Below are 57,671 nucleotides of genomic sequence, written 5' to 3'. Positions count from 1 at the left end.
GGTTGCTGGATATCTGACTGATGTTACCGGTCACTTCCAGCAGTTCGGCGTACGAGTCGCGTGCCATGCTCAGGTTCTGCGCAGTGGTGCTGGAGATACCCTGAGTCTGTTGCGAAACATCTTCGATGCTGCCCACGGCCATGTTGCTCTGGTCCATGACTTCCCTGGCAAAACGCGCCTGATCGGTGGCGCTGTCACTGGAATCACTGATGTTTTTCAGCGAGCGTGCCGATTCGACTGCGATCTGCACAGTCAGCCCCTGAATACTGCTGATGACCTCGCGCTGCTTGGCCAGAAAGCGATTGCAGGTGCTGGCCAGCACGCGAATTTCGTCGTGGGTCAGCAAGGGCAGGTCTCGGGACAGATCGCCCTCGCCACTGGCGACCTCTTCGAGAGCACGCGTCATGAACATGACAGGGCGCACGATCAGATGGCGGAAATACCAGACCATGAAGCTGACCATGGCCAGCGTAAACAGCGTGCTTAGCAGGATGGCGTTGCTGAGGACATCAAGCCGGCCCTGAATCTGACCCAGCGCGGCGGCGTCCAGTGATGAGCCGTGTAATTGCAGCATGATGTCGGCGCGAATGTTCAAGGCCACCCAGTACAGCAGAGCGCTGACCAGCACCAGCAGAAAAAGGCTTGAGAGCTTTTTGGTCAGTGTGTCGAAGAACTGCTTTTCGACTGACTCGTATAAGGCCTTTAACGTTTGCATGCAGCGCTCCTGGGGTGGAAGGTTGTTCCCTTGCGATGGTTAACGCCCGTCGAGGCCAAAGCTTTAGCGCATGTGTCTGGCCTGACGTCGACCTGTAACGCGTCTATGGTCAACTGTAACAAAACTCACGCCCACTGCAGGAGCAATCACCGTGCCTGACAAGAAACTCAAAATCGACCTTGCCTACCGCCCCCGCCTCGCCGACCTCAAGCCTTTAAACGTGCCGGCCGCATTGCTTGCGCAGCAACCACAGACACTGGCTGCACCACGTACCACCCCTGCGAGCGAACTGAAAAAGCGTCAGGGTTACGCCGAAAACTTCCTCGGAGATTTCGTGGTGCCCTGGCCTGCGGTCGACGCCGAGCTGGCAGCCGATGTCTATCCGCTGGACAACACCGGCAATCGCCTTGATTACACGCACTTTTCCATCACCATGTCGCGCAGTCGACGCCTGGCGCTGTACGTCGGCGTCAATATCGATGGTGCCAGCAGTGTTGAGGTCAAGCGGGGCAAGGATGCGTGGTCTTTCGACGGTAGATTGCCCGCCGAGGCGCAAATCGGTGAAAGCGTCTACGCCGACAACTTGCTGGATCGCGGCCATCTGGTCAGGCGCCAAGACCCCAACTGGGGCAAGGAAGCCGAAGTGGCCAACAGCGACACGTTTCATTTCACCAACTGTTCGCCGCAGATGGCGGCGTTCAATCAAAAAACCTGGCTGGAGCTTGAGGATTACATTCTCGACAACACCCGTCGCTGGAAATCCCGGGTAACGGTGTTCAGCGGGCCGGTGCTGCGCGACGACGACCGCAGTTACCGGAACATAAGGGTGCCCTTGGCATTCTGGAAGGTCGTGGCGTTTGTCGGCGACGACGGTAAGCCTTCGGCCAGCGCCTACATGATCGACCAGAGCCGCGAGCTGGGTCAGTTGGACATCATGTTCGGCCAGCTCAAAACCTGGCAACGCAGCGTCTTGCAGATCGAGCAGCTCACCGGCATACATTTCGGAGCGCTGGCTGGCTACGACGGTTTCTCCAACGAAGAACGCCTGACCGGCACGCGAATCGAAGCACGGATACGCGGGCCGCAGGATATTCGCGTCTAGGGCACTGCCTACGCCGACGAGCCCGAAGAGCGGGGCTTTTGTCGAAGCGCCAAATAACGTGCTTCTGCCCGGAGGGCGCGGGAGCGTACCGGGCAACGCTTCGCTTGTTCGCGAAGGCTATGTTTCGGGCGGTAGAGCATTTGTGAATGTACAGACCTATTCGCTTGCCCGCGATGGGTTGCGAAGCGGCACTGAAACATGCCACCTCGGCTGTGTCTGGTAAACCGAGACGGCCGTTTTTGCTGCCGGTTCCCGGCAGTTCGCGGACGAGCGAAGCGTCGCCCGTCCGCTTCAATAAACACTGATCTAAAAAGCGCTTTTACATGCGGTGAATACAAGCAAGGCATGACATTGTGCAACACTCACAAGCCAGAAACGTCTTCCACTCAACCTTACTCGAATTCCTGCCGGTTCTCCGGGGTAATGAGTTTGAACGGCACCCAAATCACCGGGGATGCCAGTGTTTCGCCACGCGCCATACTCAGTGCCGCATCAACCGCACCGTTGGCCTGGCCGACGGCGTCCTGAAACACGCTCACGGCCATCTTGCCTTCGGCCATCAGCTTCAATCCGTCCGGGGTGCCGTCGATGCCGCCCACCAGATAGTCCTTGGCATTCTTGCCAGCCTTCTCCAGGCCCATGATCGCGCCAATGGCCATTTCGTCGTTGTTGGCGGCGACGATCGAGAAGTCCACTCCCTGCTTGACCCAATCAACCAGGATGGTCGCGGCCTGGCTGCGCTCCCAATTGCCGATTTTCTTCTGCACCACCTTCATGTTCGGGTACTTGGCGACGACCTTCTCCACGTCCTCGGTGCGCATGACCGACGACTTGTTGCTCGGGTCGCCGACCAGAATCACTACATTGCCCTTGTAATTCGCACGGCGAGCGAGCTCTTCCATTTGCAGGGTGCCGGACTCCAGCTCATCGGAGCCAACAAATGCAGTCTGCGCGGGCCATTTGGCAGGGTCAGGATTGCGGTTGACGAACACCAGCGGGACCTTGGCCTCGCTGGCCAGGCGCATCATCTCCGGCGCACTCTTGCCATTGACCATCGCGACAACAATCGCGTCGACTTTCGAGCTGACCAGGTTGCGGAACTGACGCATCTGCAACTCGACATCGTCCTGGCCGTTTTCCATGAAAATGTCGGCGTCCATCACGGCGACTTGCTTCTCCACGCCGTGGCGCAGGATGGTCTGGAAGTTGTCGTTATATTTGGCCATGCCCACACCAATCAAGGGTGTGCTGGCGTGCGCAAGGCCTGTAAACAGCAGGCTGGCGCCCAGAGAAATCGATAACCATTGCTTCATGTTCTGCTCCCGAGCGTCAAACGCTGAAATGATGGAGCAGCTCGCGCTGATCCCTGGCCATTTTCGACAGGTCCTGACTGCTGCTGGCAGACTGTTCGGCACCGTCGGCCGCCTGCTGTGCAGAATCACTGATGTGCGTGACCATGCGGCTGGTTTCCTGCACAGTGGCACTCTGCTCCTCGGTGGCGGCAGCAATCTGGATGTTCATGTCACGAGTCGTATCGACCGCCTCGCTCATTTCCACCAGCAACTCATCGGCACCGGAGGCCAGCGTCACGCAATGATTGGACTGGATCTGGCTTTCGTTCATGACCTGCACGGCCGAGTGAATCTTGCTCTGCATCTGGCCGATCATTTCCTGGATCTCGCTGGTCGATGTCTGGGTACGACTGGCCAGTGAGCGCACTTCGTCGGCGACCACCGCAAAGCCTCTGCCCTGCTCCCCGGCACGCGCAGCCTCGATAGCTGCGTTGAGGGCCAGCAGGTTGGTCTGTTCGGCAATCGTGCGAATGGCATCGACAATACCGTCGATGTTCTGCCCGTACTTCTGCAATTCATCAGTCACCGCCGACGCCTTGTTGACCTGCTCGGCCTGTTGGCGAATGTTGACGATGGTTTCTGCCACACGCTTCTGTACCTTGTTGGTCAGCTCGCTGGTGCTGTCCACCGCACTGCGCGTGTCCTGCGCACGGCGGGCCACTTCTTCGACGGTGCTTTCCATTTCATTCATCGCCGAAGCCGCCGAGTTCAAACGGTCTTTCTGCTCGTCGACAACACGGGTGGTCTGTTCACTGACCTGCGCATTCTGGCTGGCCGTCAGTGCGAGCGTGTCGGCAGAGCCAATCAGCTCACGAAAGGTCTGCTGCAAGGACTGGGTGAACTCGTTGAGATAGCCGCCCAGCTCACCGAATTCATCCCGACGGCTGACGTCGAAACGCACCCGCATATCGCCACCCGAAAGGGTTTTGAGCACCCCACGGAAAGCCGCCAGTGGACGCCGCAGGCTGAAGGCCACCCATGTACCGATAATGGCTGCCGCCAACACCGCCAACAGGCAGGCGATCAGCAACAGACTGAGGCTGGTGGCGATAGTCGAATCGGCTCCGGCCTTGGCCTCGTTGGCAACTGCCAGCGACTGATTGCCGAATTCGCCGATCTTGTCTAGCGTTGCCTGCAAACGCGCTTCTGCCGCCTGCCGCTGCTTGCCGACCTGCTCGGCGAGCGCCGCTTCCTGCCGGTAGGCCTGATAGACACCGTCAGCGCCGGTCAGGTCTTTGAGCAAGCGATTGACCATTACCCCGGCAATACGGCCGCCCCGCGGATCAACCGCTGTCAGCTCCCGCGCCCGCGTGCTGATCACCTCATCCTGCAGGTTGAGCACGCGCTGCAATGTCTGAATATCCGGCGTGGCGGCGTGCGCGGCCAGCCCCTCATAGGATTTGCCGACTTCCAACAGCAGCTTTTCCGCCGCTGCCACGTTCTCGGACGAACCTGTAGTGCGCTCACGGGCAATGTAATCGCGCAGATAACCGGTGAGCTGCGCACCCTCGCTGTTGCTGTAACCCTGCAAGACGCGGCTCTGCAGCACCTGCAAAACGTGCTGGCGATGGCTGGCGATCAGGGTTTGCGCCTGCTCTACGTAGGCGGTACTGAGTTGGCGTTGCTGATTAAGGTTGTCGCGCAGCTCGGCACGGTCGCCGGTATAGGCCGGAATGCTGTCCAGCAGCTGATTGAAGCGCGCCATGCTGTCGTTGAACGGCTGTTTGCCCTCGTCGATCTGTTTGGGGTCAGTGCTGACCAAAATCCCGAGCAGAGCCTGGTTGGCGCGCAGCACATGCACGTAAAGCTCACTCGCCGCCCTGCTTAGCGGTGCCGACTGCCCCGTAATGATGCTGATGCGCTCGCTTATCGAATGGGTGCTTTGATAGCTGATACCCGCCATGGCGAGCAGCAACACCACCAGCACGGCAAACCCACCGATCACTCGCTGAAGAACGGTCATGGCTATCCTCTTTTATTTTTATTGCACTGAAGCGGTTCGGGCTGGCGCGGAGAACGCCAACCCGGGAAAAGATCAGAACTCAATAAAAGCTGTCGGCCAGACAGAGAGCGACTTGAGCGTTGCGTCACAGTATTTTCCTGCAAACAGACGCCCACAAAAAAGGGCTGCACGAGCGAGCACTCACGCAGCCCTCTGGCTGGGGCTTATTAGCGAAAGTGGCGCGTTACCGCCTCCGGTGCATCGGGTACGTCCATGTTGATTCTGCGCCAGGCGGCCTGGGCAAAGCTGTACACCGAAAACGCGATCAGCCCCAACGCCACGATCAACAGCACCAGCCCACCGGCAGGCAGGTCCTGCAGGCCATTGAGCGCATCCTTCATGCCGGGCGGATGCATCGCCTGGTAACTCGAGCCGCTGACGACCAGCAACACCGCAATCTCGATGAAGGCGACGCCTCGGGCAATCAGCCCGAAACGGGACACTGGACGCACGTACTTCATGACGTCCTCATCCGCTTCGAAATACTTTTCGAACGACGCCTTGTAGCCCTTGATGATATGCAAGATACCCAGCGCCAAGGGCACCAGCGCAACCACATAGACCAACAGATTGGAGTGATCCCAGGACAGGATCGACGCCAGCAGGTCCTTGGTCTGGCCACCGCCCGAGCCACCCGAGCTTTTCAAGCCGCTGACCAGCAGGCCCAGCGCGAAAAATGCCAGCGCGCCGTAGGTGAATCCCCCTACCAGCAGACCGCCACGAATCACCAGCCCCTTGAGCTCCCGGCCATGATGGTCGACATCCCGGGTCGCCTGCAGCACCCGCCACGCAGCGAACGCCAGCAGACCGATCACCACCAGGCCGACCAATACGTTGCCGAATGGCTGACTCAGCAGCGCTTCAAGGCTGCTGTGGCTGTCAGCCGGTTGTGAAGAACCCTGAGCTGCCAGAACAGCAAACAGCCCGATAATCAGATAAACAACACCACGAGCGGCATAACCGCCTCGTGCCAGTAGAACAAGGCCGCGTTGCGCCGACATAAATAACTATCCCTGAAAGTAATTACAGGAACAGACCCGGCATGTGCGCAGGGGTTCGACCCGATTGACGGCGTGCAAAGCAATTCGCCGTCAGTGAGTTCGTTAGCCTTCAGGCAAGCGTGGCACCTCGTGCGTTCACGAACACCGAATAAAGCGAGTGACTGCTGGCCATGAACAGCCGATTGCCCTCTCGCCCGCCGAAGCAGAGGTTGGCGCAGCGCTCCGGCAAACTGATATGGCCGATGGCTTTGCCTTGCGGGTTGAACACCCGCACCCCGTCAAGCTTTTCGAGGTCGGCCTTCGGGTTGCCGTTGCCACCCCATCCACACCAGAGGTTGCCGCTCTCATCGCACTTGATGCCGTCGATGGCTGCATATTCCAGCCCTTCAACGTGCTTGCGCCGTTCCCCGAGCGTGCCGTCTTCATTGACCGCAATCGCCCAGATGAGCCCATTGGGTTTAGCGCGCCCTTCGACCACATACAGGGTTTTCTCGTCCGGCGAAAAACACAGGCCGTTCGGGCCTGCCAGATCATCAATGACCCGACTGACCTTGCCGCTCGAAGGGTCGATTCGATAGACCCCGAAAGGCTGTTCCTGCTTGACCTTGTGGCCTTCGTAGTCGCTGTTGGCCTGAAAGGTCGGATCAGTGAACCAGATCGAACCGTCATGCTTGCAGACGATATCGTTGGGCGAATTGAAAGGCTTGCCGTCGAAACTGTCGGCCAGCACAGTAATGCGTCCGTTGTACTCGGTACGTGTCACCCGCCGCCCTTCGCTGGTCGTGCTCGAACCCTCACAAACCAGCAACCGGCCCTGACGGTCGCGGCACATACCATTGGAAAAATTGGAGTGCTCGCGGTACACAGACAGCGCCCCTGTCACCTCATCCCAGCGCATGATGCGGTTATTGGCGATATCACTGACCAGCAGATAACGACCATCCCCCACCCATACCGGCCCCTCGGCCCAGCGCATGCCGGTGGCGAGCTTTTCAACGCTGGCATTGAAGATGCGTATGTCCAGAAAACTGTCATCCAGCACACCTACCAGCGGGTCGGGATAACGCTGGGTCAACGGCTCGGCAGCAGACAGACGCGGCAGAGAGCCAATGGCCGCGACCGTTGCCGAAACAGCCAGCGACTTTTTCAGAAAGCCCCGACGGCTCTGGTCTGCGGTGGTGGTTGGGGGTGAGAAATCCATGATGCGTCTCCTTGTTGTTATGTTGAACAGACTCATGAATGAGCCCTGCCAAGATGTTGAGACCGCACCAACATCAGATGAGTGCAGCTGACGCGCAGCAATGATTAACCAGATTTGCGCCTTGGAGCTTAATCTGACAATCAGGTATCGTGCGCAGCCATCCCCTCCCCTGCCCGAGCACACCAGATGCCCTCAAGCAAACGCGAGCAGGCCCGTACTGAGCGTCAGCTTGTTACATCGCTGACGCAAGCCTGTGAAACCGCGAAGTCTGAAATGCCCGGTTTTTGCTGGCTGACTCACGATGTCGATTACGCAGCCTTCCCGGCCAGCCTGCAGGTGGTCTGGGTGTTCGATACGCTGGCCGACAAGCATGCGGCACTGGCGGGCGGGCTGGATGGGCGGATGATCGAGTTGACCGCAGCGGCGCTTGAAGAGGCGCAGATGAGTGTGTCGAGCGTCTCGGCCCATGTGCATGTCGACTGTGAAGAGCGATGCCGCCTGGAGAACGGCGGCGACTGGCAGCAACGTATCAAGCGCAAATACGCCCGACGAGGTTGATATGGCCAAGGACATCGAAAACCCGTGCATTTCGGTCTGCCAGCTCAGTGGCGACCTGTGCGTCAGTTGTGGGCGCACCAAGGATGACATTCGTAAATGGAAGCGCATGAAGCGGCCGGAGAAGATGGCCGCCGTGCAACGAGCTGCACAGCGCATGAAGAGCCTGCAAAAAAAGAGCGGGTGAACCTGCAATTTTCATGTCCGGTGCGGAAACTTCTGCAAAACGGCTTGGGTCAGTATTAGCCGTGACTCAGCTACCTGGAGTCTGACGAATTACGGGAATCCCGCTCTTGGCCAGTCATGCAGATCGCCGCAACGCCCTTTCACTGGACAGCCTTAATTTTTTCCTCGCCGATGTGCGCGATGGTTTGGGTCCTTACCTGGCGATCTACCTGCTGGCGGTCCATCAATGGGACCCGGCCAGTATCGGCGTGGTCATGACCATCGCGGGTATCGCCGGGCTGCTGACCCAGACGCCCGCAGGTGCTCTGATCGACCGCACACCCTACAAGCGCGGGATCATCGGTGTGGCGGCGCTGCTGGTGACGTTGAGCTGTCTGATTCTGCCTTTCACCTCTTCATTTACCCTGGTTGCCATCACCCAGGCGCTGAGCAGCGTCGCCGCTTCGGTGTTCGCACCAGCCATTGCTGCGATTTCGCTGGGCATTACCGGACCGAAAGCGTTCACCCGACGCACCGGGCGCAATGAAACCTTCAATCATGCGGGCAACGCCTGTGCGGCCCTGCTGGCAGGCGGCTTCGCTTACCTGTTCGGCCCGATTGCGGTGTTCTATCTGATGGCCGCAATGGCCTTGGCGAGCGTTGTCGCGATCAGTTTTGTGTCTGCCGATGCCATTGATCATGACGTGGCCAGAGGCTTTGATGCATCGCATACCTCACATGGCAGTCAGCCTTCCGGTCTGTCCGCATTACTGAACAACAGAACCCTGCTGCTGTTCGGGATTTGCTGCGCACTCTTTCATCTGGCCAACGCAGCGATGCTGCCACTGGTGAGTCAGAAGCTTTCGCAAATCAACATGCAGATGGCGACTCCGCTGACCTCGGCCTGCATCGTCGCGGCGCAACTGGTGATGGTGCCGGCGGCGCTGCTGGTGGGTATGAAGGCCGATGTCTGGGGACGCAAACCGCTGCTGCTGGCCGGTTTCCTGATTCTTCCGATCCGCGGCGTGCTGTATACGCTGTCCGATGATCCGTACTGGCTGGTGGCCGTGCAGATGCTCGACGGCATCGGCGCGGGCCTGTTTGGCGCACTGTTCCCGTTGATGGTCAAAGACCTGACTCAGGGCAGCGGCCGTTTCAATGTGAGCCTTGGGGCGCTGTCGACCCTGTTTGGCCTGGGCGCGGCGCTGAGCAACAGCCTGGCCGGTTTCGTGGTGCATGCGGCCGGGTACAGCGCAGCATTTCTGACCCTTGCGGCGGTGGCGGCAGTGGCGTTCTGTTTGCTGCTGGTGGCGGTGCCGGAGACGCTTTCGCGGTCGGATCATGCGCCTGAGCTCAAGCCGGATCATGCCGTGAATACGTGAAGCTGTTCACTCCAGCGTGAGCGCACGCACCTGCCAGTCGCCGTGCTGGCAGGTTGCGATAACCAGCCCGTTTCCTGCGTCGTCCAGCCCGCCGATCCAACACCCTGCCTCGTCCCACAGACCGCTGCGCCCCGCTGACTGCCAACCGCCGGTAGGCCCGCCGTGATTGGCTATCAGCACTGGCAACCTGTGGCGTCGGGCATGCCCTGCGAGCAACTCTGAATCGTGAGCGTAGCCACCCGGTGATATGAGCACGCTTGCGGCGTACACGCCGGAGCCGCCCTCCGAAAGGCGTTGTACATGCTCGGGATGGCTGAAATCGGCACAGACACACAGGCCGATTCGGTGCTGATTGAGCTGCAGGTAGCAATCTTCACTCCCAGGACTGAAGACTGCATCTTCTCCGGGGTGCAGGTATTGTTTGGCATAGGCAATGACGTCGCCATGCGCGGTGAAGGTCAGCGCGCCAACTTCAATGCTGCCACCGGGTCCTTTGAGCGGTACGCCAACCGTGGTCATCAGTTGCAAGTGCATCGCCAGCGCGCGGATCGGTTCCAGGCATGCATCGTTCGGCGATAGCGCCAGTTCGTGAGCGAGATCAGGCTCGTAGCCGGTCAGCGACAGCTCGGGAAACAGCAGGTAATCCGCACCCAAGTCAGCGGCACGTTGCATGAACGCCAGATGCCCGGCAAGGTTGTGCTTGAGCTGGCCTCTGATCGAACAGAATTGCGCAGCGGCCAGCGTCGGTGAGGTCATCTGATTGTCTATAAGGCCATTGAGTTCGGTGGGGCGTGCATCATAGGGGGTTTGATGATTCGTGCGGGTTGGAATGTGTTGAGAATGGGCACGACAGTAACAAGTTTTCGCTCCTGTGCTCTGGCTCAGCCGTCACTTACGCCTCATTCTGCGTCGTCAGTGCCATGGCGGTAAAAAAACGCTTTCGTTTATAGGCAGTGACTAGAGGCAAGGCATGACGTTGTGGTGTGGCACAGACTTGAAGCAGAGCGTCACCCGAGGCATTCCAACGCTGAAACGCAGGGAGCGATAATCTCAACTATCGTGCGACGCAGATATGTGACGTGGAACGTTACACTGCGGTTCAGCTATGTCAGTTGGATGTGTTTAAGGCTCAAGGCACCTTTTCGCCCCTCGGCGCCCTACTTTGAGGGACCAAAGTAGGCAAATGTATGGTCAGCCCACCTCCTGCAATCGCAGTTCGATGAGCGGTAAAGCATGCTTGCGCTAATGTATCCGGGCTCATTCTGGGCAATTTCGCTGCCCGGCCCTTGATGAGTATTCGCCGCCTTACTGTCCTCAAAAATCCCTAAAGCCTCGAAGGCTGCTTTGCCTATCAGGTTTTCAGTCTGGCCATGAGCTGTTTATCGTCATCATCACTGCGTCGCAAAAGCCGGTACGCCTATGTCCTACTCAGATCATTGATGCGTTGTAAGTGCTACCTCGTCTGAGCACCGCCCATACGATTCTTGCCAGCTTGTTCGCTAAAGCACATGCCACCTTGTTCGGATGCTTGCGTGCCAACAAGTCTCTTACCCACTGCCCAAGGGCATCATCGCGGCGTTCTATTCGAATCATGAGCGCTCGAGAACCTTGCACCAGCAGGGTTCGCAGGTGCCTGTCACCTCGCTTGCTGATACCCAGCAATACGGGTCTCCCGCCTGTAGAGAACTGTCTGGGAACCAGCCCCAGAAAAGCAGAAAGGTCTCGTGAGGCTCGAAAATTGGAAGCGTCACCCAGATCCGCTACAAATGCGCTGGCGGTAATAGGACCAATGCCAGGAATCGTCATCAAGCGTGTACCAGCATCGTCTTGCGCCAGTTGCTGCTTGATTTGCGCATCACATGCCTTTATTTCGGTATCAAGGCGATGAATATCCTCCAGCAAATGCTCCATGACCCTTTTGAACTGCAGCGGCAGGTCGCTACGTGAATCGTCAATCAGCTCAGGCACTTTGGTGATCGCTGCCTTGGTGGCTGGCAAGGCAATTCCGAACTCAAGCAAAAAACCATGCACCCTGTTGATGGCTTCAGTACGGTGGCAAACCAGTGACTCGCGAAGACGATGTTGTACAGAAAGTACCTGCTGCTCCACAGTCTTGACGGCAACGTAATGAGTACGTGGTCTGGAGGCCGCCTCGCATATAGCTTCGGCATCGATGAAGTCATTCTTGTTGCCCGTCACGTAGGGCTTCACATGTTGCGGAGCAATCAACTTCACCCGGTGCCCCAGCGAGGCGAGTTTCCTGGCAAGCCAGTGAGAGCCACCGCACGACTCCATTGCAATGGTGCAGGGTTCAATCTGAGCCGCAAACTGCAGAAGGCGATTGCGATTGAAGCACTTGCGTAATACTTGGTGGCCGCCTGCATCATGGCCTATGAGGTGAAAACTGTTTTTACCAATGTCGATGCCTAAGAGCTTGAGGCCGTTTTTCATGAGTGATCTCCTCGACGTTAGAGAGAAACCCGGAAAGTGTAGACACTCCGGGTTTCTCGGATCGGGCTGACCATCTCATTATCCCAGCTCCGTTTCCGGCCCGACTTCGTCGGGTTCCTTCGCCCTGACACTGATCCGGCGGTCGCTGCAACGGGCCATCCTTGGCCCGGTGCAGCTTGCTCGGCGTCCTGCCTCGCATCCCCCGGATCAGTGTCAGGGCTCAGCCGTCACTTACGTCGCAATCGGCGTCGTCAGTGCCATCGTGATCAAAAAGCGCTTTTTCAACTATCGTGCGACGCTCCGCGTCGCATGCCGTTCTGGACGCTCTGCGTCCGATCTTGAGTGTGCGGCGCACGTGTGTGACGCAGAGCGCCACCCAACGCGTGCCTACGCGTGCATTGGGACGAAAATCAGTCGGGTAATCATTGTGCAATAACAACGGACGCCAACACCTCACCCGATCCGTAAAACGCTTTTACACACAGTTACATTTGAATCTCCACGACCGTTGTACGACGTCTTATCTTATCCACAAGCGACCGACGTCTCAATACAATAACAATGGAGATCAAACGCATGTCTGGCACCCCTACGCTTGAAGAAAAGGCTGCACAAGCAGCCGAACCGCGTCTCAAAAAGCTCGCCAAGCTGCTGGGCCCCGGCATTATTGCCGTGCTGTCCTGGCTGGGCGCAGGCGACCTTATTACTTCGTCGGTGGCAGGTGCCAGTTACGGCTACGCAATGATGTGGGTGCTGGCGATATCTCTGCTGCTCAGGTTTTTGATCGTCAATATCATTGCCCGTTTCCAGCTCTGTAATAACCAGGGCATGACCATTCTGCAGGGCTATGCGCAGTTGCATCCGTTCTTCGCCTGGTTCTTGCTCGGCTACGCACTGTTGATGGGGCATCTGATCAACGCGTACATGATCAAAGGCGCCGGCGAAGCACTGGCGATGCTGCTGCACATCAATCAGCCGCTGCTCTGCTCGGTCGCGGTGGTGCTCGCCGTGTGGCTGCTGGTCGGTCGCAATATCTACACGATGATCGAAGGCGTCATGAAAGTGCTGCTGGCGATCATGACGCTGGCGTTTCTGACCCTGGCGATCATGTCCGGTCCGGATGTCACCGGCATCATCAAAGGCACGATTGGTTTCAGCATTCCGCCCGATGAGGGCGTGCATGGCGCGCTGTTGGTGGCCGTGTCGGTGATCGGTGCGGTGGCCGGCTCAATTGCCAACTTCGTCCACCCCTACGTCATGCGCGAAAAAGGCTGGACGGGGCCGCAACACAAACGCATACAGCGCAACGACCTGCTGTTCGCCGTGATCATCGGCATTATCATCAATAATCTGGCCATCTGGGTGGTTGGCGTTGAAATCCTGCGGCCCAACGGCATTCAGGTGAACACCCTGGCCGATCTGGGCAAGGCGCTAGAGATATTCTTCGGTCCATTGGGCTGGTACATCTTTTTTGTCGGCGTATTCGCCACGTTGTTTGCCAGTATTTCCGGCAAGACCACCGCCTTCCCGATGCTGATCACCGATGCCTTCCAGCACATCCGCCCCAAGCGCCGCGAACGTTACGGCAAGGTCTTCCACAACGACCCGATGCACAAGTGGTTCATGCTGTTCATTCTGGTCACACCTCTGATCTGGTCGTTGCCCGGCATGCCCGACTTCGTGACCCTGACCCTCGGTGTCAACGCGCTGAACATCATCGGCTTGCCGATCATCTCGCTCGGACTGCTGATCATGTCCAATCAGAAGTCGCTGCTGAGCAAGCAATACCGCAACAACTGGTTCGAGAACATCGCCCTGACCTTTGCGACCGGGCTGGCGTTGTGGGTGGCGTTTCAATTGGGTACAGAGTTACTGGCCTGATTTGCGCTGGATAAACCGTCCATGAGTCCATTCCCGCCCAAGGGGATGGACTCGGCTGCAACGATAGAATTTTCTTCAGAACCCCGAACCCTGCCCTCACGCATCAGACAGCCTGTCTGATCGATACAAACTGTCACATCCCGCCGAGCAACAAACAGAAATAATTCTCAACGGAGATGTTATATTGTATCGATAACTATCAGGAAGTCTCACATGTCGTCTCGTAGAATCGCGTCTCTGGCAGGCTTGGCAATCGGGGTATTGGGCAGCAACAGCTATGCGCAGGAACAGCCGCAGACTATTGAACTGGGAAGCGTCAACGTCACCTCCGACTATCAGTACGAGACCGCCACCAGCCCGGTTCAGGGCTATCGGGCCACCCGCTCGGCCACCGCCACCAAAACCAACAGCGCTATCAGGGACATCCCGCAGTCGATCAGCGTGGTGCCTGCTTCGGTGCTCAAGGACCTGGGCAGCAACAGCGTCGAGCGTGCGCTCGACTTTGCCGGCGGCGTGTCCAAGCAGAACAATTTCGGCGGCCTGACGCTCTACGAGTACAGCATCCGCGGCTTCACCACTTCCGAGTTCTACAAAGACGGTTTCAGTGCCAACCGCGGCTACCCGACCACGCCCGACGCTGCAAACATCGAGCGTATCGAAGTGCTCAAAGGCCCGGCCGCCAGCCTGTACGGCCGTGGCGACCCTGGTGGCACGGTCAATATCGTGACCAAGAAGCCGCAGCGCGAAGCATTCACCACCCTGCAAACCAGCGCGGGCAGTTGGGATCGCTACCGCACCGCGCTGGACGTCAACACGCCACTGGATGAACAGGGCAATCTGCTCTCGCGGGTCAATCTGGCCGTCGAAGACAACAACAGTTTTCGCGATCACGTAGAGAGCAAACGGGTTTTCGTCGCGCCATCCTTCAGTTGGCAACTTAACCCTGATACCAGCCTGCTGGTGGAAACAGAATTCGTCCGACACACCTCCACCTTCGACCGTGGCGTGGTCGCGCCCAATAACAAATGGAGCGGCGTGTCGCGCTCGACCTTTCTGGGCGAGCCGGACGACGACATCGATAACGACAACAACATGGTCCAGTTCGCACTCGACCATCAGCTCAATGACGTGTGGTCGCTGCGCCTGGCCAGCCATTACAAGCAAGGCGAGATGTCAGGTTTTGCCAGCGAGTCGCGCCCGCTGAATGCGGATGGGCGCACCGTCAATCGTCGTTACCGGGAGCGCGACAACAACTGGCACGACAGCATCACCCAGCTGGAATTGCGTGGGCGTTTCGATGGCTTGGGCGTCGAGCACGAAGTACTGATCGGCACCGAATACGAAAACTACCGCAAGAACGAACGGGTCACGACCATCGCCGGCAGCCCTTACGCCATCGACATCTACAACCCGGTGTACGGCCAGCCGAAACCCAATGGCGCACGCTCCGGCACTGACTTCTATGAGCACATCGAAAGCCGTGCGCTGAACCTGCAGGACCAGATTGTGTTTACCGACAAACTGCGCGGCATGGTCGGCACGCGTATCGAGCACTTCGATCAACAGGTGGACGATTTCACCACCAACGCCACCTCCGGCCAGCGTCACGATGCGTTCACCCAACGCGCCGGGCTGCTTTACCAACTCACGCCACAGGTGGGCCTGTTCGCCAACGCATCCACCTCGTTCAAACCCAACAACGGTCTGGACGCAGCCGGCAAGACCTTCGACCCGGAAGAAGGCGTCGGTTACGAAGTCGGGATCAAGAGCGAGCTGTTCGACGACCGCCTGAGCACCACCCTCGCCGCGTTCCATATCGAAAAGGAAAACGTGCTGGCCCTGGACCCGGGCACCGACACCAACCGCGCCGTGGGCAAGGCCCGCAGCCAGGGTTTCGACCTGCAATTCACCGGGCAAGTCACCGATGCGGTGCGCATCATCGGGGCGTTCGCCTACATCGATGCCGAAGTGACCAAGGGCGACCGCACCATCCCGTCAGGCAGCCGCATCCTCGGTGTTGCCAAACACAGCGGCAGCCTGCTGAGCGTCTATGAGTTTCAGGAAGGCGTACTGCGTGGTTCGGACGTAGGCGCTGCGTACACCTACGTTGGCGACCGTTCCGGCCAGTCCGGCACAGACTTCGAACTGCCGGCTTACCAGACCGTGGACCTGTTGGCCCACTACAAAGCCAGCGACAACGTCACCGTTGGCCTGAACCTGAACAATATCTTCGACGAAAAATACTACGAGCGCTCCTACAGCAACTACTGGGTCGCACCCGGCGAACCACGCAACTTCACGGTCAGCCTGACACTCAGCCTTTGACGCCGATAACCAACGATTCACAACAATAAGGATGCACCATGCTTTCGACAAAACCTTTTCTGGCTCTGAGTCTGCTCGGCGCACTGTTTGCCACGCAGGTCAGCGCCCACGGTCTTTGGACAGAACAGCGTCGCGGCAACGTCGAAGTGGTCTACGGTCATGGCGCGGAAGACAACGCCTTCAAGGCGCAGAAAGTCAGCGGCGCGTGGGCGTATGACCTTCAGGGCAAGATGATTCCCGTGACGGTGCAGCGCCTCGACGATCACGCGCGTCTGGTGCCACTCAAGCCGCCTGCCGTAGTGTCCGTGGCACTGGACAACGGCATGTGGACACGCAACACCGAGAAAAAGTGGATCAATGAAGGCCGCAGCAAAGTGCCAGACGGCACCGACTCGATTCACACGTTCAAGTACAGCGTGGCGATCTACGAAGAAGGCGCGCACCTGCCATCGTTACAGAAGCTGAACTTTGTGATCGTGCCGTATCCGATCCACGAACCCCACATTTCAAGCCACTGGCTGACGCCTGATGCTGTGCTCCCGTTTTCTTTCAGGAGCCAGCACCATGATGCGACCCGACGCCAAAGTCGAGAAAGTCTACCTCTATCCCAAACCCGTGGATTTCAGAAAATCCATCGATGGCTTAGCTGCTTTGGTCGAGTTGGATATTAAAGTGGCGGTCTTTGATCCGGTGCTCTTTGTCTTTCTCAACAAATCCCGGAATCGAGTGAAGATTTTGTATTGGGAGCGTAACGGCTTCTGCCTTTGGCTCAAGCGTCTCGAGTCCGAGCGTTTCAAAATCTCGCCAGATGATGTCGACGAAGCCATTGTGCTGACGGTTCAGGAATTGAATTGGCTGCTGGATGGATTTGATCTGTGGCGCAACCGTCCTCATAAGATTTTGACTCCAAGGTTTGTTGCCTGACGGGTATAATCCAGGGCATGCGACCATTGCCCGACAACCTTCCTGACGATCCCGTATTGCTCAAACAGATGCTGCTTGAGAGCTACGAAGCACGCTCGCGCGAACAGGAAGTTAAAGACGCCTACGCCACTCACATCGTTGATCTCAAAGAGCAGATCAAGCTGCTGCGTGACCGTATTTTTGGTCGAAAGTCCGAACAAACCGTCGAGCCTAATACCCCTCAACTTGCCTTGTTCAATGAACCTGAAAGCGAGCCTATGCTCCCGGTCGGCGATGCTGATGAGGAAGTAGTTGCTCCTGCGCCACGCCGTGGCAAGCGCAAGCCACTGTCGGCTGATCTGCCGCGCATTGAAGTCATCCACGAGCTGCCCGAACACGAACTGACCTGTGCCTGCGGTTGCCGCAAGCATGTCGTCAGCGAGGAAACCAGCGAGCAACTGGATATCGTGCCGATGCAGATTCGGGTGATCAAACACATCCGCAAAGTCTACGGCTGTCGTGGCTGTGAGTCGGCACCGGTCACAGCCGGCAAGCCTGCGCAGTTGATTGAAAAGAGCATGGCCAGCCCCAGCGTGTTGGCCATGCTGCTGACCACCAAGTATGTCGACGGCTTGCCGCTGCATCGTTTTGAAACGGTGCTAAGCCGACATGGCATAGAAATCCCGCGTCAAACGTTGGCCCGCTGGATTATCCAGTGCGGCGAACATTTGCAGCCGCTGTTAAATCTGATGCGTGATCGATTGCTGGAAAGCCCGGTCATCCACTGTGACGAAACCCGCGTTCAGGTACTGAAAGAACCAGATCGAGACCCGACCAGCCAATCCTGGATGTGGGTACAGGCCAGCGGGCCTCCAGATCATAAAGTCGTATTGTTCGACTACACTTCCAGCCGCGCGCAGGACGTACCGTTACGGCTGCTGGAAAGTTATCGCGGCTATGTGATGACTGATGATTACGCGGGCTATAACGCGCTGGCGTTACAACCGGGCGTGGAGCGCTTGGCGTGTATGGCCCATGCGCGGCGCAAATTTGTCGAAGCACAAAAAGTGCAACCTAAGGGCAAGACCGGGCGTGCCGATATCGCGCTGACGATGATCAATAAGCTGTACGGTATCGAGCGCGAATTGAAAGACGGCAGCGACGAACAGCGCTTTACCGGTCGGCAGGAGAAAAGCCTGCCAATCTTGGCTCAGTTGAAAAGCTGGCTGGATAAAACTCAGTCCCACGTGACGCCGCAAAGCGTGCTGGGCAAGGCAGTTGGTTATCTGGCGAATAACTGGAGTCGGCTGAAGCGTTACGTGGAAGCCGGCTTTTTACCGATCGACAACAACCCGGCAGAGCGCGCAATAAAGCCGTTTGTTATTGGGCGCAAAGCCTGGCTGTTCAGCGACACGCCTAAAGGCGCCACCGCCAGTGCACAGATCTATAGCTTGGTCGAGACCGCCAAGGTCAACGGCCAGGAGCCCTATACGTGGCTGCGCCACGTACTGGAGAGGTTGCCACTTGCGCAGTCGGTGGCCGACTATGAGGCGTTGCTGCCGTGGAACTGCTCACCGGAAATGCCAAGATAAACGGAAGCCGCATCTGATGGTAGGTGTGGTTGGTGGATCGCTTACATCGTGCCACAGGCTGACCCATTGAAAGTCGGCGTGGGCAAACCTTTGCCAGTGCGCGTGTTGATCGACGGCAAACCCGCCGCCGGCATCAAGCTGATCGGCGACTACCGCAGCGCGCCAGATGTCGTCAGCGCCGAAACCGACGCCCAGGGCGTGGCCAGCGTCATCGTGCGCAACGCAGGGCTGAACATCATCGCTGCCGAAGTCACGCAAACGGTCAAAGACAACGTCGATATCGCCGAGCGCGGCCTGTTTACGTCACTGACGTTTATCGGTGAGGCGCATCACGACTGATCTCGTTAAACGCTGCATCCCAATATGATGAGTATTGAGATGCAGTGCGAAGATAGCCCACTGCACTCAAACAGCGCCAAGACAGCACAGTACTGACTAGCGACTCAACTGATGAAGAATAGTCAGATGAACTTCAAGGTCCAGCTTCACCAGATTCTGTAGCGTTATAGAGCCCCCTAGAACCAGAGCCGGTTGAAACCCATACATCTCATCCTCATTCAAACACCCGAGCTTTTGTACCGCGCGCTCAAACAACGGGATGCCGTCATGATCCTCCATATCAAAATCTTCCCGATCAGACATGGCAAAGAATGACTGGATAGCCAGATCAGGGTCATCGCATCGAATCTCGGCTTCATCCGCCAATGAAACTATATAGTCGCCCGGGCAAGACACGATGATTTTTCTGCCGTACTTTTCACCCCAGGCATACAGATCACCGAACGCACTTCGTGCAATGACATGATAATTATCAATACCGGAAAATTTTGTACCGGAAAGCCACATATCGAGTAGGTGCTTATATTCATCCGGATTTACTGTCCAGAACAAACCATCCGCATAACCACACCAGCCTTCGCTGCGCCAGTAATCAAGCAACACATCCGGCAAGACACCTTTGTATTTGTCGATGACCGACTCTGATGCAGGACAAACCTTTACGGGTTCGCCCATTGCGTCAACGAATATCTCAAAACTTTCGTCTCTCACGGCGTAGTTGCTCCCCTTAACACATTAAGCCTTACATTTAATTTCGCGCCACCATTACCGTCAAGCATAGCACTGTCAACAGCGTCATCCAAGGCTTTCAGCCGACTAGACCAACTTCCCCCAATAGAAGAGTTTACACTTGAACTCCCCATCCTAACGGGATCTGGACTTAACCAGCCCCCGGCTACCATATCTGGCTCGTGAAGTGCTGCGACAGTTGATTTTATTTCCTTCGCCCGCGCTTTAGCCTGGATTATAGCCTCCCTGACATCAACACCTTTTTTCACAAGAGATTTTTGGATTTTCTCCGCCACCTCTCTCTCCATCTGCTTGCCCATTCTACGCTGCATAGCGTCAGCAGCAGGGTTCCTACCAAGGTTCTTGTAGGAGTCTCTTGCTGACTTGAACTCTTCAGCTGTCATGTTATTTATTGCATCTTGTTGCGCTCTCAACTGAGCACTATAAGTCTTTAAATACTTCTGCCTCTCAACCAGAGACATTTCTTTGAGGCGTGGATTATCGTATGGATTGAAATCTTTTATTTCTAACTCTTCAAGTCTTTCGAGACGCTTAGCTTTAGGCTGCGACCTCGGCGTTTCAGCCCCCTCATCGGTCTGCTTAAAGTTAAATTTAGGTGAATCTACAGGTTGAAATTCCGGATGAGCCAAAAGCTTTTTTTCGTTTTTTGCCAACCAATCTGCCAGCCTACGATTCGAAATATCGCTTTGAAGTTTTGCACTACGTGCTGCGAGATTATCTACACCTCCCATAAGGCCAGACTTAATCTGCCCTCGCGTCAAGTAGGTCACTATAGCGGTTAACAATAACGTCACAACCTGCTCTTGCCCACGGGCTAAAAGCCTAGAAGCTGACTCAATAGCATATTCCCTGCGAGCCATAGAGCCGCCGGTAGGATCCACCCCTGCGAATTTTTCTTGCTCTGCACTCCAAGCAGTAGTTATACCATCCTGAAGTGTCAACAGGCATTCAGGCAAACCTCTATAAAAGTATTCAGCAATTGAGTATAAACCTAATCCAGAAAGAACTAGACTACCGACTTGAAGCCCTATCCCCCCTCCCACTACCAAGCCAGGTACAGCACCAACCCCTAAGAAAAACCCTCCCGCCACACCACCTACTATTGAGCCGATAGCCACGCTACCACCCAGTATTAAAGCCACCTCTCTCGAAATTTGTACCAACACATCGACAATTTGTTCAATATCAAGATCGGCCCAACGCCGTCTCAGACGTCCTAAAACTATTGGATATGAATTGTTAAGCGCCTCTTTGACAGAATCAATACGCCCCCCATCCAAATAACCATAAGTCCTATCAAAACCAGAGCTGATACGCCTTGTAAAGCCATGCCATTCCGGCTCAGCCTGAGCCCAGGACCGGTTAAAAGCCTGATTCAGATCATCAAATTTATCAGCGAGATTTCTTTCTATCTCATCCCAGCGCGGAACATCTTTTAATATCATCATATGCGCAACACATCCATTACCAAGCTGAGGACTCACATTCCATGGTCGAATACCGTTTGCACGTCACGGATGCCCTTAATGCAATTTAAAGCAAAGAGATCGCTATAGAAAGCTAGCCTCCGCTCAAAAATGTGAGCGCATCGATATTTTAGATACATCTGTGTATATTTCCCCCAACGAAGGGCTCCCAATGCCAAAGTGGTCGCCACATTGCGCCACGAAAATCTGTGCACACCGCATTCTCTAACGGCAACCCACCATGGCTGTCAGGCTGTTTGGTGATTACCAGAGTGAACCGGAAGTAGTCAGCTCCGAAACTGACACCCAAGGCTTGGCCAGCGTGATGCGCTACAAAGGGCTGAGCGCCATCGTCTAAGCTAGTCTGGACCCGACCGGCAACCTCAAATCCCCGGCTTGCGAGCACAAGCGTCACGCATGACGTCGCCGATATAGATGCCTGTGGACTGTGTGCGCTCCTCGTCCGGGCGTTGTTGCAGGGTATCAATATCGACCTCATCCGCTGTCGCCACGCCCAGGGTGATGATGCGTGGCAGGCAGACAAGCACGATGTAGCCCAGGCCATAGGAGTTGTCAGGCGTTTGTAAGATACATTCCGCACGTAAGCTTTCGACTGCCATTCCGGCCTTGGCAAGAATGCTGTGCAGGTTGAAAGCAATGTGCAGATCCGCACCTTCGCGCGCGATCAGCTGCAGCCAACCCTACGCTTTTCTGTGCAGGGTAAAGGCATCGATACTGGCCGGCGCGAGCGTGGTGTCGTGTTCCTGAAAACCATCACGCCTTCTGGGCGAAGATGCTTTGCGAATACTGTTACTGCGGCAACGGCATCAACCTGATACATGAGGACACGCATTCCGTCGGTAATACCTGCATCGGTGGAAGTCGTGTCTGGTACTGGTCATGCCACGGGCTCCAAAGATTTGCTGAGTCTGAGGCAGATCGCCCCACTAAGCACAATGTGTACTCGTGCCGTGGCTTGACGAGACAGCCTGATCACGCTCAGCCCGACGATTAAGCAAACCCATATTCCCTTCGATAAACAAAGTTTCCAGAAACCTCTGGACGCTGCATTTCCTTTCGCCTATAAAACAGCATTCAAGAATATTAAATTCCTGTAGAGAATTTTATTCGATGGAGATGAACCTCCATAGCTGACCTTTTTCGCCTTTGTAATGAGCTGCCGCCACCCTCCAGAGGACAAGCCATGCAACACGAGAAGAACCATTTCATCCTGAAGATCAGCTGCCCGGCGACTTCCGGCATTGTCGCGGCGGTGACTTCCTACCTGGCTGGCAACAGCTGCTACATCGGTGAAATGGCCCAGTTCGATGACGAGTTCAGCGGTACCTTTTTCATGCGCGCGGTGTTTCGCTTCAACGATGGTCACGACGGCGATATCCAGCAGTTAAAGGCCGGATTCGATGCGGTGGCCAAGGACTTTGCCATGCAGTGGGAGCTGCATGACACGCGTCGGCCGATGCGTGTGCTGTTGATGGTCAGCAAGTTCGATCACTGCCTGACTGACCTGCTGTATCGCCATCACAAGGGCGAAATGGACATGACCATCACCGCCATCGTGTCCAACCACCTGGACTTGCGAGCAATGGCCGAGCGTGAGGGCATTCGCTTTATTTACCTGCCCGTGAGCAAAGACACCAAGGCCGCGCAGGAAGCTGCGCTGATGAAAGTGGTCGATGAAACCGGCACTGAACTGGTGGTGCTGGCGCGTTACATGCAGATTCTCTCAGATGACTTGTGCAGGCAGCTTGCAGGCCGGGCGATCAACATCCATCACTCGTTTCTGCCGGGTTTCAAGGGCGCCAAGCCGTATCACCAGGCTTACGAGCGTGGCGTGAAGCTGATTGGCGCGACCGCGCATTACGTCACCAGCGATCTGGACGAAGGCCCGATCATCGAGCAGGAAGTGCAGCGTGTCGATCACGTTTACCTGCCGGATGATCTGGTCGCCGCAGGCCGCAACAACGAAACCATCGCGCTTTCCAGGGCGGTGAAATACCACTTGGAACATCGGGTGTTTCTCAACACGGACCGAACGGTGATCTTTCGATGAGCGCGCGCATCATCGACGGCAAGGCCGCAGCCGCCCGTGTGCTGGGACAGGTCAGAGACGACGTGCACACCTTGAAAGCCGAAGGCATCGAACCGGCTTTGGCAGTCATCCTTGTCGGTAACGACCCCGCCAGCGAGGTGTATATACGCAACAAGATAGTGCGCGCCGAAGAAGCCGGCATTCGCTCGCTGGAACACCGTCTGCCGGCCGACTGCAGTGAAGCGCGCCTGCTGGCGTTGATCGCCGAACTCAATACTGATCGCTCGGTGAACGGCATTCTGCTGCAACTGCCGCTACCGGCCCATATAAACGAAGCCCATGCGTTGCAGGCCATCGCGGCAGCCAAGGATGTCGACGGTTTTCACAGTGAAAACGTCGGCGGCCTCAGCCAAGGGCGCAACGTATTGACGCCCTGCACGCCCAGCGGCTGCATGCACTTGCTCAAAGAGACCTGCGGTGACCTGACCGGCAAGCATGCGGTGGTGATCGGTCGCTCCAACATTGTCGGTAAACCGATGGCCGCCCTGCTGCTGCAAGCCCACTGTTCGGTGACCGTGGTGCATTCGCGCAGCACTGACGCCAAGGCCTTGTGCCAACTGGCGGACATCGTCGTTGCGGCGGTTGGCCGGCCGCGCATGATCGATGCTGGCTGGTTGAAACCCGGCGCGGTGGTGATCGATGTCGGCATCAACCGTATCGACGATCAAGGCCGCAGCCGCCTGGTGGGCGACGTCGATTTCGATAACGCACTCGATGTCGTTTCCGCCATCACCCCGGTGCCCGGAGGCGTCGGGCCGATGACCATCGCTTTTCTGATGAAAAACACAGTCACCGCTGCCAGACAGCAAGCCCACGCGCAACGCAGCCAATCGGAGGCCGTATGCCTTTCAATTTACTGAAATACGGGCTCAGCTCGGAGTACCCGGTCGAGGTGGATCTGCCGGCGCCCAAGGAACTCAAATCCTCGTATGACGTGGTGATCATCGGCGGCGGCGGTCATGGGCTGGCAACCGCTTACTACCTGTCGAAATACCACGGCATCACCAATATCGCGGTGCTGGAAAAAGGCTACCTGGGCGGCGGCAACACCGCGCGCAACACCGCCGTGATCCGCTCCAACTACCTGACCAGCGAGGGCGTGAAGTTCTATGCCGAGTCAGTGAAGATGTTTCAGGGCCTGTCCAACGAATTCGATTTCAACATCATGTACTCCGAGCGCGGCCAACTGACCCTGGCGCACACCGACGCCACGGTGCGTTCGTTCCGCCAGCGCGCCGAGGTCAACAAACATTTCGGCGGCCGTACCGAGATGATCGACCGCCAGCAGATCCGCGAACTGGTGCCGAGCCTCAATCTGGACCCTGGCCATCTGCCGGTATTGGCAGGCTTGTGGCACATCGACGGTGGCACCGCGCGGCACGATGCGGTCGCCTGGGGCTACGCCAAGCAGGCCGCCAAGCGTGGCGTGGAGATTCATCAACTGACCGAAGTGCAGGAACTGGTGATCGAGAATGGCACCATTACGGCGGTGAAAACCAATCGCGGCACCCTCCAGTGCGGCTGCGCGGTGCAGGCGGTCGCGGGCATGAGCTCGCAGATGATGAAAAAGGCCGGTATTCGCTCGCCAATCCAGACCTTCCCGCTGCAAGCGATGGTCACTCAGCCTTTCAAGCCCTTTCTCGACCCGCTGGTGAGTTCGTCCGCCCTGCACTGCTACGTGCAGCAGACCAGCCGTGGCGAGGTGGTGTTCGGTGGAGGCTCGGACCCGTACCCGCTGTTCAACAGCCGCTCGACGCTGGACCTCAAGGAAAGCCTGCTGGCTCATGCCATCGAGATGTTTCCGTTTCTGGCCAACGCCAAATTGATGCGCCAATGGGCCGGTATCACTGACATGACCCCGGATTACAGCCCGATCATGGGCCTGTCACCGGTCAAGAATTACTACCTGGACGCAGGCTGGGGCACCTGGGGGTTCAAGGCCACGCCGATCTGCGGCAAAACCATGGCAGAGCTGGTGGCCAGCGGCGGCAAAGTGCCGGAGCTGATCAAGCCGTTCGGCCTGGAACGTTTCTCGACCTTTGAGCAAGTCAACGAAATGGGCGCCACAGCGGCCAGCCACTGACGGAGAGCGACACATGAAAATCATGACTTGCCCGCTCAACGGGCCGCGCAACATCAGCGAGTTCACCTACGGCGGCGAATTCAAACCCATGCCCGACCCGCAGACCTGCAGCGATGCCGAATGGGCCGACTACGTGTTCAACAGTGAAGACACCCTGGGCGTGGTGCGTGAATGGTGGATGCACACCCCGACCAATTACTGGTTTCTGGCCGAACGCCATACCGGCAGCGACGAGATCATTCGCACCTTCGACCCGAGGGAGATCTTCACCACTCGCATGGACTTCGCCCCCGCCCCTTCCAAGGAGATCGCAGGATGAACACCCCCGCCCGCCTGCCCGCGCCCATGGGCCTGCTGATCGATCGCAACCAGCCGCTCACGTTCAGTTTCGACGGTAGAACCTATCAGGGCCTACAAGGCGACAGCATTGCCAGCGCCCTGTTGGCCAACGGTCGTTTTCTGCTTTCGCGCTCGTTCAAATACCGCCGCCCGCGTGGCCCGCTGACCATGGCCGGACAGGACGCCAACAGCCTGATCCAGTTGCCTCACGAGCCCAACGTGCTGGCCGATACCTTCGCGCTGCACGAAGGCCTGCAGGCCAACGGGCAGAACTTCAACGGCTCGCTGGACAACGACAAGGATGCGTACCTGGGCAAGTTCTCAAAATTCATGCCGGTGGGCTTCTATTACCGATCCTTCTACAAGCCCAAAGGCATGTGGAAAATCTGGGAGCCGATCATTCGCAAAAAGGCCGGTCTGGGCGTGCTGGACCTGAATTTCCAGCCTGAGTATTACGACAAGGCCTATCTGTTCACTGACCTGGCGGTGATCGGCGCAGGGCCTGCCGGGTTGCAGGCAGCGCTGACTGCCGCCAACGCCGGGGCCCAGGTGTTGCTGATCGAGCAGCAGCCCATTCTCGGCGGCTCGCTGACCTACGCGCGCTTCGATATCGACGGCCAGCGTGCCGAACAACTGCGCCTCGAACTGGTCGCTGCGGTAGAAGCACACGACAATATTCAGGTGCTCAAACAGGCCACGTGCAATGCCTGGTTTACCGACAATTACCTGCCGGTGATTCAAGGCAAGCGCCTGTACAAAGTGCGCGCCACGCAATGCCTGGTGTGCAGCGGTTCTCTGGATCAGCCGGTGATTTTTCGTAACAACGATTTGCCCGGCGTGATGCTGACCAGCGCCGTGCAGCGCCTGATGAAGCTCTACGCAGTCAAGCCGGGCAAACGCGCGGTGGTGCTGACCGGCAATGATGACGGCTACCTCGCCGCCCTGGATTTGCACGATCAGGGCGTGGAGGTGGTCGCCGTTGCCGACATGCGCACCAACCCAGCGGATCGAGAATTACAGCTCGCCCTGGAGAAGCGCGGCATCGCGTGCCACATGAGCACCACGGTCTACGAGGCGCTGCACGAAAAAGGCATGCGCCATGTCAGCGGTGCCGAACTGCGCAAGATCACCGGTCAAGGCCAAGTGGCCAATCATGGCTTGAGTGTCGAGTGCGACCTGCTGTGCATGTCGGGCGGCTACATGCCGGTCTATCAGTTGCTTTGTCAGGCGGGCGGCAAGCTTGCCTACGACGATCAACAGGCCGAATTCACCCTCAGCGGCCTGCCGCAGAACCTGGGCATTGCAGGCTCGGTCAATGGCTATCACGTGCTGGATAACGTGCTGGCAGACGCTACCCATGCCGCCGGCGGAATGCTCTCGGCGCCAGGCCTGGAACCCAACCAAAATCCGCCTGCGTTGCGCCCTGAAGCAAAGGTCAATTTCAGCTGGCCGATCTTCCCGCACCCCAAGGGCAAGGATTTCGTCGATTTCGATGAAGACCTGCAAGTGCGCGACATCGTCAACGCCACGCGCATCGGCTACCGCGACATCCAACTGGTCAAACGCTACTCCACGGTCGGCATGGGCCCGTCGCAAGGCCGCCACTCTGCGCTGCCGACTGCACGCCTGGTGGCGGCGTCAACCCAGCGCAGCATCAGCGAAACCGGCGTGACTACGGCGCGTCCGCCCTTCGAGGCCGAGAAACTGGCGCACGTGGCGGGTCGCGCCTTCGACCCGTACCGCCAGACGCCCATGCATCAACGGCACGTGCAGGCAGGCGCGAAAATGATGCCCGCCGGGATCTGGCAGCGCCCGGCGTTCTACGGCAAGCCGTCGCGACGTGATGCCTGCATGCAGCAGGAAGCCCTGCACGTGCGTAACAAGGTCGGCATCATCGACGTCTCGACCCTCGGCGGCCTGGACATACGCGGCCCGGACGCCGCCGAGCTACTCAACCGTATGTATACCTTCGCCTTCCTCAAGCAGCCAGTCGGGCGTTCGCGCTATGCATTGATGACCAACGAACAGGGCGTGGTGATCGATGACGGCGTGTGTGCACGGTTTGCCGAACAGCATTTCTACGTCACCGCCACCACCAGCGGCGTGGATCGTATCTATCAGCAGATGCTCAAGTGGAACGCGCAATGGCGTCTGAACGTGGACATCACCAACGTCACGGCGGCCATTGCGGCGGTCAACGTGGCAGGCCCGGATTCACGCAAGGTGCTGGCGCAGGTGTGCAGCGATCTTGACCTGTCTACCGAGGGTTTTCCCTATCTTGGCGTGCGGCAAGGCACTGTTGCAGGCATCAAGGCACGCTTGCTGCGAGTCGGCTTCGTCGGCGAACTGGGCTACGAGATCCACGTTGCGGCGCGGCATGCCCTCAAGCTGTGGGATGCGCTGAGCGAAGCGGGCAAGGCGTTCGACATGCGCCCTTTCGGCGTCGAGACCCAGCGTCTGTTACGCCTTGAAAAAGGCCATGTGATCATCAGTCAGGACACCGATGGCATGACGCATCCCGGCGAGATCGACATGGGCTGGGCGGTCAGTCGAACCAAGCCGTTCTTCGTCGGCCGCCGCGCGGTGGACATCCTCGAAGCCTTGCCGCAAAAGCGCAAACTGGTCGGTTTCACCCTGCCCAAAGCCAGCCCGCTGCCGCTTGAGGGCCATCTGGTGCTCAAAGGCGCGGACATCAGCGGCAATGTCACCTCCTGCGAGTACTCGCAAACCCTCGACATGATTATCGGCATGGCCTACGCCGCGTTCGATCAGAGCACGCCCGGCCAGCAGATTCCGATCCGCGTCGAAGACGGCGTGGTGGTTCAGGCCACCGTCGTGAAACTGCCCTTTTTCGACCCTGAAAACCAGCGCCAGGAGCTCTGAACCATGACCAGTCTTACCACAGACCGCCCTGTCGAACTTGATGCCACCTCACTTTGCACACTGGAAGACCTGACCGACCTGCCACGCGTGGGGTTTCGCGGTGCGCAAACGGCCGACTACCTGACCGCACGCGGTTTCAGCCTGCCCGAGACGCCCAATCGCGCCATTACCCAGCCCGACGGCAGCCACGTTGCTCGTCTGTCACTGACCGAGTACCTGCTGTTGGGCAGCCGGCTTGATCAAGGGCAGCGTATCGCCGATGAAGAAGCTCGCTGGGAACTGGACCACAGCGCCAATTACCTGCTGCCCCGTGAAGACAGCCACGCCTGGCTACAACTGAGTGGCGCGTGCATTGCGCAGGTGATGGCCAAAGTGTGCGGCGTGGACCTGCGCCCGCAGGCCTTCGGCCCCGGCTCGGTGGCGCAGACCTCGGCGGCGCGGATCAACGTGATCGTCATCAACGTCGGTGCAGAAACCGGGCCTCGTATGCAGATTCTCTTTGATCGCGCCTCGCTGGCGTACTTCAAGGACGCGATGCTGGACGCCATGACCGAGTTTGGCGGGCGCTGCCTGTAAAAATCGACTTACCTGTCAGGGCGTGCGGCACGTCCCTGACCCAGAAACGACAAACATACCCGTTAGCGCCATCCTGCCTAAAGAATCCTGGCAACAAGCCGTTGCATTCTCGGTAGACCATGAGACAAAGCTCCGGGTGAAGGCTCGGCGCGACAGACTGCAGCCATGCAGCCATGCAGCCATGCAGCCATGCAGCCATGCAGCCATGCAGCCATGCAGCCATGCAGCGCCCGACACTTGCGGTAGTAATAGACTCCGGAGCTCAAATGAATATCAAACAGAAATTGACGTGGGCTTTCGCAGTGATTGCGTGTTTGCCCATCGTGGTCGTGGCTGCAATTGTAATTGTGAACCTGCGCGACAAGGCGACCAGCGACTTTGTCGACAGCAGCGGGCGGGAAATTCGTCAGGTCGACAACGCCATGCAATTGTTCTTCGACGGCATCACGCAGAACGTCAACTACATCGCTGCGCACCCGCTGATCGCCGGTGCAAGCGATGACTTTCGTAACTATATGGGCGCCGCCGCTACCGCGCAGTCGGAAAACGACAGACAGGCCACCGAGCTGTTCGCCAGCATTGCCAAGGCCCACCCGGCCTACGCCTACGTTTCTTACGGTCTGATCAACGGCAGCTACATCATGACGCCGGACGACCCGAAAATGAGCAACTACGACCCGCGTGTCCGGCCGTGGTACAAGACCGCAATGGCCAATGCAGGCAAGACTGTGCGCAGCGATGCGTACTACTGGGCCAACGATGATGCGGTGCTGGTCAGCACCATCCGGGCGATCCCCAACAAGCTCGGCAACCCCGGTGGCGTGGTCAACATCGACGTGTCACTCAAGCAACTGACCAACATCGTCAAGCAGATCAAGCTGGGTGAAAGCGGCTACCTGATGCTGATGGAAAAGAACGGCACAGTGCTGGTCGCCCCCAAACAGCCAGAGCATAACTTCAAGAAGCTGGGTGAACTGGGCGACGGTTTCGCCGAACTGGCAAAAACCGGCAGTGGTCTGGTCGAGTTGACGCTCAATGGCGAGCGTTACATGGCCAACGTCTACCCTTCCGAGCAACTGGGCTGGAACTTTATCGGCCTGATCAAGCAAGACGAAGTGATGGCCTCGGCCACTCGCCTGACCTGGCTGATCGGCATCATCGCTGCCGTGCTGGCGCTGGTGTTCGCGATTGTCGGGGCAAGTTTTGCCAGTGTCATCGTGCGTCCGATCCATAGTGTTTCCACTGGCCTTGAAGGCATTGCCGGTGGCGAAGGCGACCTGACCCAGAACCTCGCCGTGCGTGGCACCGACGAAACCGCGCAGCTGGCGGGCTGGTTCAACAAGTTCCTCACTGCAATTCGCAACCTGATCCAGCATATTGGTCAGGCCGCCGGGAAAATTCTCGAGGCATCGCACAGCTCCACCCGTGTCTCCAACGACATGGCCGAAGCCGCCGGGCGTCAGCGCGAGGCGGTGGACATGGTGTCAACCGCCTTCCATGAGATGGTCGCCACCTCCAACGAAGTCGCCCGCTCCTGCAGCCAGGCCGCCGATTCCGCCGACAGCGGTCAGCAACAGGCCCGCGAAGGCCAGCGGCAGATTGATGATGCGGTGCGCAGCGTTGATCAGTTGAGCGAAGAACTGGCCCGCTCAGCCAAGGACATGACCCAGCTGGAAAAAGACAGCACGGGCATTCAGTCGATTTTGAACACCATCCGCTCGATCGCCGAACAGACCAACCTTTTGGCCCTCAACGCAGCCATTGAAGCGGCGCGCGCGGGTGAACAGGGTCGCGGCTTTGCCGTGGTGGCCGACGAAGTTCGCGCGCTGGCCAAGCGCACCGCCGACTCTACTGCCGAGATCGACAGCCTGCTGGGCAACCTGGCCAGACGCACTGCTTCGGTGGCGCAACAGATGCATTCCAGCCTTGAAGTGTCGCAGCAGTCGGTGACCAAGATCGGGCAGGCACGTAGCAGTTTTGGGCAGATTCGTGAGTCGGTGGATGTGATTCGCGACATGAACACCCAGATCGCAACTGCCGCTGAAGAACAGCATCAGGTCGCCGAGGACATCAACCGCCACATCAGCCAGATCCATGGCGATGCTCAGTTGATCGCCGACCTTTCGGACTCGGCCCGCGCCGACTCCAGAAGCCTGGAGACACTGTCCAGCGAACTCGACGGCCTGGTGCGCAAGTTCAAGACTTGATGCGTAGCGCGGCGGTAACCGCCGCTATCGTGCGACACAGAGCATAGAGAACTGCATTCCTGCTGGAGCGTAGGCAACGATAACCCACTATCGTGCGACGCTCCGCGTCCGGTCTTGAGCAGGCCTCACCCTCTCGCAAACCACTCAGCCAGAAAATCCAGCAGGGTACGCAGGGTCGCTGACTGGTGATGCCGTGAGGTGTAGATCGCGTGTATCCCCAGCGCGCGTGGCTGATAGTCGGGCATCAGCGCAATCAACTTGCCGCTGGCAATCAACGGCGCTACCGAATGCACCGGCTGCAAGGCAATACCCGCGCCTGCCGCTGCGGCTTCCAGCAATACAACTGAATCGTTGGCGCTGAGGTTGCCGCCCACCGGCACACTGAGCTGCGTGTGCTGACGGGTGAACTCCCATAGGCTTTTACCGAAGTAGGAATAGGTCAGGCAATTATGAGCGCTCAATTCCTGCGGCCTGGACGGCGTGCCGTGTGCAGCGAGGTACGCCGGCGACGCGCAAACCCGCGAATCGCAATGCCCCAGCGGTCGAGCGATCAGGTTGGGGTCCAGCTGATTGGTGATGCGGATGGCCAGATCGATGCGTTCACTCACCAAGTCCACCGCTTCATTGCCGATCTGAAAATCCACCGACGTGCCGGGATAGCGCTGCAGGTAGGCGGTGACCGCCTGCGCCAGGACCGCCTGCGCCAGGGACTGTGAGCAGGCAATGCGCACCATGCCGCGCGGTTCGTCGACGTGTGTGTCGGCGGCCAGAGGCACGGCATCGGCCAGCTCCAGCAACTGCTGGCAACGCAGCAATGTCGCCTGCCCCGGCGCCGTCAGCCCAAGTTTACGGGTGGTGCGGTGCAGCAACCTTGCGCCCGCCCAACGTTCCATCTGCGCCAGATAGCGGGTGACCATCGCTCTGGACATATCCAGCGTTTCGGCGGCAGCGATGAGGCTGCCGCGTTCGTTGATGGCGATGAACACCCTCGCCGCCGTGATGCGATCCATTATTCGTCCGATTCAAGCAATCTATAGTTGCCAATACTGAGGCTTTTGTTTCATTTAAAGCAACTTAAGATAGGGGCCTCAGTCCTGCCCGCCAAAGGTCGTGCCTCATGTTGCGCAACTCCCTGCTTGCCCTGTCCCTCGCCGCCCTGCCCCTCGCTACGTTGCTCCCGCTCGCCGCCCACGCTGCCGCCCCATTGGCGATCGAGGTCTACAACCCGGCCGAAAAAGCCATCTTCCCGGTGTCCTCAGAACTGGTCACCGGCAAGCATGATGCGGTGCTGATCGATGCGCAGTTTCAGCGCAACGATGCTCAGGCGCTGGTCGCGAAGATCAAGGCCACCGGCAAGAAGCTCACCACTGTCTATATTAGCCACAGCGACCCGGATTACTACTTCGGTCTGGAGGTCATACAAGCGGCTTTCCCCGATGCAAAAATCGTTGCCAGCGCGCCTACCGTCAAAGCGATCAAGGCCTCGATGCAAGGCAAGCTTGCCTACTGGAGCCCCATCCTGAAAGACAACGCCCCGGAAAAACTGGTGCTGCCCGAAGTGCTGGAGGGTGATCACCTGACCCTCGAAGGTCAGCCGCTGGAGATCAAAGGTTTGACAGGCACGGCTCCGGAACGCAGCTATGTATGGATTCCATCGCTCAAGGCCGTCGTCGGTGGCGTCGTGGTGTCCAGCGGCATTCACGTTTGGGTAGCCGACACACAGAGCCCCAAGTCCCGTCAGGACTGGCTCGCCACACTCAAGGGCATCGAAGCGCTGAAACCGGCCACCGTGATCCCAGGCCATTACCTCGGGCAGATTCCTCAAGGCACCCAAGCGGTTGCCTTCACCGCCGACTATCTGAAATCCTTTGAACAACAAGCGGCCAAAGCCAAGGACGCCAAGGCCCTGATCGATACCATGCAGAAAGCCTGGCCGCAACTGGCCGAGCCCAGCTCGCTGGAACTGAGTGCCAAGGTCATCAAGGGCGAGATGAAGTGGCCTAACTGATCTGCTGTAAATGGGTGTGGTCACAAGCCCACATCCATCGCTATGCTGCGTCCATGAACCCACCCGTCAAAATCCGTAACCCCTGCCCGCCCGGCGCTTGCGACTGCGAGCGCGAACGGCTGGAGGCCGAGGATGCCGACCGGCGCATACTCAAGCTGACCCGTGACGCGGAAATCACGCTGCTCGAACGCCTGGGCCGTGTCGAAAGCCTGGAAGATCTGCAGCACATGCAGCGCAGGATTTTCGAGCAACTGGGCGTGCGCATTGAAATCGCACCGGGCTTCAACGAAGTGCGCACCATGCGCGGCATCAGCATTGTCGTCGAGAAAAAGACCGGGCTGTGCCGCAAGACACGCAAACTGGTCGCAAGCGCAATCCGCAGCGCTCTGGAAGCACGCCCGCAGATCGTCTACCAACTGCTCAACGCCAACGACTTGCTGCGCGACGCGTGACTATCGACTGACTGACGACTGCGGCTATCATGCTGCGCCCATCAGCCAAGGAGTGCCTCCGTGCCCCTCGAAATCCGCCCTGCCACTGTCGCTGACGTCAGTCAGATTCTGGCATTCATCACCGAACTTGCGATCTACGAGCGCGCCGGGCATGAAGTCAAGGCCAGTGCCGAAGACATTCAGAAGTCTCTGTTTGCTGACAATGCACCTGCCAGCGCGCTGATGTGCCTGTACGACGGCAAGCCCATTGGCTACGCCGTGTATTTCTACAGCTATTCCACCTGGCTGGGGCGTAACGGGGTGTATCTGGAAGACCTGTACATCACCCCTGAGCAGCGCGGCGTCGGCGCAGGCCGCGCCCTGCTTCGACACATCGCTCGCGAAGCCGTGGCCAACGATTGCGGCCGCCTCGAATGGAGCGTGCTGGACTGGAACGAGCCCGCTATCCGGTTTTACGAAGCGATCGGTGCAGAGCCGCAAAGCGAATGGGTGCGTTACCGGATGGAAGGTGCAGGGCTGCTGGCGTTCGCCAACAGTGGTGAATGAGTCATAAAGCCCTGAAACGATAACGCCCGGCCTGAAAAAGGCCGGGCGCTTCGGAAAACAGACGTCAGGGCAATCAGCAGACCCCAGGCGGAATGCCATCCTTGTTGAAGTCTTTCAGGCGTTCCTTTTCTTCCGGCGTCGAATGCGCTGGTACGTCGCTTGCCGGTTCTGGCTTCTTCTCGTCTTTTTTCTCGGTCATGGTCGGATCCTCCGCGTGTGTATAGGTAATAAGGCCACACGCGGAGCATTCGGTTCAGACCGATTGCACGGCCGCGCTGCGTTGGTTGACGCTGCGCTCCAGTTGCCTGGCCAGCCCTTGCAGGTCGAGCAGGGTTGCGCGCCAGCTGCGCTCCTGACTGCCGACGCTGACCAGCGAGCGCACCCGGTCGTTGACCGAGATCCCCTTGCCGGTATTGGCCTGCCAGCCTTGATCAAGCATGGCCGGATCAAACTGATTGAAGGCGTCGATCGCCTCGACCCGGCTGACCGCAAAGCCGAAGCAGGAGCGCTCGCCGCGCACGATCAGTACTCGCGACACGTCGTCCTGAGGCTGCGTGCCTTCACCCAACAGACTGCTCAGGCAAATCAGCGGTACTTGTTCGCCACGCAGATTGAACTGCCCCAGCAGGTGGGTCGCCGGTTGCAACAGCCCGATCAGCTGTTGCGGCACGCTCATGATCTCCACAATCTGGCTCAACGGCGCGACAAAGCGGGTCGGCGCGTCGAACAGCAGGCAGGCATGGCGCAGCATAGCTTTGGTCACGTCATGCGAGGCTTGCGCCGGTTTGACGTCATGCTGGTAAACCTGGGTGTAGCTTTTGACTTCCGGTCGCTGCAACAGCATCGGGTGGTCGAGCAGTAACGCCTGCTGGCCTTCCTCAAGGTTCATCACCCCGGCCAGCAGCTCCGGGTGCGGCAGGCCATAACCCGGCGCAGCCAGCAGGCTGTCGGGGTCCTGACGCTGAATGGCGACCATGCGGTCGTAACCAAAGCCGCACACACGGCCATCCGGCGCGGTCAACAGCAGCAACTGCGGCTTGGACGTCTGACGTTGATGATCCAGCCCCAGCACTTCGGAAAGGCTCAGCGCAGGTACTTTGGTGCCACGCACCGACGTGACGCCAAAACAACAGTCGCTGGCAAAGTCCGATGCGGTGATCTCGGGACCATCCACCAATTCGGTCACAACGCTCGCATCGATACAGAAGTTTCGACCGTCACACTCGAACACCAGGTAGTGCAGCAGGCGATTCTTGGCCGCCAGCGCCTCTTCCTTGAGGATCTGCGCACTCGGATCAGCCGCAAACAGCACGCCCGGCAGACTGCTCAGCACGCCAAGGTCCAGCTTGTAGATCATCCGCGACTCATCTGCGTTCAACAGCAGCGCTGGCAGCAGCCCGACGCTGGTGCCGCCGGGCCCCAGCGGGCTGAACTGCGAGTCGCGGGCCTTGAGGATGTCGCAGACCGCATCGATCGCCAGGCCAAGATAACCGCCGCCGTATTTGAGAATCGCAACCAGTGGCGTGGCGGAGGTAACGTCGCCCCCTTCGGCCAGTTCACTGCGCAGGTCCACCAACGGCACCGGCTTGCCGCGCAGAGTAAAAACCCCGCGCAGCGCGCCACGAGTCAGCGGGTGAGGATGCAGGTCCGCAGGCCAGTGCACCGCCTCCATCAGCGCATCGGCCACCACCGCCAGATAAACGCCGTTGATCTGCACGACGCCATAGGCATTCAAGCTGCTCATGCAGGTTGTCCGATGGATCCCTTGTCCAGGGTCTGGCTGTAACTGGTCAGGTTGGCTTTATGCAGCTCGGTGATCAATGTTTCGACCTCCTGCGCTGACAAGCGCTGCTTCTCGGTTGCGGTGTTGATGCCGTCGATCGCCTGAGTGGTCTGCATCACGCCGTTCACAATATGCTCGAACGCCTCGCCGGCACTGCGGGAGATCTCGTTGCCCGACTCGATGCGGCTTACCGTTTCGAGAATCAGCTTGTTGATTTCCTTGGTGGCCCGCGAGGACTTTTCGGCAAGCTTGCGCACTTCATCGGCGACGACAGAGAAGCCAAGGCCGTGCTCACCGGCTCTGGCGGCCTCGATGGCTGCGTTGAACGCCAGCATGTTGGTCTGGCTGGCGATCTCGCTGATCACCTGAATGATGTCCTGAATACCCTCGGCCGACTTGGCAATCATGTCCATGGCATCGGACGCCTTGACCAGCGTCTGTGAACCGCTGCTGGCTTGCTCGCGGGTCAACCTGGCAAGCTCGGTGGCGGTGTCGGTGCTCTGCGCTACATAAGAAATAGCGTTCATCAACGCCTTCACCGACTCGCCCATGGCGCGGGTCTTGGCTTCAATCGCCTGCTCCATCTCAACCTGGCGGGTGATATCGGTGGCAAATTTAACGACCTTGAACGGCAGACCGTCGTGGTCGAAGATCGGGCTGTAAGTCGCCTGAATCCAGATTTTCTGCCCGTATTTGCTGACCCGCATGAAGCGCCCGGAGTGGAACTCGCCCTGCCCCAGCCCGTGCCAGAACTCACGGTATTCGGTGCCGCGCACGTATTCTTCTTCACAAAAGATGCGGTGGTGCTGGCCCTTTATTTCCTGAAGGCCATAACCCAGCGCTTTGAGGAAGTTGGCGTTGGCCGCCAGAATATTACCGGCCATGTCGAATTCGATAACCGCCTGAGCGCGATTAATGGCATTGACCTTGCCCTTGTCCTCGACACTGGTTTCCTTCGCTTCGGTCACGTCCAGTGCGAACTTGACGATCTTGTAGGGTTTGCCCTGCGCATCGAAGATCGGGTTGTAGGTCGCCTGAATCCAGATTTCCTTGCCGTCCTTGCGTTTGCGCTTGTACTCGTTGGCGTCGTACTCGCCACGACCGAGTTTTTCCCACAGTTCGCGGTACTGCAGGCTGCTGACAAACTCCTCGGAACAGAACATGCGGTGGTGTTCACCGACAACTTCGTCCAGATCGTAACCGAACACCGCCAGAAAGTTGCGGTTCGCCGTCAGCACTCTGCCGGTCAGGTCAAATTCAATAACGGCCTGGGAACGTTCGATAGCGGTAACTTTGCCCGCGTACTCGGCCTGACGGGCTCGGCTCTCAGTGACGTCGTTGGCAAACTTCACCACTTTATAAGGGCGACCGTCCGGATCGAAGATCGGGTTGTAGGTGGCACTGATCCACAGCTCGCGACCGTTCTTGCCGACGCGCTTGTATTCGCCGGAGTCATATTCGCCACGTTCAAGCTTGGCCCAGAACGCACGGTAGGCCGGGCTGTTCAGGTAATCGTCGTCACAAAACATGCGGTGATGCTGGCCCTGGATTTCATCCAGACGATAACCCAGCACCTTGAGAAAGTTTTCGTTGGCATTGAGCACCCGACCGTTCAGATCGAATTCAATGATGCCCTGGGAGCGATCGATAGCCGCGACCTTGCCTTCATACTCGGCGTGGGTCTTGCGCTGCTGAGTCACGTCGGTGGCAAACTTCACCACTTTGAACGGGTTGCCCTGTTCGTCAAAAACCGGGTTATAGGTCGCCTGCAACCAGATCTCGCGACCATTTTTGCCAAGACGTTTGTATTGCCCTTCATCAAAAGCACCCTTGCCGAGGGTCTCCCAGAACGATGCGTACTCGACGCTGGAGGCGTATTCCGGGGTGCAGAACATACGGTGGTGGCGACCCTGAACTTCCTCCAGCCGATACCCGACGCACTCCAGAAAGTTGGCGTTGGCCCGCAGGATATTGCCTTCGAGATCGAACTCGATCATTGCCTGAGACCGGTCAATGGCTACCATCAGCGAATGAAGGTCCAGCTGTACCTCGGCTCTGTCCTTGAGGGTGCTTTCTGTGGTGGTCGACATGTGAAAATACTCTGCGAGTAAACATCTATGGAAGTATTGTTATAAAGCACCGGTCTGCGCAGGACCTGTCAGACACACGCATGTGCGGACTGTGGTGCCTGCCGATCAAGCCGGGTAATCGTCTTTCTCAATGCCTTCCATAGCGCGAACTGTCAGGTAATCAGGGCCAGGTACTACGGCCGCAGTCGCTGGGCAAACCGGCGGCGGATTGCGCCCGACGTCATTCAGACTAGCGCCAGAGCCACTAGTTCGCCACCACTAAAAACGCCGCATCAAACCTGCCCGATCACTGGCCGAGCCTGCGCTGTATACAGCCCGGTAAAACGATAAAAGCCACGCACCTTTCAGGCGTAAAACCAGATGACGAGCAGCACGGCACCGGTCCATCCCAGCGTGAGTAAAAAAGAAAGTCCAGCGAGACGCGGGTCCATGGGGCTCCTGTTCCACAAGGCTCTGGCGAGCAGAGCGCTGCATACGTAGGGATATATCGGCCGGATCACAGATATATAAATTAATTTCTTCACCCTGAAACAGTATCAGCGGGTTTGTTTTGCGCCAGGTCAATCTCTGGTAACGTCGGCCGCTGCGTGCCAGATGCTGTCGGGTCAGGCGCCGGATTGCTTAGACTCAACTGACAGAAATTTGGAGCACTGAGCGTTTGCCGGAGTGGAAAGGCGGACGACTCAATGCGAGTTTCTCGACGTGCTGTTCGCCCTCGATCAGCTGCTTGCTCGCGCAGAGACACAACTGCAATTCACTGTTTCTGGAAGCGTATTGGCTTGCTCTAAATACCTTAGAACGGCGCCAGCTTCTGTTGCCCTTGCTGGTGTGGCCCCCAGCGCGCCGGATCGTATAACGTATGTACCCTGGCATTGCGCCAGTGTCGATCCAGTCCGTAGTCGCTGAGGGTGGCGCGCGCACCTCCAAGCTCGATCAGCTTGCTGCCAGCAGCCAGAGATACCTCAGTGCTCAGGGTTTGCGCTGCCGCCACGACCATAGAGGCCAGAGCGACGTTTTCGGCACAGACAGCCTTTCTATTTAGATCAACGGCGGCGCCAGCGCGCTCAAGCAGCGCCTCGGCAGCATGTAAACGAATTATCAGCCGACCGATCTCGATTATTGTCAGAGGATCATCGCGGGCTTTATCGACGGCGGCTTCTGGCCAAGGCCGCGCGTGCTCCCGAACGAAGCGCAGGGTGTCTTCATAGGCCGCGCGAGCGATACCGGTGCCTACAGCGGCATGCATGAACTGCGCGTGCCGTTCAACGCAGTTCGGGTCATTTAGCGATACCTGAAAAGGTACGACATCACTTGATGTCACATAAACATTGTCGAACATCACTGATCCGCCGCCGACGGTGCGCTGACCAAAGCAAGAGCCGTCATCGACGATACTCAGGCCTAAAGCATCAAGACTTATGAACACCATATACCGCGCGCCTTGCGCATCCACTGCCGACGCAAGAATCTGCCTGGTATAAGGGGCGCACGTGGCGCAGAACTTGCGACCGCTAATGCGATAGCCTTCACCGCTGGGGGCCAAAACCGCAGTGCAGATTTGTGAGTTCGTGGTGCCTTGTTCGTCCACCGCAACGCCGAAAAGTGCACCGGCCAGAACCTCAGCGAATATCCGCTGTTGCTGAGCCCGACTACCGTAGACGCGCAACGCCTCCAAGGTATGAAAGTGGTTCTGCAAAATTTGCCCCAGTGAGCCGTCGGCTTGGGCAATCTGGGCGATGACCTTTGCCAGGATTACGTTGTTGACCTCTGCGCCGCCGAAAGCGAGGGGTATGGAAATGCCCAGGATCCCGGATCGGGAAACCGCATCGAGTTCAGAATATGGAATCTGCCTTTCGCGATCCCGTAGCGCAGCATCAATACTGAACTCTTGGGCCAGAGCCGTAGCGACAGCCAAGGCGTGGGCATCGTTTTCGATCAGCCCGGTTGAATCTGCTAAGGGTCGTTGCAAAGGTGTGTTCATGAGCTCAAATCCAAAAGTGGCACTGACTCAGGCGCCGTTAAGATGGTAGTTACCGACGGCGTGAACCTGCCAGCGCACCGGGTCATGCACGGTATGGGTGCGGGCGTTGCGCCAATGCCGGTCTAGATTGAGTTCGGTTCGGGTAGCGCCATGGCCGGCCAGCTCGAAGAGCTTTTCACTGGCTAACAACGAGATCTCGGTTGTTATCACCTTTGCCTCCGCGACGGCGACAGATGCCCGCGCCGCCGCAGCGTCGTCCAGGGGCTGACGCGCAACTTCATCCAGCGTACGGGCCGCGCGCTCGAGCAGAGCATCGGCGGCTAGCAGCTCAATCTGCAGCTTGGCAATTTCTACCATAATGCGAGCCTCCGTAAGCGTCTGCTCGACATGAGCATCGCGCGAACTCCAACCACGATCCCGGAGGAAAGTGATGGCCTCGGCTACTGCGGCATGGGCAATACCCGCATCGATCGCGGCCTGGATCAATTGCGACACCGAGCCCTGGATGTTGGCGCTCTGGTCCAAACGATAAAACGGCACCACCTGCTTGGCAGGCACAGACACGTCGTCCAGCAGCACGGTCCCGCTGGCAGTGGTCCGCTGGCCGAAACCGGACCAGTCATCGACGATGCGCAGCCCCTGGGTACCACGTTCGATGAAAGCCATTACAGTTTTCCCATTATCGTCCAGCGCCTTGATGCTTACCCAATGAGCAAACAAGGCTCCCGTGGAATAAAATTTTTCGCCCTTGATCCTATAGCTACCATCGGCCTCCCGGTGGGCGACAGTGCGAATGTCCAAGGTGTTTCTGGTGCCTCGCTCTGCACCGCCGTTACCTATGCGACACCCCTTCAGGATGCTCTGAAACAGTTGCTGTTGTTGCGCGGGCTCCGCGACGTGGCGCACGACGCTGAGAACACCAAAATGATTCTGTGGAATCTGCCCCAGAGCTGGATCGGCCTGGCAAATGATCTTGAATACTTCGGCGAGGGTCACATGACTGACCTCGGCCCCGCCGTACGCAAGTGGCGTGGTAATACCGCCCAGGCCGCTGGCGGTGAAGCGCTCGATTTCAGCCCAAGGCAATCGTCGTTCGCGGTCACGCCCTACAGCGTCAAGGCTGGCGTAAACAGCGAAATCACGAGCGGCCTGCAGAGCTTCGGCATCACTAGCTATCACGTGGACAGGTACTATAGCCGGGGCGGAGTCAACCAACAGATGTTCAGACAGGGTAGTCACATTGACCTCGCTTAAATGAATAGTGCTCTCGAATATGCATTTCGCTCTCCCGGACCTACCCGATCAACAGATCGGATCCACGCGGATTAGACGCACGAAAGTGACTGAAACGCTCGGCCAGTTGTGAGACCGCGTAGCGTGCTGAATTGGCAGCGGATTCTTGCCAGACACCAATAGCATTCTGAGCATGCCCATCACCTGCAAAATAGATACGTCCCAAGGGTTGCTGAAATAAGCGACTTATCTTTTCCGACGATGTTCCACCTTCCAGCCACGGCCCCTCACTATAACGTTGTTGTTCCCACGAAACCGAAATCGGATTCATCAAGTATTGAGAGGCGCCCGGGTGCAGAAGCTCAACAGCAGAAGTCGATACCGAATACTGTTCGTTAAAGGACGTATCACTAAATGCCTTGGCTCCTTTACCAAAAAAGTAACCGGCTACCAATACGCCTTGGGGTGAATTTAATCGATCACTGGGATACCACAACATCCTCGCCGGATGGTTCAACCATGAGATACCTCCGAAAATCCGGTCATCACGTTCCCAAAAGCGTTCTGATTGCCAGGCAACTTTCGTGGCGTGCCCATGACGAGCAGATCTGACAACAGATAATACGGCGTCGCTAAAATCCGTGTCGATGTTTGCTAACAGCGGAAAAGGCAACGTTGAAATAACAAAGTGAGCCTGTGACGTTTGAAGCCTACCAGCGTCGCCATCACGCCATGTGACATTGACGTGATCAGTGCATTGGCTTATTTTTTGAACCTCAGCCCCTAGATGCACTTCTTTAGTGAGTCGCTGATAAAACGCTTCGACAATTCTATCCATTCCTCCAACGGGCTGAAACATGGTAGGAGAATACTCCGGAAACTCGCACAACAGTAACTCATCCCACATATCTGAGTGCAAAAGGTGTTCCAGCGCCAAGGGAGACTTATCGTCGAGAACGCTCTGAGGAACATCAGACACTTTCAAATGCCCGGCTCGCGCGCTCCCCTCATAAGCCAGCGCTTCCGAAAGGTCCCCGTAGTTTCTCAGGAACTGCAGTAATCGGCTACGTTCTTCGGCATCAAGGGTACTGTCCAGAGCGTGCCCCTTTATTGAGGTCGCGAGCAACCCTGAAATATGCCCACGTGTGTCATTAAGCGCTTGCCGCACTGTGAAAGGCGATTGATTCAAGTCTGGCATCAACAAAGCACTGTGACTTGAGTTAATCAACACTTCAAGTTCAACACCCAGCTCAGCACAGTAATTGAGCAGCGTTCGATGTTGACTGGGTATACGCGCCGGCCCCGCATTGAAATACAGACCCTCTGATAAATTGACAGACTGACGACGACCGTCCATATTTTCGACACGCTCGCCTTTTCGCAACGTCCAATTTTTACCCCCCACACGGTTTCGCGCTTCAAGCACCTCGACGCAGAAGCCCGCTCGCTTTAGTTCAAATGCCGCCACTAACCCAGCGATACCCGCCCCCAGCACCAGAACTTTACTACCGTGCCCCAAATCACTGGGCAGTTTCAACGGCTGAGGCTGCAAATCTCCAGATGGGCCCAGGCCCAAAGCTGCCATGGCAGAAGCAACGTAAGCGATCCACCAACCACACCTACCATCAGATGCGGCTTCCGTTTATCTTGGCATTTCCGGTGAGCAGTTCCACGGCAGCAACGCCTCATAGTCGGCCACCGACTGCGCAAGTGGCAACCTCTCCAGTACGTGGCGCAGCCACGTATAGGGCTCCTGGCCGTTGACCTTGGCGGTCTCGACCAAGCTATAGATCTGTGCACTGGCGGTGGCGCCTTTAGGCGTGTCGCTGAACAGCCAGGCTTTGCGCCCAATAACAAACGGCTTTATTGCGCGCTCTGCCGGGTTGTTGTCGATCGGTAAAAAGCCGGCTTCCACGTAACGCTTCAGCCGACTCCAGTTATTCGCCAGATAACCAACTGCCTTGCCCAGCACGCTTTGCGGCGTCACGTGGGACTGAGTTTTATCCAGCCAGCTTTTCAACTGAGCCAAGATTGGCAGGCTTTTCTCCTGCCGACCGGTAAAGCGCTGTTCGTCGCTGCCGTCTTTCAATTCGCGCTCGATACCGTACAGCTTATTGATCATCGTCAGCGCGATATCGGCACGCCCGGTCTTGCCCTTAGGTTGCACTTTTTGTGCTTCGACAAATTTGCGCCGCGCATGGGCCATACACGCCAAGCGCTCCACGCCCGGTTGTAACGCCAGCGCGTTATAGCCCGCGTAATCATCAGTCATCACATAGCCGCGATAACTTTCCAGCAGCCGTAACGGTACGTCCTGCGCGCGGCTGGAAGTGTAGTCGAACAATACGACTTTATGATCTGGAGGCCCGCTGGCCTGTACCCACATCCAGGATTGGCTGGTCGGGTCTCGATCTGGTTCTTTCAGTACCTGAACGCGGGTTTCGTCACAGTGGATGACCGGGCTTTCCAGCAATCGATCACGCATCAGATTTAACAGCGGCTGCAAATGTTCGCCGCACTGGATAATCCAGCGGGCCAACGTTTGACGCGGGATTTCTATGCCATGTCGGCTTAGCACCGTTTCAAAACGATGCAGCGGCAAGCCGTCGACATACTTGGTGGTCAGCAGCATGGCCAACACGCTGGGGCTGGCCATGCTCTTTTCAATCAACTGCGCAGGCTTGCCGGCTGTGACCGGTGCCGACTCACAGCCACGACAGCCGTAGACTTTGCGGATGTGTTTGATCACCCGAATCTGCATCGGCACGATATCCAGTTGCTCGCTGGTTTCCTCGCTGACGACATGCTTGCGGCAACCGCAGGCACAGGTCAGTTCGTGTTCGGGCAGCTCGTGGATGACTTCAATGCGCGGCAGATCAGCCGACAGTGGCTTGCGCTTGCCACGGCGTGGCGCAGGAGCAACTACTTCCTCATCAGCATCGCCGACCGGGAGCATAGGCTCGCTTTCAGGTTCATTGAACAAGGCAAGTTGAGGGGTATTAGGCTCGACGGTTTGTTCGGACTTTCGACCAAAAATACGGTCACGCAGCAGCTTGATCTGCTCTTTGAGATCAACGATGTGAGTGGCGTAGGCGTCTTTAACTTCCTGTTCGCGCGAGCGTGCTTCGTAGCTCTCAAGCAGCATCTGTTTGAGCAATACGGGATCGTCAGGAAGGTTGTCGGGCAATGGTCGCATGCCCTGGATTATACCCGTCAGGCAACAAACCTTGGAGTCAAAATCTTATGAGGACGGTTGCGCCACAGATCAAATCCATCCAGCAGCCAATTCAATTCCTGAACCGTCAGCACAATGGCTTCGTCGACATCATCTGGCGAGATTTTGAAACGCTCGGACTCGAGACGCTTGAGCCAAAGGCAGAAGCCGTTACGCTCCCAATACAAAATCTTCACTCGATTCCGGGATTTGTTGAGAAAGACAAAGAGCACCGGATCAAAGACCGCCACTTTAATATCCAACTCGACCAAAGCAGCTAAGCCATCGATGGATTTTCTGAAATCCACGGGTTTGGGATAGAGGTAGACTTTCTCGACTTTGGCGTCGGGTCGCATCATGGTGCTGGCTCCTGAAAGAAAACGGGAGCACAGCATCAGGCGTCAGCCAGTGGCTTGAAATGTGGGGTTCGTGGATCGGATACGAAGCAACTGCCTTAGTCCCGCCCACCGCAGCAATACGGCCAAGTGCTTGACGTCGCGTGAGCGCCATTGACAGCCTCTCTTATTAAAAAGTCATCATACCGCTCAAAAAACAACCCTTCTGAGACGGACCAAGTTATTAAACGAAACTCATTGAACTCTGTGGACTTCGCCACTGCCCGCAAAGAGCAACGAACCATGATTACCCTTAAAAAAATGATCAGGATCATAAACGCTTTTAATGGAAAAAAGCCTTGCACGGCTAAGCTTTGAAAATGATTTAGCCGCGCCCACATCATCTGCAGATGTATAGTTTGAATACGAAAGAGAGCGCCCTTGAGGATCAACAGAAAAGATTCCATTCTTCACCCACGCTATGTAATCGGCATCCTCGCTTTCCGACAACCAGCGGGCAGAAAATAGTACGCCAAAACGAGCCTCTCTTAATGGGAATGCTGAATGAGCGTCATCGCTGTCGCAAAACCGTCCGTGAAGGTGCTCAATCAGGATAGAGCAATTGCCTTCGGGCGCGTTCTGCATCAGTGTGCCAAGCAAAGAAAAATCCAGCCCCCAGGACGGTGTATAAGACGACTTCCAATAACCACGCATGGGGGGTAAAAATTTGGCATCGAAATTTCGTTGCCAGTCGCGAAAGTCCCAGCGCGTGACGGCTTCCCACGTGGCTTCGGGAATCAGCGCCTGCAACGTGTCGATCCATCGGATCGCAGTACCTGAATAACAATAATCAATATTCATAACCACGTCGCCTGATACGGCTCGGGAAAAATTGGGTGCGACGGTCAGCTCTCCGGGGCATTGCGTCTCTAGAAAAAATACCAAACGAGATAGACACGCTTCGGTATCGGCAAGTGAAACACTCCCTGAGCCACAATAGGTTGCAGGCAGAGGCAAGGGTCTGTACCGCAACTCGGTGATGACACCAAATCCGCCACTGCCACCTTTGAGCGCCCACAGCAAGTCACCGTGTTCACTGTCTTCAGCTTTAACTAATCGACCATCGGCAAGCACGACATCGGCCCCTACGAGACAGTCACACGTAAGACCGTACAGGCCGACTAACCAACCAATGCCTCCGCCCAGCGTCAAGCCTATCAAGCCTGTATCGCTGACTGTACCTGTAGGAATCACCAGATTTCTGCTTACAAGAAATTCATCAATTTCTGCAAGCCGCACTCCTGGCTGAACAGCCAAGATGCCTGTCGTGACGTCTAACGTGATATTTTTCCACTTTTTAAAATCCAGCACGATACCGCCATCGCATGTACTAAAGCCTGCTATATGATGCCCTCCTCCTCTCATGGCGAACGAAACACCTTCTTTTGCAGCCATTAAGGCAGAGGTCCTGATGTCGGCAACGTGTTCAGGATAAACGATGGCAGCCGGCATAGAATCATGCATTCGATTATAGATAAGCCTGGCGTCACCGTACTCGGGATCGCGCGGAGTCAAGACACACCCATCAATAGCAGACTTTAATAAGTTGACCGATTTATCGCTCATGCAAACCGTTTCTTTTTCATTTAACCCGCGTGCTTGTCCACTCACTTAAAACTCCAAAAATCACGAATTAAAATTAATAAGATTAGCCACCGACAAATCAATCATTCTCTGCCAGGTTTGCGGTGTTTTTGCGGCACCATGCGGAGTAATAACAAAGACATTATCAGACAGTTCGAGAAATCCGAACGGATCGTCTTCAACGGCGGGGATGGGCTCAACATAATAACCGTCAAATGCCGCAGCCTCGATTCGCTTATCCTGGAGCGCCGCTTTTAGGCTGGCAGGATCAATCAAATTAGCATCGGCGGTATTGATAATAACCTGATGTTTAGGTGACAATTTCAAAAGAGCGTCGTTGACAAAAAAACGTGTGTCCGGGGTTAAAGGCACCAGCAGACTTACGATATCACAGGTTGCAAAAATCTCTTGCAGAGTGCACCACACCAATCCAAGATCGTCTTCAATATCCCTTTTTCGGGTACGGCTTGCATAATAAACTTTCACCCCCATCCCTTTAGTTAACATTCGCGCAAGGCACGAACCGATAACGCCCATGCCAACAATGCCGATTTTAGATGCCGATACTTCGCTTGACAGTACGGTGGGCCTGAACGAACGTTTTACAGCACCATTGCCATCAAACAAACGACGTCTCAGCCCGAGCATCAAACCTAATGTGTGTTCCGCCACTGCCCTTGCAGCGATCCCCGGCGTATTGGTAACAGCAATACCCAACGCCTCCGCAGCCTGCAGATCAATAAAGGAGCCTGCACCGGTACCCACGAAAGAAATGCACTTTAGTTTTTTTGCCTGAACCAACTCTTCTTGGGCAACCCTTTCGGCCCCACCCAGAATGTAGGCATCCGCATCGATCAATAGGCGGACTAATTCTTCCTTCGGTATATCGTCCGGTTTATGAATTACCTCGAACCCAGAATGCCGCAGCGACTCAAAGTGCCCATCTGTGAAGCCTGGTCCAGTGACTAAAACGCTTCGATTCATTTGAAAAGCCCATGAATAAGATGTGGATCAATGGTGGCCAAGCGATGTACCCGCTGCCGAGGGTGACCATGTATTTAAAAACCCCGACAGCAAAATCATCGCTCGCTTGAAATCGCTGCCTTTTTTTAAAAGACTGATTCTCACATTAAAGTGATTACTGCAATGTGCCGAAGACTCCCAATGAAAATTTCGTCCAGGCAAAATCCCCAATCCCGACGTGGCTAAAGCCTTGCAAAACTCTATATCCGTAAGCCCGGTCAACCTGCAATCAAGCCATTCAACACTGAGCAGAGAGTACTTAGGGAAACTCTGAAAAAGGTTTCCTGATTTGGCAAAATACCCCAACACCTTTCACCGAGCTTCCCTGATGAAACAGATGACCTTCGCCGATGCCGAGTACGCGGGTAAACGTAAGCATACCCGCCGCGAGCGCTTTCTCATCGAGATGGATCAGGTTGTGCCCTGGAAAGGCTTGATTGCCCTTATCGAACCACATTATCCAAAGGGCGAAGGTGGCCGTCCGGCTTATCCGCTGATGGCGATGCTGCGTATTCACCTGATGCAGAACTGGTTTGGTTACAGCGATCCGGCGATGGAGGAAGCACTTTACGAGACAACGATCCTGCGCCAGTTCGCAGGGTTGAGTCTGGATCGAATCGCCGATGAAACCACGATTCTCAACTTCCGGCGTCTGTTGGAAAAGCATGAGTTGGCAGGCGGGATTTTGCAGGTCATCAATGGCTATCTGGGTGATCGAGGTTTGATGCTGCGCCAAGGTACGGTGGTCGATGCGACGATCATTCATGCGCCGAGCTCGACCAAGAACAAGGACGGCAAACGCGATCCCGAAATGCATCAGACGAAGAAAGGAAACCAGTATTTCTTCGGCATGAAAGCGCATATCGGCGTCGATGCCGAGTCGGGTTTAGTCCATAGCCTGGTGGGTACTGCGGCGAATGTGGCGGACGTGACTCAGGTTGATCAATTGCTACATGGTGAGGAAACCTATGTCAGCGGTGATGCGGGCTACACCGGCGTGGACAAGCGTGCGGAGCATCAGGATCGTCAGATGATCTGGTCAATTGCGGCCCGCCCAAGCCGTTATAAAAAGCATGGCGAGAAAAGTTTGATCGCACGGGTCTATCGCAAAATCGAGTTCACGAAAGCCCAGTTACGGGCGAAGGTTGAACATCCGTTTCGCGTGATCAAGCGCCAGTTTGGTTATACGAAAGTCCGGTTTCGCGGGCTGGCTAAAAACACCGCGCAACAGGCTACTCTGTTTGCCTTGTCGAACCTTTGGATGGTGCGAAAACGGCTGCTGGCGATGGGAGAGGTGCGCCTGTAATGCGGAAAAACGCCTTGGAAAGGTGCTGTTTGAAGGAAAATCGATGAGTTAAGAGCGGAAAACGTCTAATTATCTGATCGGGCGAGCTTTTTTTGAACCTCAGGCCATGAGAGCGTCAAAAATCGATGCCTACTTCAGACCTTCCTTAGACGTTTCAGAAATTCGCAATACGCTCCCTTGCAACGTCTCTCTTAACAGTGCTCGGTTACTGTCCACGACATCCCAGAGTACAGACTTCAACCCCACTGCCGATGTCGCATCGAAGAGGTGTGAAAATAAATGAAGAACGAAATTGGATACGCACAAGTAAATCTCATTGTAGAGCGATTCAAAAAAAACTTTGACCGTGTCTGAATAAATTATGAGGCTCGCCTTCAAATCTTGAGTCGGCCACGTTTTTCCCGTATCTTCAAAAGCAATAAAATTCACCCCGGACTCCAGTAAAACCTGATAATCATCATAGCCCTGCCGGTTGAAAAAACGAAAACTGTTATCGACCACCAATAACTTTTCAGTGCGTTTGCAGTACGCCACCAACGTCTTGAATTCCTGTAGACTCAAGGTATACCCCGTTGGATTATTGGGAGACACAATGAAGACTGCTTCGGCGGTTTTAATAGCAGGTATTGAATCAAAATTACCGTCCACCAGATGATGTGTTAAATTGTCTTCAGAGACCGAGTCAACGGTTACCCCGCGGCGTTGAAGAAGAAGCGCCAAATTATCAAATGTCGGCTCCACCAGTACCGTCCTAATATTCTTACCGTGTAAAAAAGCGGCAATTAAATCTATGGAATTAGAGGCGCTTGGGCAAATCTTATAGTGAGTGTGCGGCATCAAGGACGGCGATTTTATAAGACGACTGAAGCTATTTTTAAAATCAAGAGCCATGCGAGGTGGTGTTATTTTGTCGGCCTCACTCCAAATGCGTTCCAAATTCTTCATGATCTCCATGAACGCCACATGCATATCATGATAAGCATGACCGTCAGCCAAATTGGCTGGTAGTGCAAAAGCATTCCATTCAACATCAGTCAGTGTATTCATACATCATCCATTTTAGGCAACCGCGAAAGCAGAGAAATCAGTTTAATACCACGTCAAATCACGTAAACGGCGAGTTATATATTTTTGACAGGTACTTAACTCCGCTGTCTGGCAACACAGTGACGATATTTGCAGGGGACGAAAGACGCTTTGCAACTTGAAGGCATCCCCAGACATTCGCCCCTGAACTTCCCCCACACAGCAACCCTTCCTTTTGAGCGAGCAACCTACATGTTCCAAAGGCAGCAGCATCATCAAACTGAATAACGTCGTCGATCATTTCAAAATCCATACACTTGGCCAAATGATCTTCTCCCACACCTTCAACCTGGTAAGGGCCTATCACTAGTGGATCAATCACGCCCTCGTAAAAGTATTTATAATAAATAGATCCTTTGGGATCCAGGAGCACCGATCTGATAGTTTTGTCCTGACTTTTCAGATAACGTGAAATGCCTGATATTGTACCGCCCGTGCTGCCAGCAGCCACAAATACGGAGATACCCCCCTTCAAGTCTCGCCAAATCTCTGGACCAGTCGTGAGCTTGTGAGCTTCCGGATTTAGAGGGTTATCATATTGATGCAGCATGAACGAGTTGGGCGTATCGGCGTGTAAAGACTTCGCTACCTGAACATAATGCTCAGGTGAATCCGGAGCGGCTGACGTTGGGCACATAATGACTTCAGCGCCCAAAGCCCTGAGTGTATCTTGTTTTTCTTTGCTGACTTTATCCGGCATGGTGAGAATAACGCGATAACCTCTAGCGGCCGCCAGCATTGCGATAGCGGCACCGGTATTGCCCGATGTGTTTTCTATTACTGTCGAACCGCGGCACAATAGTCCGCGGGCTTCAGCGTCGTTAAATATATGGTTTACGACACGATCCTTGATACTTCCACCAGGATTCAAAAACTCCAGCTTTGCAAAAATCCTTATGCCTGGTGGCAGATCAAAACTTTTCAGTTCCACCATGGGCGTATTGCCTATGGCCAGCTCGATAGAATTCATGTTTTCATACCTGAAATTTAAAAATAAAATCAAGAATTAATCATATTTACAATAAGACGACGCTTATAAGACTTTGCCGCAGGGATGGATTCAAGCACGTGTACGCTAACCGTGAGCGGATCTCCAGAAAATAGCTGCTTGATCCCACTGACAAAATTCGACATGAGCGCATAATTGTAAGCGCCCTCCTTATCCATCAGGACAATCCTTATTTCTATCTTATCGAGATGCGTTTGTACTATTTGGAACTCCTTAACGCCCGACGTTTCCAAAATCAATGTGCTGTCGTAAAGCCCCATCAGTTTGTCTGGCGGAATTTTTCCATTATTCTTTGATTCTAAAAATTGATCAGCACGCCCGTGAAATGTGTCGAGGTACCTAAAATGAGTTCCGCATTCACACAGAATTTGACGGGCATCCAGCTTTACGATATCGCCTTGCGAATATCTGATAAACGGCATATACGTATTAGCGAACGACGTTCCCACCAGCGTGCCCCAGCCCTCCGGGTCAATATTGCATACTTCTGCCTTCAGGTTATCTTCAACTATATGGTATCGACCATACCTGCATTCGGTGGCGATCAACGAAAATTCTTCTGACGAGTATTCATCAAGCACCGGCACGCCGAAATGGCGCGCAAAAACTTGCCGCTCTTCTTGAGTGCTCGGTTCTGAGTTCGTACAAATGCACTCCACCCCCCATTCGGTCAAATCACCCGCACAGACTTGAAGTCTCTTCAGATAACTCGGAAATGCATAGAGTATCTTTGGCTTGATTTTCTGAATATGTTCAAACACGTCTACCGCAGGACAGTCTTGTCCGACAGTGATTACGGGATAGCCGCCTGCCAGTGAGGTAAATCGCTCTGAAGCGAGATAGATACCGTATCGCCAATCGTCTGGACTTAGCGCGTGCCCAACCATCATTTCTGTTTGTCGTAAGTTCAGTACGACCCTTGTGTCCACGCTCGTATCGTCTTGAACAATCGTAAAATTGATTCCTGACGAACCCGATGTTCTGGCCACATGATGGTTATCGGGTGCGAAGCCAATGGACGCACATAACGCAGAACGATTATCCACCAGCATTTTTTTATCAACAATGGGCAACTTTTCAAAATCAGACCACGTGACTATATCACCGGTCCTGAATCCGGCTTCGTGGTAGAGAGCGTGGTAGAACGGCACGTAGTTATAGGCAAAATCAACGAGTTTTGAAAGGTGCTCAAGTTGCCACACCTGCATCCGCTCAAGGTCCCACGATAGCCTGGCGTGGAGCGTTGACTTTTCAACCTCCCACTTCTTTCTAAGCCTTATGTGAGAGCCGACACTGGGCTGACGCACTCTATTATTCTTATGGACATATTTTATAATATTAGCGATGTTATGGTGCTCCGACTCCACCTCTCGGATAGCACGATACGTATGATGCAGATCCTTGAATCTGTGCTCGAACATTTTTTTATTCCTTGTCTACATTTTTTTATTCGTGAAGCGCCTTCGTTTTCATGTGGAACCTGCACAGGCACGTGACCACCACGAACACTTGCCCTAGTACAAGCCCACCCCAAACCGCCGTGACGGTTGCTTCAAATAAAACAACCAGACCATACGCAGAAGCGAGCCCAACCAACCAGTTTCCTATCAAGACTAAACAGGTTGGAATTTTAGTATCTGACACCCCTAGCAGTGATCCAACAACGGCCGTCTGAATGGCATTTAATATTTGATAAGCGGCCACCACTTTTAGTAGGTGGGACGTCAGGGCTAATACTTCTGCGTCATCAATATCGAATAAAAGCATGACCAACTCTGTTGGAAAAAAAATCAACAGCATGGCCAACAGCGCTGACACGCCGAAAGCAAGAGCAGACGCAACATATCCCGTTACCCTGACTCCATTCTGATTGTTAGCCGCCACCTGCCATGCAACGCGTGTAGACGCCGCACTTGAAAAACCCAATGCAATGACTGCGCTGACGCCGGACAGACGCACCGCTACCATATGCGCAACCAAGTCAATAGTACCCAGGGTACTAATTAGCAGCGCTATTATGGGCAGCATTCCCTCGGCAAGAAGAATTCTGACGCCTACCGGAAGCCCTAATAAGACGATCTTTTTAACCACGACTGGTTTGACATTCATAACGTTTTCAAATAAAGAAAAACATTTGAAGTCTGCCCCGTACTTCAACGTCGCTATGACGGTGGACAGGATTGCCAGTCGGGTTACACTACTGGCCAGCCCTGCGCCTGTGATGCCTAGCCCTTCGGCGTCCATCACGCCAAATATCAGCACATGCCCGATGATGTAATTGACCGGCACCGCCAAGAACATTATCCACGTCGTCGTCTTGGGTCGGCCGATGGCAGAAAGAAAACAGCGCAAATTCACATATATCAAAAAAGCGGGCAACCCCATAAGGGCACCCACACAATAGTCCGAAGCAATGTTTGCTGTTTCCGCCTCAACGTTAAGAAACAACAGTATTGACCGAGTTAATATTAACGCTATGACCCCCGGCATCGCGACCAGAGCAGCCACCCACAAACCCTGCCTGGTGTAATTTGAAACGGCGTTGAAATCTTTTCGACCATATGCTTTAGCAATCATGGGCGTCACAGCAGTTATGACGCCCAATCCGAAAAGCATTCCAAAAGAATACACGGCTATCCCCAAGGATACGCCGGCCACCTGTTTTTCTCCCAGCCGGCTCACCAGCATCAGATCAGTAAGGCTCATTAATGTCTGAGCAATCATGGTTGCCGCGATTGGAAACCCTAGTATCAGTAACCCTTTAGCCTCCATTGATACGTTGGCCATACGCCCCGTACTGAATTTATTTTTTTTTCGCGCCATCAGCCAATCCATACTACTATCCCTTCATTAAATATTGGCTTTTCAACTATTTCGCCAGACATCCTTTGGCTTGTCGGTGGCGATCAGGGTATTGACCCTGCTTAACAGATGGTGTTTTTTGGCATCGTCAAATGACGGGGACAAGGCCTCAATAATAATCGTCGCCAGCGCTGAAACTTCGTCCAGCTCATAGCCTCTCGAGGTAATCCAAGCGGTGCCCAACCTTATTCCGCCAGCGTCGTCTATTCTTGACGTACGATCGCCGGGCAACGTCTGCCGGCTGCTGAGCACTGAAATAGCTTCCAGCCTTTGCTCGGCGAGAACGCCGTCTATCCCGAACGCAGCTTTAGTGTTCAGAACGAGATAATGTTTATCCGTCCCCCCCGTCACCAGAAGATTAGGGATACACAGGAAATGTTGCTCTAACAATAGAGCGTTATCCAACACCCTGTTTGCATACTCCCTGAATTCGGCTGTTTGACTGTGCAGCAACGCCTGAGCGGTTTGAGTCAGTCGGGATATTGGAAAGCTGGATTGCGTTCCGGGGTGTACGCCCTTGTCTATTTTTTGAGCTATTTTTGCAGTGCATAATATAATTGCACCGTGTGCCCCGCGCATTGTTTTATCCATTGACATCGTGGCAACGTCAGCCAGCGGCACGGGGTTGGGAATGGCACCACAGGCAATCAGCCCTGCTTCATGCGATAAATCGAACATCAGCAGCGCACCAACCTTATCACTGATCTCCCGAAGTCGACGCGCGTCGAAGAGCCTGGGGTAGGACGAAGAGCCACAGACAATGAGTTTGGGTTTAAATCTGATAGCGTCCTGCTCGGCGAGATCATAGTCTATCAAGTCAGTTGCTTCATCCACACCGTAGTGGCGAAAATTAAAAAACATGCCGGAGAAATTCACCTTGTGGCCATGCGTCAGGTGGCCACCAGCTTTAAAGTTTAATGCCAGCACGTTGTCACCTGGTTCCAGGAGCGCGTGATACACAGACTGATTGGCCTGGCTACATGAATGGGGCTGCAGGTTGGCATGTTCGGCATTAAATACTCGACAGGCTATCAGAGCTGCCGTTCGCTCTATTTCATCATGAAACCTGGCTCCCGCAAATGGCCTTTTGCCCGCCACGCCCTCCTGTATCATTTGCCCTTTATAGAAAGGGAAGGTCTGAAGTAGGCATCGATTTTTGACGCTCTCATGGCCTGAGGTTCAAAAAAAGCTCGCCCGATCAGATAATTAGACGTTTTCCGCTCTTAACTCATCGATTTTCCTTCAAACAGCACCTTTCCAAGGCGTTTTTCCGCATTACAGGCGCACCTCTCCCATCGCCAGCAGCCGTTTTCGCACCATCCAAAGGTTCGACAAGGCAAACAGAGTAGCCTGTTGCGCGGTGTTTTTAGCCAGCCCGCGAAACCGGACTTTCGTATAACCAAACTGGCGCTTGATCACGCGAAACGGATGTTCAACCTTCGCCCGTAACTGGGCTTTCGTGAACTCGATTTTGCGATAGACCCGTGCGATCAAACTTTTCTCGCCATGCTTTTTATAACGGCTTGGGCGGGCCGCAATTGACCAGATCATCTGACGATCCTGATGCTCCGCACGCTTGTCCACGCCGGTGTAGCCCGCATCACCGCTGACATAGGTTTCCTCACCATGTAGCAATTGATCAACCTGAGTCACGTCCGCCACATTCGCCGCAGTACCCACCAGGCTATGGACTAAACCCGACTCGGCATCGACGCCGATATGCGCTTTCATGCCGAAGAAATACTGGTTTCCTTTCTTCGTCTGATGCATTTCGGGATCGCGTTTGCCGTCCTTGTTCTTGGTCGAGCTCGGCGCATGAATGATCGTCGCATCGACCACCGTACCTTGGCGCAGCATCAAACCTCGATCACCCAGATAGCCATTGATGACCTGCAAAATCCCGCCTGCCAACTCATGCTTTTCCAACAGACGCCGGAAGTTGAGAATCGTGGTTTCATCGGCGATTCGATCCAGACTCAACCCTGCGAACTGGCGCAGGATCGTTGTCTCGTAAAGTGCTTCCTCCATCGCCGGATCGCTGTAACCAAACCAGTTCTGCATCAGGTGAATACGCAGCATCGCCATCAGCGGATAAGCCGGACGGCCACCTTCGCCCTTTGGATAATGTGGTTCGATAAGGGCAATCAAGCCTTTCCAGGGCACAACCTGATCCATCTCGATGAGAAAGCGCTCGCGGCGGGTATGCTTACGTTTACCCGCGTACTCGGCATCGGCGAAGGTCATCTGTTTCATCAGGGAAGCTCGGTGAAAGGTGTTGGGGTATTTTGCCAAATCAGGAAACCTTTTTCAGAGTTTCCAAAGGTGAAGAGTGCCTAGGTGAAGCGTTGTCACTTGCAATAAGATTTATCACAGTGGACTCATAATTTTCTTGCTGCGCGCCTAACGCCATCATTTCCTGCGTCCATGCTTCAAACTCTCGCATACCTGAACCACCCTCATTAGTTAAATCGGAGACCCGTGCCTTCGTTAAATCCAGCCAGGAAACTGATCCTAACGATGCCTGCCGTAGGCTGGTCAAAAATACTATCCGAACCAGCTACTTGACTTATGCCCCCAGCTTAAATACTCAAGTCAGAAAAAATCAACTTTTAAAATCGTCTAGCTTTATACCCGATTGTTAGGTCGTTTTATTTTCGACATTTTCAGATGCCTTCCTGAACAATAACCGCCCCCCCCGTCAACAACCATGCGACATGAGCTTACCCTGCTATCACTCCGGCCATGTAAAACTACTGTTCCTATTGCAACATCACTTCATCAAATCGCTGCATTAATGTGGTGGAGGCAACACCGCTTCAACAGGTACTGAGCGACTGCTATCGTTCGCGGATGTGCTTTTCAACTTGGGCCACTAGTTCAGCTTTGGAGGCTGTGCAGTCAGCATTTAGAGTGCCTCGGTTAGCCTCAAGGATATAATCGACTCGGACTCAGACGGTGCCCCTACCTGAACACACGATAAATAGGCGGTTGCCAGAACAGCTCATCATGGGCCGTAGAAAAAATGTCTATAGCGACCACAGCCGAACGGTCGCAAAAATCCAGCCTCCTAACCGATGGAAATTAGGCAGCCAGTCTATGCTCAGGCAGTTTTCAAAAAATACCAGTGATTTCAGTTAATTAGAGAGCACGCCGCTCTGGCCGCTAGAAACCAAACGGTGTCGTACGCAACTAGCTAATTGTTAATTTACAATTAGCATATAGCCAAATGGAATTTCCCAAGCCTTTTTTATAGGCATATTGTTACTACAGACCCGACCCCTTTCCAGGCGGAGGCGAATCATTCATGCCTATCGCCTGGAGCACCTTTATGAGCACACAACGACACCTCAAACTCGGCGCGATGGTCCACGGCGTCGGCCACGGTTGGGGCGAATGGCGCCATCCGCAGGCGCTGGCCAACGCCAGTGTGAACCTGGGCTTTTATCAGCAGCAGACCCACTTGGCCGAGGCTGCCAGGTTCGACTTCGTGTTCATCGCCGACAGCCTGCACATTCACGAGAAATCCAGCCCGCATTACCTGAACCGCTTCGAGCCGTTGACCATCCTTTCGGCGCTGGCGGCGACCACCCGGCACATCGGTCTGGTGGCAACCGTCACTGTCAGCTACACGGAACCCTTCCAGGTGGCGCGCCAGTTCGCCTCGCTGGACCACATCAGTGGCGGTCGGGCGGGCTGGAACGTGGTGACGTCCTGGCTCA

47 protein-coding genes and 2 pseudogenes (2 of these 49 running past the window's edge) are annotated in these 57,671 nt (G+C 55.8%); 22 read left to right on the top strand and 27 right to left on the bottom strand.

Annotated features, from left to right (window positions below; all coding sequences use genetic code 11):
• A protein-coding gene (locus PSPTO_RS12845) for a methyl-accepting chemotaxis protein (RefSeq protein WP_007246699.1) crosses the window boundary here: on the bottom strand, positions 1–715 show its beginning. 1,082 nt of this gene lie to the left of the window's left edge; 715 of the gene's 1,797 nt are visible here — the first part of the coding sequence; the start codon lies at positions 713–715; its stop codon lies off the left edge, out of view.
• Between the two features lie 151 nt (positions 716–866).
• On the opposite strand from PSPTO_RS12845, the gene PSPTO_RS12840 reads away from it, so the two are divergent.
• Complete coding sequence (locus PSPTO_RS12840; protein WP_005771275.1) at positions 867–1,817, top strand: DNA/RNA non-specific endonuclease; 951 nt, start codon at positions 867–869, stop codon at positions 1,815–1,817.
• A 392-nt stretch (positions 1,818–2,209) separates the two neighbouring features.
• Here the strand turns inward: PSPTO_RS12840 and PSPTO_RS12835 are convergent, their stop codons facing one another.
• The 4 genes from PSPTO_RS12835 to PSPTO_RS12820 form a co-directional block, all read right to left on the bottom strand.
• A complete protein-coding gene (locus PSPTO_RS12835; protein ID WP_005771273.1) occupies positions 2,210–3,130 on the bottom strand; it encodes a substrate-binding domain-containing protein in 921 nt (306 codons plus the stop codon).
• A 16-nt stretch (positions 3,131–3,146) separates the two neighbouring features.
• Positions 3,147–5,132 (bottom strand): methyl-accepting chemotaxis protein, encoded by a 1,986-nt coding sequence (locus tag PSPTO_RS12830; protein ID WP_011104026.1) that lies wholly within the window; start codon positions 5,130–5,132, stop codon positions 3,147–3,149.
• A gap of 206 nt (positions 5,133–5,338) precedes the next feature.
• Positions 5,339–6,172, bottom strand: coding sequence for a DUF1206 domain-containing protein (locus PSPTO_RS12825; protein ID WP_005771267.1), 834 nt, complete (start codon positions 6,170–6,172; stop codon positions 5,339–5,341).
• Between the two features lie 109 nt (positions 6,173–6,281).
• A complete protein-coding gene (locus PSPTO_RS12820) occupies positions 6,282–7,373 on the bottom strand; it encodes an SMP-30/gluconolactonase/LRE family protein (protein ID WP_011104025.1) in 1,092 nt (363 codons plus the stop codon).
• Positions 7,374–7,559: 186 nt separating this feature from the next.
• Between PSPTO_RS12820 and PSPTO_RS12815 the strand changes: the two genes are divergently transcribed.
• The 3 genes from PSPTO_RS12815 to PSPTO_RS12805 all read left to right on the top strand — a co-directional run bounded on the left by PSPTO_RS12815 (position 7,560) and on the right by PSPTO_RS12805 (position 9,475).
• The gene (locus tag PSPTO_RS12815; protein WP_011104024.1) at positions 7,560–7,931 is read left to right on the top strand and encodes a hypothetical protein; all 372 of its coding nucleotides are present in this window, start codon (positions 7,560–7,562) and stop codon (positions 7,929–7,931) included.
• Position 7,932: 1 nt separating this feature from the next.
• Positions 7,933–8,115 carry a DUF1289 domain-containing protein gene (locus PSPTO_RS12810; protein ID WP_005617534.1) on the top strand — a complete coding sequence of 61 codons (183 nt, stop codon included), beginning with the start codon at positions 7,933–7,935 and terminating at the stop codon, positions 8,113–8,115.
• Positions 8,116–8,221: 106 nt separating this feature from the next.
• Positions 8,222–9,475 carry an MFS transporter gene (locus PSPTO_RS12805; RefSeq protein ID WP_011104023.1) on the top strand — a complete coding sequence of 418 codons (1,254 nt, stop codon included), beginning with the start codon at positions 8,222–8,224 and terminating at the stop codon, positions 9,473–9,475.
• Positions 9,476–9,481: 6 nt separating this feature from the next.
• Here PSPTO_RS12805 and PSPTO_RS12800 read toward each other — a convergent pair whose 3' ends face one another.
• Positions 9,482–10,231, bottom strand: a complete 750-nt coding sequence (locus tag PSPTO_RS12800; RefSeq protein WP_011104022.1) for a carbon-nitrogen hydrolase family protein — start codon at positions 10,229–10,231, stop codon at positions 9,482–9,484.
• A 672-nt stretch (positions 10,232–10,903) separates the two neighbouring features.
• A complete protein-coding gene (locus tag PSPTO_RS12795; protein WP_011104021.1) occupies positions 10,904–11,926 on the bottom strand; it encodes an IS110-like element ISPsy7 family transposase in 1,023 nt (340 codons plus the stop codon).
• Positions 11,927–12,502: 576 nt separating this feature from the next.
• Here PSPTO_RS12795 and PSPTO_RS12785 point away from each other — a divergent pair.
• From PSPTO_RS12785 to PSPTO_RS12760, 6 genes and pseudogenes are all read left to right on the top strand, one after another.
• On the top strand, positions 12,503–13,807 hold the full coding sequence (locus PSPTO_RS12785) for an Nramp family divalent metal transporter (RefSeq protein WP_011104020.1): 1,305 nt from the start codon (positions 12,503–12,505) through the stop codon (positions 13,805–13,807).
• Between the two features lie 213 nt (positions 13,808–14,020).
• Positions 14,021–16,132: a TonB-dependent siderophore receptor gene (locus PSPTO_RS12780; protein ID WP_005771258.1), complete on the top strand. Its 2,112-nt coding sequence runs from the start codon at positions 14,021–14,023 to the stop codon at positions 16,130–16,132.
• A 38-nt stretch (positions 16,133–16,170) separates the two neighbouring features.
• A pseudogene (locus tag PSPTO_RS12775) lies at positions 16,171–16,611 on the top strand (DUF4198 domain-containing protein); the annotation flags it as partial.
• 85 nt (positions 16,612–16,696) lie between these two features.
• Positions 16,697–17,056 carry an IS66 family insertion sequence element accessory protein TnpB gene (gene tnpB / locus PSPTO_RS12770; RefSeq protein ID WP_003409203.1) on the top strand — a complete coding sequence of 120 codons (360 nt, stop codon included), beginning with the start codon at positions 16,697–16,699 and terminating at the stop codon, positions 17,054–17,056.
• Between the two features lie 17 nt (positions 17,057–17,073).
• Positions 17,074–18,627 (top strand): IS66-like element ISPsy5 family transposase, encoded by a 1,554-nt coding sequence (locus tag PSPTO_RS12765; RefSeq protein ID WP_003409202.1) that lies wholly within the window; start codon positions 17,074–17,076, stop codon positions 18,625–18,627.
• A gap of 45 nt (positions 18,628–18,672) precedes the next feature.
• Positions 18,673–18,966, top strand: a pseudogene (locus tag PSPTO_RS12760) (DUF4198 domain-containing protein); the annotation flags it as partial.
• A gap of 96 nt (positions 18,967–19,062) precedes the next feature.
• Here the strand turns inward: PSPTO_RS12760 and PSPTO_RS12755 are convergent.
• The 3 genes from PSPTO_RS12755 to PSPTO_RS30055 all read right to left on the bottom strand — a co-directional run bounded on the left by PSPTO_RS12755 (position 19,063) and on the right by PSPTO_RS30055 (position 21,802).
• Positions 19,063–19,677, bottom strand: a complete 615-nt coding sequence (locus tag PSPTO_RS12755; protein WP_011104019.1) for a GAD-like domain-containing protein — start codon at positions 19,675–19,677, stop codon at positions 19,063–19,065.
• The gene (locus tag PSPTO_RS12750) at positions 19,674–21,164 is read right to left on the bottom strand and encodes a polymorphic toxin type 15 domain-containing protein (protein ID WP_046463451.1); all 1,491 of its coding nucleotides are present in this window, start codon (positions 21,162–21,164) and stop codon (positions 19,674–19,676) included. Before PSPTO_RS12750 ends, PSPTO_RS12755 begins: the two co-directional genes overlap by 4 nt.
• A gap of 401 nt (positions 21,165–21,565) precedes the next feature.
• On the bottom strand, positions 21,566–21,802 hold the full coding sequence (locus PSPTO_RS30055; RefSeq protein ID WP_011104016.1) for a hypothetical protein: 237 nt from the start codon (positions 21,800–21,802) through the stop codon (positions 21,566–21,568).
• A gap of 584 nt (positions 21,803–22,386) precedes the next feature.
• Here PSPTO_RS30055 and purU point away from each other — a divergent pair.
• The 7 genes from purU (at position 22,387) to PSPTO_RS12710 (ending at position 31,380) form a co-directional block, all read left to right on the top strand.
• The gene (gene purU, locus PSPTO_RS12740) at positions 22,387–23,253 is read left to right on the top strand and encodes a formyltetrahydrofolate deformylase (RefSeq protein ID WP_007246877.1); all 867 of its coding nucleotides are present in this window, start codon (positions 22,387–22,389) and stop codon (positions 23,251–23,253) included.
• A complete protein-coding gene (folD, locus tag PSPTO_RS12735) occupies positions 23,250–24,152 on the top strand; it encodes a bifunctional methylenetetrahydrofolate dehydrogenase/methenyltetrahydrofolate cyclohydrolase FolD (protein ID WP_011104015.1) in 903 nt (300 codons plus the stop codon). The genes purU and folD overlap by 4 nt, the downstream gene beginning before the upstream one ends.
• A complete protein-coding gene (locus tag PSPTO_RS12730) occupies positions 24,134–25,375 on the top strand; it encodes an FAD-dependent oxidoreductase (RefSeq protein ID WP_007246879.1) in 1,242 nt (413 codons plus the stop codon). Before folD ends, PSPTO_RS12730 begins: the two co-directional genes overlap by 19 nt.
• A gap of 13 nt (positions 25,376–25,388) precedes the next feature.
• Positions 25,389–25,694 carry a sarcosine oxidase subunit delta gene (locus PSPTO_RS12725; RefSeq protein WP_011104014.1) on the top strand — a complete coding sequence of 102 codons (306 nt, stop codon included), beginning with the start codon at positions 25,389–25,391 and terminating at the stop codon, positions 25,692–25,694.
• Complete coding sequence (locus PSPTO_RS12720; RefSeq protein ID WP_011104013.1) at positions 25,691–28,597, top strand: 2Fe-2S iron-sulfur cluster-binding protein; 2,907 nt, start codon at positions 25,691–25,693, stop codon at positions 28,595–28,597. Before PSPTO_RS12725 ends, PSPTO_RS12720 begins: the two co-directional genes overlap by 4 nt.
• Before the next feature lie 3 nt (positions 28,598–28,600).
• On the top strand, positions 28,601–29,173 hold the full coding sequence (locus tag PSPTO_RS12715) for a sarcosine oxidase subunit gamma (RefSeq protein WP_011104012.1): 573 nt from the start codon (positions 28,601–28,603) through the stop codon (positions 29,171–29,173).
• A 266-nt stretch (positions 29,174–29,439) separates the two neighbouring features.
• Positions 29,440–31,380: a methyl-accepting chemotaxis protein gene (locus PSPTO_RS12710; RefSeq protein ID WP_011104011.1), complete on the top strand. Its 1,941-nt coding sequence runs from the start codon at positions 29,440–29,442 to the stop codon at positions 31,378–31,380.
• 125 nt (positions 31,381–31,505) lie between these two features.
• Here the strand turns inward: PSPTO_RS12710 and PSPTO_RS12705 are convergent, their stop codons facing one another.
• Positions 31,506–32,390 carry a LysR family transcriptional regulator gene (locus tag PSPTO_RS12705; RefSeq protein ID WP_005771227.1) on the bottom strand — a complete coding sequence of 295 codons (885 nt, stop codon included), beginning with the start codon at positions 32,388–32,390 and terminating at the stop codon, positions 31,506–31,508.
• Positions 32,391–32,497: 107 nt separating this feature from the next.
• Between PSPTO_RS12705 and PSPTO_RS12700 the strand changes: the two genes are divergently transcribed.
• Genes PSPTO_RS12700 through PSPTO_RS12690 form a run of 3 tightly spaced genes read left to right on the top strand, consistent with a single transcriptional unit; the run spans position 32,498 to position 34,386 of the window.
• Positions 32,498–33,388, top strand: a complete 891-nt coding sequence (locus PSPTO_RS12700; protein ID WP_005771225.1) for an MBL fold metallo-hydrolase — start codon at positions 32,498–32,500, stop codon at positions 33,386–33,388.
• 53 nt (positions 33,389–33,441) lie between these two features.
• Entirely contained in the window at positions 33,442–33,840 is a 399-nt protein-coding gene (locus PSPTO_RS12695) for a hypothetical protein (protein WP_005771221.1), read from the top strand.
• Between the two features lie 60 nt (positions 33,841–33,900).
• On the top strand, positions 33,901–34,386 hold the full coding sequence (locus PSPTO_RS12690) for a GNAT family N-acetyltransferase (RefSeq protein WP_007246884.1): 486 nt from the start codon (positions 33,901–33,903) through the stop codon (positions 34,384–34,386).
• A 73-nt stretch (positions 34,387–34,459) separates the two neighbouring features.
• Here PSPTO_RS12690 and PSPTO_RS30500 read toward each other — a convergent pair whose 3' ends face one another.
• The 10 genes from PSPTO_RS30500 to PSPTO_RS12645 form a co-directional block, all read right to left on the bottom strand.
• Positions 34,460–34,585 (bottom strand): hypothetical protein, encoded by a 126-nt coding sequence (locus PSPTO_RS30500; RefSeq protein WP_005617503.1) that lies wholly within the window; start codon positions 34,583–34,585, stop codon positions 34,460–34,462.
• 54 nt (positions 34,586–34,639) lie between these two features.
• A complete protein-coding gene (locus PSPTO_RS12685) occupies positions 34,640–36,130 on the bottom strand; it encodes a chemotaxis protein CheW (protein ID WP_005771214.1) in 1,491 nt (496 codons plus the stop codon).
• Positions 36,127–38,259 carry a methyl-accepting chemotaxis protein gene (locus PSPTO_RS12680; protein WP_011104008.1) on the bottom strand — a complete coding sequence of 711 codons (2,133 nt, stop codon included), beginning with the start codon at positions 38,257–38,259 and terminating at the stop codon, positions 36,127–36,129. The genes PSPTO_RS12685 and PSPTO_RS12680 overlap by 4 nt, the downstream gene beginning before the upstream one ends.
• A 793-nt stretch (positions 38,260–39,052) precedes the next feature.
• On the bottom strand, positions 39,053–40,240 hold the full coding sequence (locus PSPTO_RS12675) for an SfnB family sulfur acquisition oxidoreductase (protein ID WP_011104007.1): 1,188 nt from the start codon (positions 40,238–40,240) through the stop codon (positions 39,053–39,055).
• A 27-nt stretch (positions 40,241–40,267) separates the two neighbouring features.
• Positions 40,268–41,479, bottom strand: coding sequence for an SfnB family sulfur acquisition oxidoreductase (locus PSPTO_RS12670; RefSeq protein WP_011104006.1), 1,212 nt, complete (start codon positions 41,477–41,479; stop codon positions 40,268–40,270).
• A gap of 55 nt (positions 41,480–41,534) precedes the next feature.
• Positions 41,535–43,058, bottom strand: a complete 1,524-nt coding sequence (locus PSPTO_RS12665; RefSeq protein WP_011104005.1) for a flavin monoamine oxidase family protein — start codon at positions 43,056–43,058, stop codon at positions 41,535–41,537.
• Positions 43,059–43,115: 57 nt separating this feature from the next.
• Positions 43,116–44,669: an IS66-like element ISPsy5 family transposase gene (locus PSPTO_RS12660; RefSeq protein ID WP_003409202.1), complete on the bottom strand. Its 1,554-nt coding sequence runs from the start codon at positions 44,667–44,669 to the stop codon at positions 43,116–43,118.
• Between the two features lie 17 nt (positions 44,670–44,686).
• Positions 44,687–45,046: an IS66 family insertion sequence element accessory protein TnpB gene (gene tnpB / locus PSPTO_RS12655; protein ID WP_003409203.1), complete on the bottom strand. Its 360-nt coding sequence runs from the start codon at positions 45,044–45,046 to the stop codon at positions 44,687–44,689.
• 231 nt (positions 45,047–45,277) lie between these two features.
• The gene (locus PSPTO_RS12650) at positions 45,278–46,693 is read right to left on the bottom strand and encodes an FAD-binding oxidoreductase (protein WP_011104004.1); all 1,416 of its coding nucleotides are present in this window, start codon (positions 46,691–46,693) and stop codon (positions 45,278–45,280) included.
• 15 nt (positions 46,694–46,708) lie between these two features.
• On the bottom strand, positions 46,709–47,650 hold the full coding sequence (locus PSPTO_RS12645) for a D-isomer specific 2-hydroxyacid dehydrogenase family protein (protein ID WP_011104003.1): 942 nt from the start codon (positions 47,648–47,650) through the stop codon (positions 46,709–46,711).
• A gap of 367 nt (positions 47,651–48,017) precedes the next feature.
• On the opposite strand from PSPTO_RS12645, the gene PSPTO_RS12640 reads away from it, so the two are divergent.
• Positions 48,018–48,995, top strand: a complete 978-nt coding sequence (locus tag PSPTO_RS12640; RefSeq protein ID WP_007247571.1) for an IS5-like element ISPssy family transposase — start codon at positions 48,018–48,020, stop codon at positions 48,993–48,995.
• Between the two features lie 129 nt (positions 48,996–49,124).
• Here the strand turns inward: PSPTO_RS12640 and PSPTO_RS12635 are convergent, their stop codons facing one another.
• The 6 genes from PSPTO_RS12635 to PSPTO_RS12610 all read right to left on the bottom strand — a co-directional run bounded on the left by PSPTO_RS12635 (position 49,125) and on the right by PSPTO_RS12610 (position 56,205).
• Positions 49,125–50,042 carry an aminotransferase class I/II-fold pyridoxal phosphate-dependent enzyme gene (locus tag PSPTO_RS12635; RefSeq protein WP_011104001.1) on the bottom strand — a complete coding sequence of 306 codons (918 nt, stop codon included), beginning with the start codon at positions 50,040–50,042 and terminating at the stop codon, positions 49,125–49,127.
• Between the two features lie 58 nt (positions 50,043–50,100).
• Complete coding sequence (locus PSPTO_RS12630; RefSeq protein WP_024666158.1) at positions 50,101–51,051, bottom strand: PLP-dependent cysteine synthase family protein; 951 nt, start codon at positions 51,049–51,051, stop codon at positions 50,101–50,103.
• A 29-nt stretch (positions 51,052–51,080) separates the two neighbouring features.
• Positions 51,081–52,511, bottom strand: coding sequence for a phenylacetate--CoA ligase family protein (locus PSPTO_RS12625; protein ID WP_011103999.1), 1,431 nt, complete (start codon positions 52,509–52,511; stop codon positions 51,081–51,083).
• 25 nt (positions 52,512–52,536) lie between these two features.
• Positions 52,537–53,925, bottom strand: coding sequence for an MATE family efflux transporter (locus PSPTO_RS12620; RefSeq protein ID WP_052746244.1), 1,389 nt, complete (start codon positions 53,923–53,925; stop codon positions 52,537–52,539).
• A gap of 30 nt (positions 53,926–53,955) precedes the next feature.
• Complete coding sequence (gene glyA, locus PSPTO_RS12615) at positions 53,956–55,065, bottom strand: serine hydroxymethyltransferase (RefSeq protein ID WP_052746243.1); 1,110 nt, start codon at positions 55,063–55,065, stop codon at positions 53,956–53,958.
• A gap of 162 nt (positions 55,066–55,227) precedes the next feature.
• A complete protein-coding gene (locus tag PSPTO_RS12610; RefSeq protein ID WP_007247571.1) occupies positions 55,228–56,205 on the bottom strand; it encodes an IS5-like element ISPssy family transposase in 978 nt (325 codons plus the stop codon).
• Between the two features lie 1,075 nt (positions 56,206–57,280).
• Here PSPTO_RS12610 and PSPTO_RS12605 point away from each other — a divergent pair.
• On the top strand, positions 57,281–57,671 hold the beginning of the coding sequence (locus tag PSPTO_RS12605; protein WP_011103996.1) for an LLM class flavin-dependent oxidoreductase. Its footprint extends 956 nt past the window's final position; only the first 391 of its 1,347 coding nucleotides appear in the window; the start codon lies at positions 57,281–57,283; its stop codon lies off the right edge, out of view.

The organism is Pseudomonas syringae pv. tomato str. DC3000, from assembly GCF_000007805.1.
Taxonomy (GTDB): domain Bacteria; phylum Pseudomonadota; class Gammaproteobacteria; order Pseudomonadales; family Pseudomonadaceae; genus Aquipseudomonas; species Aquipseudomonas avellanae.
Note: the sequence above shows the minus strand (reverse complement) of the source record. Positions and strands in the feature narration are given on the sequence as shown.

Coding starts and splice junctions, on each gene's coding strand:
- PSPTO_RS30500 (WP_005617503.1), bottom strand. CDS start 34,585: ATGACCGAGAAAAAAGACGAGAAGAAGCCAGAACCGGCAAGCGACGTA.
- PSPTO_RS12715 (WP_011104012.1), top strand. CDS start 28,601: ATGACCAGTCTTACCACAGACCGCCCTGTCGAACTTGATGCCACCTCA.
- PSPTO_RS12665 (WP_011104005.1), bottom strand. CDS start 43,058: ATGGCAGCTTTGGGCCTGGGCCCATCTGGAGATTTGCAGCCTCAGCCG.
- PSPTO_RS12675 (WP_011104007.1), bottom strand. CDS start 40,240: ATGAACACACCTTTGCAACGACCCTTAGCAGATTCAACCGGGCTGATC.
- PSPTO_RS12685 (WP_005771214.1), bottom strand. CDS start 36,130: ATGAGCAGCTTGAATGCCTATGGCGTCGTGCAGATCAACGGCGTTTAT.
- PSPTO_RS12815 (WP_011104024.1), top strand. CDS start 7,560: ATGCCCTCAAGCAAACGCGAGCAGGCCCGTACTGAGCGTCAGCTTGTT.
- PSPTO_RS12785 (WP_011104020.1), top strand. CDS start 12,503: ATGTCTGGCACCCCTACGCTTGAAGAAAAGGCTGCACAAGCAGCCGAA.
- PSPTO_RS12625 (WP_011103999.1), bottom strand. CDS start 52,511: ATGTTCGAGCACAGATTCAAGGATCTGCATCATACGTATCGTGCTATC.
- PSPTO_RS12695 (WP_005771221.1), top strand. CDS start 33,442: ATGAACCCACCCGTCAAAATCCGTAACCCCTGCCCGCCCGGCGCTTGC.
- PSPTO_RS12720 (WP_011104013.1), top strand. CDS start 25,691: ATGAACACCCCCGCCCGCCTGCCCGCGCCCATGGGCCTGCTGATCGAT.
- PSPTO_RS12730 (WP_007246879.1), top strand. CDS start 24,134: ATGCCTTTCAATTTACTGAAATACGGGCTCAGCTCGGAGTACCCGGTC.
- PSPTO_RS12700 (WP_005771225.1), top strand. CDS start 32,498: ATGTTGCGCAACTCCCTGCTTGCCCTGTCCCTCGCCGCCCTGCCCCTC.
- PSPTO_RS12610 (WP_007247571.1), bottom strand. CDS start 56,205: ATGAAACAGATGACCTTCGCCGATGCCGAGTACGCGGGTAAACGTAAG.
- PSPTO_RS12825 (WP_005771267.1), bottom strand. CDS start 6,172: ATGTCGGCGCAACGCGGCCTTGTTCTACTGGCACGAGGCGGTTATGCC.
- PSPTO_RS12750 (WP_046463451.1), bottom strand. CDS start 21,164: ATGATGATATTAAAAGATGTTCCGCGCTGGGATGAGATAGAAAGAAAT.
- PSPTO_RS12660 (WP_003409202.1), bottom strand. CDS start 44,669: ATGCGACCATTGCCCGACAACCTTCCTGACGATCCCGTATTGCTCAAA.
- glyA (WP_052746243.1), bottom strand. CDS start 55,065: ATGATACAGGAGGGCGTGGCGGGCAAAAGGCCATTTGCGGGAGCCAGG.
- PSPTO_RS12680 (WP_011104008.1), bottom strand. CDS start 38,259: ATGTCGACCACCACAGAAAGCACCCTCAAGGACAGAGCCGAGGTACAG.
- PSPTO_RS30055 (WP_011104016.1), bottom strand. CDS start 21,802: ATGGCAGTCGAAAGCTTACGTGCGGAATGTATCTTACAAACGCCTGAC.
- PSPTO_RS12710 (WP_011104011.1), top strand. CDS start 29,440: ATGAATATCAAACAGAAATTGACGTGGGCTTTCGCAGTGATTGCGTGT.
- purU (WP_007246877.1), top strand. CDS start 22,387: ATGCAACACGAGAAGAACCATTTCATCCTGAAGATCAGCTGCCCGGCG.
- PSPTO_RS12640 (WP_007247571.1), top strand. CDS start 48,018: ATGAAACAGATGACCTTCGCCGATGCCGAGTACGCGGGTAAACGTAAG.
- PSPTO_RS12780 (WP_005771258.1), top strand. CDS start 14,021: ATGTCGTCTCGTAGAATCGCGTCTCTGGCAGGCTTGGCAATCGGGGTA.
- PSPTO_RS12765 (WP_003409202.1), top strand. CDS start 17,074: ATGCGACCATTGCCCGACAACCTTCCTGACGATCCCGTATTGCTCAAA.
- tnpB (WP_003409203.1), top strand. CDS start 16,697: ATGATGCGACCCGACGCCAAAGTCGAGAAAGTCTACCTCTATCCCAAA.
- PSPTO_RS12795 (WP_011104021.1), bottom strand. CDS start 11,926: ATGAAAAACGGCCTCAAGCTCTTAGGCATCGACATTGGTAAAAACAGT.
- PSPTO_RS12820 (WP_011104025.1), bottom strand. CDS start 7,373: ATGGATTTCTCACCCCCAACCACCACCGCAGACCAGAGCCGTCGGGGC.
- PSPTO_RS12620 (WP_052746244.1), bottom strand. CDS start 53,925: ATGGATTGGCTGATGGCGCGAAAAAAAAATAAATTCAGTACGGGGCGT.
- PSPTO_RS12800 (WP_011104022.1), bottom strand. CDS start 10,231: ATGACCTCACCGACGCTGGCCGCTGCGCAATTCTGTTCGATCAGAGGC.
- tnpB (WP_003409203.1), bottom strand. CDS start 45,046: ATGATGCGACCCGACGCCAAAGTCGAGAAAGTCTACCTCTATCCCAAA.
- PSPTO_RS12835 (WP_005771273.1), bottom strand. CDS start 3,130: ATGAAGCAATGGTTATCGATTTCTCTGGGCGCCAGCCTGCTGTTTACA.
- PSPTO_RS12830 (WP_011104026.1), bottom strand. CDS start 5,132: ATGACCGTTCTTCAGCGAGTGATCGGTGGGTTTGCCGTGCTGGTGGTG.
- PSPTO_RS12705 (WP_005771227.1), bottom strand. CDS start 32,390: ATGGATCGCATCACGGCGGCGAGGGTGTTCATCGCCATCAACGAACGC.
- PSPTO_RS12645 (WP_011104003.1), bottom strand. CDS start 47,650: ATGAATCGAAGCGTTTTAGTCACTGGACCAGGCTTCACAGATGGGCAC.
- PSPTO_RS12630 (WP_024666158.1), bottom strand. CDS start 51,051: ATGAATTCTATCGAGCTGGCCATAGGCAATACGCCCATGGTGGAACTG.
- PSPTO_RS12810 (WP_005617534.1), top strand. CDS start 7,933: ATGGCCAAGGACATCGAAAACCCGTGCATTTCGGTCTGCCAGCTCAGT.
- folD (WP_011104015.1), top strand. CDS start 23,250: ATGAGCGCGCGCATCATCGACGGCAAGGCCGCAGCCGCCCGTGTGCTG.
- PSPTO_RS12725 (WP_011104014.1), top strand. CDS start 25,389: ATGAAAATCATGACTTGCCCGCTCAACGGGCCGCGCAACATCAGCGAG.
- PSPTO_RS12635 (WP_011104001.1), bottom strand. CDS start 50,042: ATGAATACACTGACTGATGTTGAATGGAATGCTTTTGCACTACCAGCC.